The organism is Nonomuraea sp. NPDC049504 (genome assembly GCF_040676845.1).
Classification (GTDB): Bacteria; Actinomycetota; Actinomycetes; order Streptosporangiales; family Streptosporangiaceae; genus Nonomuraea; species Nonomuraea salmonea.
In genome coordinates this window covers 57,233-112,931 of sequence record NZ_JBFAPT010000019.1, presented here as the reverse complement: position 1 = coordinate 112,931, position 55,699 = coordinate 57,233, and the positions used below count along the sequence as shown (strand labels likewise).

At 69.7% G+C, this 55,699-nt stretch carries 54 protein-coding genes (2 of these 54 cut by a window edge); 25 read left to right on the top strand and 29 right to left on the bottom strand.

Features of this window, described 5'->3' with window-relative positions:
* The 3 genes from AB0K28_RS31940 to AB0K28_RS31930 all read right to left on the bottom strand — a co-directional run.
* Positions 1-110 carry the start of a DUF3140 domain-containing protein gene (locus tag AB0K28_RS31940; protein ID WP_345391003.1) on the bottom strand. 208 nt of this gene lie to the left of the window's left edge, so 110 of the gene's 318 nt are visible here — the first part of the coding sequence; the start codon lies at positions 108-110; the stop codon falls past the left edge of the window.
* Positions 111-388: 278 nt separating this feature from the next.
* The gene (locus AB0K28_RS31935) at positions 389-1,396 is read right to left on the bottom strand and encodes a LacI family DNA-binding transcriptional regulator (RefSeq protein WP_364377369.1); all 1,008 of its coding nucleotides are present in this window, start codon (positions 1,394-1,396) and stop codon (positions 389-391) included.
* Between the two features lie 18 nt (positions 1,397-1,414).
* Positions 1,415-1,684, bottom strand: a complete 270-nt coding sequence (locus AB0K28_RS31930; RefSeq protein WP_345390997.1) for a sulfurtransferase TusA family protein — start codon at positions 1,682-1,684, stop codon at positions 1,415-1,417.
* Positions 1,685-1,984: 300 nt separating this feature from the next.
* Here AB0K28_RS31930 and AB0K28_RS31925 point away from each other — a divergent pair, with 300 nt between their 5' ends.
* A complete protein-coding gene (locus AB0K28_RS31925) occupies positions 1,985-4,072 on the top strand; it encodes a sensor histidine kinase (RefSeq protein ID WP_364377367.1) in 2,088 nt (695 codons plus the stop codon).
* Between the two features lie 58 nt (positions 4,073-4,130).
* Here the strand turns inward: AB0K28_RS31925 and AB0K28_RS31920 are convergent, their stop codons facing one another.
* Positions 4,131-5,744, bottom strand: a complete 1,614-nt coding sequence (locus AB0K28_RS31920) for a cellulase family glycosylhydrolase (RefSeq protein WP_364377365.1) — start codon at positions 5,742-5,744, stop codon at positions 4,131-4,133.
* Positions 5,745-5,837: 93 nt separating this feature from the next.
* On the bottom strand, positions 5,838-6,548 hold the full coding sequence (locus AB0K28_RS31915; protein ID WP_364377363.1) for a TetR family transcriptional regulator: 711 nt from the start codon (positions 6,546-6,548) through the stop codon (positions 5,838-5,840).
* Between the two features lie 120 nt (positions 6,549-6,668).
* On the opposite strand from AB0K28_RS31915, the gene AB0K28_RS31910 reads away from it, so the two are divergent.
* From AB0K28_RS31910 to AB0K28_RS31895, 4 genes are read left to right on the top strand one after another with little or no spacing between them, the layout of a single operon-like run.
* Positions 6,669-7,148 carry a 2Fe-2S iron-sulfur cluster-binding protein gene (locus tag AB0K28_RS31910; protein ID WP_364377532.1) on the top strand — a complete coding sequence of 160 codons (480 nt, stop codon included), beginning with the start codon at positions 6,669-6,671 and terminating at the stop codon, positions 7,146-7,148.
* The gene (locus tag AB0K28_RS31905; RefSeq protein WP_364377361.1) at positions 7,145-8,134 is read left to right on the top strand and encodes a xanthine dehydrogenase family protein subunit M; all 990 of its coding nucleotides are present in this window, start codon (positions 7,145-7,147) and stop codon (positions 8,132-8,134) included. Before AB0K28_RS31910 ends, AB0K28_RS31905 begins: the two co-directional genes overlap by 4 nt.
* On the top strand, positions 8,131-10,377 hold the full coding sequence (locus AB0K28_RS31900) for a xanthine dehydrogenase family protein molybdopterin-binding subunit (RefSeq protein ID WP_364377359.1): 2,247 nt from the start codon (positions 8,131-8,133) through the stop codon (positions 10,375-10,377). Before AB0K28_RS31905 ends, AB0K28_RS31900 begins: the two co-directional genes overlap by 4 nt.
* 56 nt (positions 10,378-10,433) lie before the next feature.
* The gene (locus tag AB0K28_RS31895; protein ID WP_364377357.1) at positions 10,434-10,892 is read left to right on the top strand and encodes a nuclear transport factor 2 family protein; all 459 of its coding nucleotides are present in this window, start codon (positions 10,434-10,436) and stop codon (positions 10,890-10,892) included.
* A 99-nt stretch (positions 10,893-10,991) separates the two neighbouring features.
* On the opposite strand, the gene AB0K28_RS31890 is transcribed toward AB0K28_RS31895, so the two are convergent.
* Both AB0K28_RS31890 and AB0K28_RS31885 read right to left on the bottom strand, forming a co-directional pair.
* Positions 10,992-11,525 (bottom strand): hypothetical protein, encoded by a 534-nt coding sequence (locus AB0K28_RS31890; protein WP_364377355.1) that lies wholly within the window; start codon positions 11,523-11,525, stop codon positions 10,992-10,994.
* Between the two features lie 148 nt (positions 11,526-11,673).
* Positions 11,674-12,273: a DsbA family protein gene (locus AB0K28_RS31885; protein WP_364377353.1), complete on the bottom strand. Its 600-nt coding sequence runs from the start codon at positions 12,271-12,273 to the stop codon at positions 11,674-11,676.
* A gap of 25 nt (positions 12,274-12,298) precedes the next feature.
* Here AB0K28_RS31885 and AB0K28_RS31880 point away from each other — a divergent pair, with 25 nt between their 5' ends.
* The gene (locus AB0K28_RS31880) at positions 12,299-13,051 is read left to right on the top strand and encodes a DUF429 domain-containing protein (protein WP_364377351.1); all 753 of its coding nucleotides are present in this window, start codon (positions 12,299-12,301) and stop codon (positions 13,049-13,051) included.
* A 2-nt stretch (positions 13,052-13,053) separates the two neighbouring features.
* On the opposite strand, the gene AB0K28_RS31875 is transcribed toward AB0K28_RS31880, so the two are convergent.
* The 3 genes from AB0K28_RS31875 to AB0K28_RS31865 form a co-directional block, all read right to left on the bottom strand.
* A complete protein-coding gene (locus AB0K28_RS31875) occupies positions 13,054-13,356 on the bottom strand; it encodes a hypothetical protein (protein ID WP_364377349.1) in 303 nt (100 codons plus the stop codon).
* Positions 13,353-14,219, bottom strand: coding sequence for a hypothetical protein (locus tag AB0K28_RS31870; protein ID WP_364377347.1), 867 nt, complete (start codon positions 14,217-14,219; stop codon positions 13,353-13,355). The genes AB0K28_RS31875 and AB0K28_RS31870 overlap by 4 nt, the downstream gene beginning before the upstream one ends.
* Positions 14,220-14,472: 253 nt before the next feature.
* The gene (locus AB0K28_RS31865) at positions 14,473-14,619 is read right to left on the bottom strand and encodes a hypothetical protein (RefSeq protein ID WP_345390970.1); all 147 of its coding nucleotides are present in this window, start codon (positions 14,617-14,619) and stop codon (positions 14,473-14,475) included.
* Positions 14,620-15,141: 522 nt separating this feature from the next.
* On the opposite strand from AB0K28_RS31865, the gene AB0K28_RS31860 reads away from it, so the two are divergent.
* The 3 genes from AB0K28_RS31860 to AB0K28_RS31850 all read left to right on the top strand — a co-directional run bounded on the left by AB0K28_RS31860 (position 15,142) and on the right by AB0K28_RS31850 (position 17,208).
* Positions 15,142-15,393 carry a GntR family transcriptional regulator gene (locus tag AB0K28_RS31860; protein ID WP_364377345.1) on the top strand — a complete coding sequence of 84 codons (252 nt, stop codon included), beginning with the start codon at positions 15,142-15,144 and terminating at the stop codon, positions 15,391-15,393.
* Positions 15,394-15,597: 204 nt separating this feature from the next.
* Entirely contained in the window at positions 15,598-16,698 is a 1,101-nt protein-coding gene (locus AB0K28_RS31855; protein WP_364377343.1) for a DNA cytosine methyltransferase, read from the top strand.
* A gap of 57 nt (positions 16,699-16,755) precedes the next feature.
* Positions 16,756-17,208 (top strand): very short patch repair endonuclease, encoded by a 453-nt coding sequence (locus AB0K28_RS31850; RefSeq protein ID WP_364377341.1) that lies wholly within the window; start codon positions 16,756-16,758, stop codon positions 17,206-17,208.
* Positions 17,209-17,327: 119 nt separating this feature from the next.
* On the opposite strand, the gene AB0K28_RS31845 is transcribed toward AB0K28_RS31850, so the two are convergent.
* From AB0K28_RS31845 to AB0K28_RS31820, 6 genes are all read right to left on the bottom strand, one after another.
* A complete protein-coding gene (locus tag AB0K28_RS31845) occupies positions 17,328-18,164 on the bottom strand; it encodes a DUF6339 family protein (RefSeq protein ID WP_364377339.1) in 837 nt (278 codons plus the stop codon).
* Positions 18,164-19,015, bottom strand: a complete 852-nt coding sequence (locus tag AB0K28_RS31840) for a hypothetical protein (protein WP_364377337.1) — start codon at positions 19,013-19,015, stop codon at positions 18,164-18,166. Before AB0K28_RS31840 ends, AB0K28_RS31845 begins: the two co-directional genes overlap by 1 nt.
* A gap of 41 nt (positions 19,016-19,056) precedes the next feature.
* Positions 19,057-21,105, bottom strand: a complete 2,049-nt coding sequence (locus AB0K28_RS31835) for a hypothetical protein (RefSeq protein ID WP_364377335.1) — start codon at positions 21,103-21,105, stop codon at positions 19,057-19,059.
* Positions 21,102-22,118, bottom strand: a complete 1,017-nt coding sequence (locus tag AB0K28_RS31830; RefSeq protein ID WP_364377333.1) for a PD-(D/E)XK motif protein — start codon at positions 22,116-22,118, stop codon at positions 21,102-21,104. Before AB0K28_RS31830 ends, AB0K28_RS31835 begins: the two co-directional genes overlap by 4 nt.
* Positions 22,115-24,676 carry a Z1 domain-containing protein gene (locus AB0K28_RS31825; protein ID WP_364377331.1) on the bottom strand — a complete coding sequence of 854 codons (2,562 nt, stop codon included), beginning with the start codon at positions 24,674-24,676 and terminating at the stop codon, positions 22,115-22,117. Before AB0K28_RS31825 ends, AB0K28_RS31830 begins: the two co-directional genes overlap by 4 nt.
* 320 nt (positions 24,677-24,996) lie before the next feature.
* On the bottom strand, positions 24,997-25,683 hold the full coding sequence (locus AB0K28_RS31820) for an FCD domain-containing protein (protein WP_364377329.1): 687 nt from the start codon (positions 25,681-25,683) through the stop codon (positions 24,997-24,999).
* Between the two features lie 64 nt (positions 25,684-25,747).
* Between AB0K28_RS31820 and AB0K28_RS31815 the strand changes: the two genes are divergently transcribed.
* From AB0K28_RS31815 to AB0K28_RS31800, 4 genes are all read left to right on the top strand, one after another.
* Complete coding sequence (locus tag AB0K28_RS31815; protein WP_364377327.1) at positions 25,748-26,581, top strand: dioxygenase; 834 nt, start codon at positions 25,748-25,750, stop codon at positions 26,579-26,581.
* On the top strand, positions 26,578-27,435 hold the full coding sequence (locus AB0K28_RS31810) for a fumarylacetoacetate hydrolase family protein (RefSeq protein WP_364377325.1): 858 nt from the start codon (positions 26,578-26,580) through the stop codon (positions 27,433-27,435). Before AB0K28_RS31815 ends, AB0K28_RS31810 begins: the two co-directional genes overlap by 4 nt.
* 125 nt (positions 27,436-27,560) lie before the next feature.
* Positions 27,561-29,420, top strand: coding sequence for an ABC transporter ATP-binding protein (locus AB0K28_RS31805; protein WP_364377323.1), 1,860 nt, complete (start codon positions 27,561-27,563; stop codon positions 29,418-29,420).
* A gap of 11 nt (positions 29,421-29,431) precedes the next feature.
* Positions 29,432-31,261: an ABC transporter ATP-binding protein gene (locus AB0K28_RS31800; protein ID WP_364377321.1), complete on the top strand. Its 1,830-nt coding sequence runs from the start codon at positions 29,432-29,434 to the stop codon at positions 31,259-31,261.
* A 107-nt stretch (positions 31,262-31,368) separates the two neighbouring features.
* On the opposite strand, the gene AB0K28_RS31795 is transcribed toward AB0K28_RS31800, so the two are convergent.
* A complete protein-coding gene (locus AB0K28_RS31795) occupies positions 31,369-32,826 on the bottom strand; it encodes a serine hydrolase domain-containing protein (RefSeq protein ID WP_364377319.1) in 1,458 nt (485 codons plus the stop codon).
* Positions 32,827-32,889: 63 nt separating this feature from the next.
* On the opposite strand from AB0K28_RS31795, the gene AB0K28_RS31790 reads away from it, so the two are divergent.
* Positions 32,890-33,612: a Clp protease N-terminal domain-containing protein gene (locus AB0K28_RS31790; RefSeq protein WP_364377317.1), complete on the top strand. Its 723-nt coding sequence runs from the start codon at positions 32,890-32,892 to the stop codon at positions 33,610-33,612.
* Positions 33,613-33,812: 200 nt separating this feature from the next.
* Positions 33,813-34,934, top strand: a complete 1,122-nt coding sequence (locus AB0K28_RS31785; protein ID WP_364377315.1) for a serine hydrolase domain-containing protein — start codon at positions 33,813-33,815, stop codon at positions 34,932-34,934.
* Positions 34,935-34,950: 16 nt separating this feature from the next.
* Here AB0K28_RS31785 and AB0K28_RS31780 read toward each other — a convergent pair whose 3' ends face one another.
* Together AB0K28_RS31780 and AB0K28_RS31775 are read right to left on the bottom strand one after the other, a co-directional pair.
* Positions 34,951-35,421, bottom strand: a complete 471-nt coding sequence (locus AB0K28_RS31780; protein WP_364377313.1) for a PPOX class F420-dependent oxidoreductase — start codon at positions 35,419-35,421, stop codon at positions 34,951-34,953.
* A gap of 68 nt (positions 35,422-35,489) precedes the next feature.
* Positions 35,490-35,918: an anthrone oxygenase family protein gene (locus AB0K28_RS31775; RefSeq protein WP_364377311.1), complete on the bottom strand. Its 429-nt coding sequence runs from the start codon at positions 35,916-35,918 to the stop codon at positions 35,490-35,492.
* A 186-nt stretch (positions 35,919-36,104) separates the two neighbouring features.
* Between AB0K28_RS31775 and AB0K28_RS31770 the strand changes: the two genes are divergently transcribed.
* The 3 genes from AB0K28_RS31770 to AB0K28_RS31760 all read left to right on the top strand — a co-directional run bounded on the left by AB0K28_RS31770 (position 36,105) and on the right by AB0K28_RS31760 (position 38,876).
* A complete protein-coding gene (locus AB0K28_RS31770) occupies positions 36,105-36,485 on the top strand; it encodes a hypothetical protein (RefSeq protein ID WP_345390790.1) in 381 nt (126 codons plus the stop codon).
* 95 nt (positions 36,486-36,580) lie between these two features.
* Positions 36,581-37,060 (top strand): phospholipase, encoded by a 480-nt coding sequence (locus AB0K28_RS31765; RefSeq protein WP_364377309.1) that lies wholly within the window; start codon positions 36,581-36,583, stop codon positions 37,058-37,060.
* A gap of 64 nt (positions 37,061-37,124) precedes the next feature.
* On the top strand, positions 37,125-38,876 hold the full coding sequence (locus AB0K28_RS31760; RefSeq protein WP_364377307.1) for a serine/threonine-protein kinase: 1,752 nt from the start codon (positions 37,125-37,127) through the stop codon (positions 38,874-38,876).
* 41 nt (positions 38,877-38,917) lie between these two features.
* On the opposite strand, the gene AB0K28_RS31755 is transcribed toward AB0K28_RS31760, so the two are convergent.
* The 4 genes from AB0K28_RS31755 to AB0K28_RS31740 all read right to left on the bottom strand — a co-directional run bounded on the left by AB0K28_RS31755 (position 38,918) and on the right by AB0K28_RS31740 (position 42,423).
* Positions 38,918-39,979, bottom strand: coding sequence for a glycoside hydrolase family 19 protein (locus tag AB0K28_RS31755; RefSeq protein ID WP_364377305.1), 1,062 nt, complete (start codon positions 39,977-39,979; stop codon positions 38,918-38,920).
* 75 nt (positions 39,980-40,054) lie between these two features.
* Positions 40,055-40,492 carry a DNA-binding protein gene (locus tag AB0K28_RS31750; protein WP_364377303.1) on the bottom strand — a complete coding sequence of 146 codons (438 nt, stop codon included), beginning with the start codon at positions 40,490-40,492 and terminating at the stop codon, positions 40,055-40,057.
* Positions 40,493-40,537: 45 nt separating this feature from the next.
* Positions 40,538-41,512 (bottom strand): MerR family transcriptional regulator, encoded by a 975-nt coding sequence (locus AB0K28_RS31745; RefSeq protein WP_364377301.1) that lies wholly within the window; start codon positions 41,510-41,512, stop codon positions 40,538-40,540.
* Positions 41,513-41,529: 17 nt separating this feature from the next.
* Positions 41,530-42,423, bottom strand: a complete 894-nt coding sequence (locus tag AB0K28_RS31740; protein ID WP_364377299.1) for a YegS/Rv2252/BmrU family lipid kinase — start codon at positions 42,421-42,423, stop codon at positions 41,530-41,532.
* A gap of 137 nt (positions 42,424-42,560) precedes the next feature.
* On the opposite strand from AB0K28_RS31740, the gene AB0K28_RS31735 reads away from it, so the two are divergent.
* Genes AB0K28_RS31735 through AB0K28_RS31715 form a run of 5 tightly spaced genes read left to right on the top strand, consistent with a single transcriptional unit; the run spans position 42,561 to position 47,423 of the window.
* Positions 42,561-43,394, top strand: a complete 834-nt coding sequence (locus AB0K28_RS31735; RefSeq protein ID WP_364377297.1) for a trypsin-like peptidase domain-containing protein — start codon at positions 42,561-42,563, stop codon at positions 43,392-43,394.
* A complete protein-coding gene (locus tag AB0K28_RS31730) occupies positions 43,391-44,395 on the top strand; it encodes a MoxR family ATPase (protein ID WP_364377295.1) in 1,005 nt (334 codons plus the stop codon). Before AB0K28_RS31735 ends, AB0K28_RS31730 begins: the two co-directional genes overlap by 4 nt.
* Before the next feature lie 6 nt (positions 44,396-44,401).
* On the top strand, positions 44,402-45,346 hold the full coding sequence (locus tag AB0K28_RS31725; protein ID WP_364377293.1) for a DUF58 domain-containing protein: 945 nt from the start codon (positions 44,402-44,404) through the stop codon (positions 45,344-45,346).
* Positions 45,347-45,377: 31 nt separating this feature from the next.
* On the top strand, positions 45,378-46,328 hold the full coding sequence (locus AB0K28_RS31720; RefSeq protein ID WP_364377291.1) for a VWA domain-containing protein: 951 nt from the start codon (positions 45,378-45,380) through the stop codon (positions 46,326-46,328).
* Positions 46,329-46,364: 36 nt separating this feature from the next.
* Complete coding sequence (locus AB0K28_RS31715; protein WP_364377289.1) at positions 46,365-47,423, top strand: VWA domain-containing protein; 1,059 nt, start codon at positions 46,365-46,367, stop codon at positions 47,421-47,423.
* Here the strand turns inward: AB0K28_RS31715 and AB0K28_RS31710 are convergent.
* Together AB0K28_RS31710 and AB0K28_RS31705 are read right to left on the bottom strand one after the other, a co-directional pair.
* Positions 47,420-47,803, bottom strand: coding sequence for an RNA-binding S4 domain-containing protein (locus AB0K28_RS31710; RefSeq protein WP_345390874.1), 384 nt, complete (start codon positions 47,801-47,803; stop codon positions 47,420-47,422). The genes AB0K28_RS31715 and AB0K28_RS31710 overlap by 4 nt on opposite strands.
* 4 nt (positions 47,804-47,807) lie before the next feature.
* Entirely contained in the window at positions 47,808-49,295 is a 1,488-nt protein-coding gene (locus tag AB0K28_RS31705; protein ID WP_364377287.1) for an aromatic amino acid ammonia-lyase, read from the bottom strand.
* Positions 49,296-49,358: 63 nt separating this feature from the next.
* Here AB0K28_RS31705 and AB0K28_RS31700 point away from each other — a divergent pair, with 63 nt between their 5' ends.
* Both AB0K28_RS31700 and AB0K28_RS31695 read left to right on the top strand, forming a co-directional pair.
* Positions 49,359-50,909: an NAD(P)-binding domain-containing protein gene (locus tag AB0K28_RS31700; protein ID WP_364377285.1), complete on the top strand. Its 1,551-nt coding sequence runs from the start codon at positions 49,359-49,361 to the stop codon at positions 50,907-50,909.
* Positions 50,899-52,320, top strand: coding sequence for a fatty acid--CoA ligase family protein (locus AB0K28_RS31695; protein ID WP_364377283.1), 1,422 nt, complete (start codon positions 50,899-50,901; stop codon positions 52,318-52,320). Before AB0K28_RS31700 ends, AB0K28_RS31695 begins: the two co-directional genes overlap by 11 nt.
* 51 nt (positions 52,321-52,371) lie before the next feature.
* Here AB0K28_RS31695 and AB0K28_RS31690 read toward each other — a convergent pair whose 3' ends face one another.
* From AB0K28_RS31690 to AB0K28_RS31675, 4 genes are all read right to left on the bottom strand, one after another.
* The gene (locus AB0K28_RS31690) at positions 52,372-53,061 is read right to left on the bottom strand and encodes a hypothetical protein (RefSeq protein ID WP_345390859.1); all 690 of its coding nucleotides are present in this window, start codon (positions 53,059-53,061) and stop codon (positions 52,372-52,374) included.
* Positions 53,062-53,181: 120 nt separating this feature from the next.
* On the bottom strand, positions 53,182-53,982 hold the full coding sequence (locus AB0K28_RS31685; protein WP_364377281.1) for a hypothetical protein: 801 nt from the start codon (positions 53,980-53,982) through the stop codon (positions 53,182-53,184).
* A 64-nt stretch (positions 53,983-54,046) separates the two neighbouring features.
* The gene (locus AB0K28_RS31680) at positions 54,047-55,330 is read right to left on the bottom strand and encodes an HEXXH motif domain-containing protein (protein WP_364377279.1); all 1,284 of its coding nucleotides are present in this window, start codon (positions 55,328-55,330) and stop codon (positions 54,047-54,049) included.
* Positions 55,327-55,699 carry the 3' end of an FxsB family cyclophane-forming radical SAM/SPASM peptide maturase gene (locus AB0K28_RS31675; protein ID WP_364377277.1) on the bottom strand. Its footprint extends 866 nt past the window's final position, so 373 of the gene's 1,239 nt are visible here — the last part of the coding sequence; the start codon falls outside the window, past its right edge; it ends in the stop codon at positions 55,327-55,329. Before AB0K28_RS31675 ends, AB0K28_RS31680 begins: the two co-directional genes overlap by 4 nt.

The following is a 55,699-nucleotide window of genomic DNA, read 5'->3' as shown; positions in this document are numbered from 1 at the left end:
TCCTCGCCGGAGGCATCGGCGAGCAGGTAGGCGCGCAGCTCCTCGGAGTTCATGTTGACGGTCCGGTGGAACTCTTCCCACAGCATGTCGGTGTCGAAAGCCTCAGTCATACTCGCCCGCCTACCCGGTCGGCCCCGCCTTACGCTCGCCCTTGACCGTGCGCGGAAGGTTACGATTCGCTCCCTTTCAGATCACGTTCGGGTACAGAGGTACTCACAACACCTCTTCCTTACTCAGTCGGTTCGGAGCCGTCTCCGCGCGGGGGACGCGGGGGCGGCTCTCCTGAGACTCGCCGCGGAGGAGGGGACGGCACGTGCCGCGGGCCAGGGGGAGGCGGTCTGCCAGCCGTCTCGCCCGCCGCTCGCGGCACGTGCCGCGCAGGGACGTCTCAGGCGACGGGGCCGGTGCTGCCACGCGGGGTGAGGCTGGCGGCGCGGTCTTCGTACGGGGGCACGCTCTCGCCCGCGATGAGGGCCAGCAGGCGCTGCGCCGCGTGCGCGCCGTAGGCCGGGATGTCGCGGGTGAGAGCGGTCAGCGGCGGGCGTACGACCTGGGCCAGCGGCGAGTCGTCCCACGCCACGATGGACAGGTCGCGCGGCACCTCCACCCGCATCTCCTGCGCGACCGAGAGCCCGGCGACGGCCATGATGTCGTTGTCGTAGACGATGGCGGTGGGCCGGTCGGGGGAGCTGAGCAGCCGCCTGGTGGCCCGCGCGCCCTCCTCGCCGGTGTAGTCGGTGTGCACGATGACGTGCTCGGCCACGCCCTCGCACGCCTGCACGAACGCCTGGTCGCGGACCGCGGTGTGCACCAGCGCGGGCAGCCCGGCGACCCGGGCGATGCGGCGGTGGCCGAGCGCCACGAGGTAGCCGACGGTCTCGCGCACGGCCTCGCCGTCGTCGGACCAGATGGCCGACAGCGAGCCCGACTCCGACGGGTGCCCGATGACGACGACCGGCATGCCGAGCCGCTCGAGCTCGGCCACCCTCGTGTCGGCGTAGTGCAGGTCCACGAGGAACACGCCGTCGATGCGGCTCTCGCCCCACCAGGTGCGGTAGACCTCGCTCTCCTGCTGGTGGCTGGTGACCACCTGGAGCAGCAGGCCGTAGGAGCGGTCGGCGAGCACGCCCTCGATGCCGCTGATCAGCTCCATGAAGAACGGCTCGACGCCGAGGATGCGGGCGGGCCGGCAGAGCGCGAGCCCGACGCAGTTGGCCCTGGCGCCGTTGAGCGCGCGGGCGGCGCTGTTGGGCCGCCAGCCGATCTCCTCGGCGATGGCGACGATCCGTGCCCGCGTCGCCTCCGACACCCCTGGCTGGCCGTTGAGCGCGTAGGAGACCGCTACTTTGGAGACCCCCGCGCGGCTGGCGATGTCGGCGATCGTGGGACGTTTCACGGGACCGATATTAACCGCTTAAGCCGCGTGCCAGGGCTTCGCTTCCTGCGTCTCCTTGGCGTCGCCGGCCACGCGCAAGGCGTACGTCGGCCGCTCGGCCCCCTCGACGGGCCCGAGGTAGGCGTGCCCGGTCATGTGACACCACGCCGGCAGGTCGACGGGCGCGGCGGGATCGGTGGCGATCAGGTGGATCACCGCGCCGGGCCCGGCCTCGCGCACGTGGCCGCGCAACTCGATGAGCAACTGCACGCACAGCTTGTCGCCGCCGTCCACCACGAGATCAGGCATGCGTATAGGAAACCACTCCGCAGGTCGCGGACGCACACCACCCTCAGGAGATGCCGGGCGGCGCGGTGGAGCCCGCGGATGACGAGCCGGCAGGGCAGGGTGTGGACGCCGGGCGTCGCCTTGCCGTCGATGGCCGCCGCTCCCCGCGAAGGCCACCGTGACCGTCCGCTAACGCCTATATTGTCCTGGCCCCGCGCGTTCGGCCGGGGCCAGGACAGCGGCCGCCGGGAGCCCCGTCGGCCGGCGCGAGGCGTGCGGGCCGGCCGGACACCGGCGGCCCGGGGAGGCGGGCGGAGCACAATGGCCGAACGTCCCGACGGTGAGATCGTGGAGGGGCGGCGGCTCACCGGCGGGGTGGTGTTCGCGGCCGTCCTGGCGGTGGCGTCGCCGCTGCTCGGCCTGCTCGCCATCCTCGTCCATCTCGGGCTGCCACCCGAGTGGACGCCGCCCGAGATGGCGAGCCCGCAGACCGCCGTCATCTTCACCTTCCCCGCCGTCGGCGCGTTCCTGCTCCACCACCGGCCCCAGCTCAACATGGCCTGGCTCATGGTCATCGGCGGGACGGCCGCCGGGGTCAGCGACCTGGCGAGGATGCTGATGTTCCGGGTCGCCGCCGACGGCGAGCTGTTGATGGCCGGCTGGTTACGGGTCCCCGCCCAGCTCGGCTGGGCGATCTGCGGCCTGACGCTGACCATGCTGCTGCCGCTCTACTCGCCCGACGGCCGCCTGCCGTCCAAGCGCTGGCGGCCGGTCCTGTGGCTGGGCGGTGCCGCGCTCGGGACCGCCACCGTGCGGGTCCTGATCAGGGTGACGCCGCCGCGCGAGGGCTACCCGTACCCCGAGGTCATCCCCAACCCGACGCAGGTGCCCGCGCTGGCGCCGTACCTGGACGTGGTGGACGTCGCGAGCTGGGTCGGCATCTACACCGCGATGGCGCTGGCGTGGCTGTCGATGGCGGTGCGCATGCGGCGCGCAGGGCCCGAGGTGCGGCGGCAGATCGGCTGGCCCATGTTCGCCTTCGCCGGGTACATCGTCTTCCTCATCGGGTCCGCGATCTGGCCCGCGCTGATCTGGCCGGCGGTCGCGTGGGCGGCGGCGATCCCGTTCGCGGTGGCGTTCTCCGTCATGCGGTACCGGCTCTACGGAATCGACACCGTGATCAGCCGGGCGTTCGTGGCGGCCGGGGTGGTCGCCGTGGTCAGCGCCGTCTACTTCGGCGCGGGCGCGCTGTCCGGGCTGCTCGTCTCCGGCTACCACCAGGTCGCCGGGGTGGCCGCCGCGCTGTTCGCCGGCGTCTTCTTCCACCCGCTGCGGCGGGCGCTCCAGCGGGCCGTGGACCGGCTCCTGTACGGCTCCGTCGGCGACCCCGCCGTGCTGGCCGCCCGGCTCACCCAGGCCGTCCGGCGCGGCGACCCGGCCGAGGCGCTGACCTCGGTGGTGAGCGTGCTGCGCGACGGGCTCGCGGTCGAGGGCGTCGCCGTCGAGGTGACCGACGGTGAGCCTCATTACGTCGAGAGCGGCCGGGTCGGGCCGTCGCCGCGCGAGGTGCCGCTGGTCTGGCACGGCACCCGGGTCGGGCGGCTGCTCGTCGGACCGCCGGGGCCGCGCCGCTTCCCGGCCGCGCACAACGACCGGGTGCTGGGCACGCTCACGCCGTACGCCGCCGACGTCGCCCACGCCGTACGCATGGCCGCCGACCTGCAGCGCTCCCGCGAGCGCATCCTGACCGCCCGTGAGGAGGAGCGCCGCCGGCTGCGCCGCGACCTGCACGACGGGCTCGGCCAGAGCCTGTCGGCCATGGCGATGACCGTGAACATGGCCCGCCTCACGCTCAAATCCTCTCCCGAGGCGGCGGGGGAGCTGCTGCGGGAGCTGTCCACCGGCATGGGCGCCGTCACCCAGGACGTCAAGGAGCTGGTGTACGGCCTGCGCCCGCCCGCCCTCGACGACCTCGGCCTGGCCGGCGCCCTCCACGGCCTCGCCGGCGGCCCCCAGCCCGAGGCGGTGGACGGCGCCGCCGGTTCGTCCCCCGAGGTCAGGGTGGAGGTCGAAGGCGGCCTGGACGACCTGCCCGCCGCCGTCGAGGTGGCGGTCTACCGCATCGTCCAGGAGTCCCTGACGAACATCCGCCGCCACGCCGAGGCGTCCACGGCGTGCATCAGCGTCCAACGCGAGGAAGACCGCCTGCGCGTCCTGATCACCGACGACGGCCAGGGCCTCCCAGAAACGCCCCGCACCGGCGTCGGCCTCGGCTCGATGCGCGAACGCGCCGCGGAACTGGGCGGCGTCTGCGTCGTGACGAGCGAGCCAGGCATCGGCACCCGCGTGGACGTCACCCTCCCGCTGCTCGCCACCTCGCCCGGCCGAAGAACCCCCTCGGTTTCCTGATCCGGTCGGGGCCCGCCCTTCCCTGGGCCCTGGGCAGGGCGGGTCCTCTTTCCACCTGTCAGGAGGCGGTGCAGGTGTAGCTGGAGACGGTGGCGGTGTTGCCGGTGGGGCGGGTCACCTGGAAGCCGAAGCTGGTCGAGCCGCCCGCGCTCAGGGTGCCGTTGTAGGCGGCGTTCCTGGCCGTGACCGTCTGGCCGCTCACCGAGACCGAGGCGTTCCACGAGCCGGCCAGGGAGTGGCCGGCGGGCAGGGTGAAGGTGACGGTCCAGCCGGTGATGCCGGAGGTGCCGCCGTTGGTGACGGTGACCGGCTGCACCACGTACCCGCCGCTCCACTGGGTCTGGACGGTGCCGGCGGCGGTGCAGCCGCCGCCGTCGCCGCCGCCCGAGGTGGTGGTGAAGGTGGCGGCCGGCGAGTTGCCCGACTGGTTGCCCGCGCCGTCGCGGGCGCGGACGTACACCTGGTACTGCGTCGAGGGGCTCAGCCCGGTGAGCGTGACGGAGGTGGTGACGCTCTGCCCGAGCAGCGTGTCGTTGCCGCCCTGCTCCCGGTAGACGTCATAGCCGGCCAGCCCGGAGCCGCCCGAGTCGGTCGAGGCGGCCCAGGTGAGGGTCGCGCCGCTGGAGGAGATGGCAGTGGCGGATGGGGTGCCGGGCGTCGTGGGGGCGGTGGTGTCGGTGCCGCCACCGCCGAAGTACGTCGCCTCGCGCGAGGTCTGGCCGATGCCGTTGGCGCCGTTGAAGATGCGCTCCCCCCAGGAGGTCAGGCTGGCCGGGTCGAAGTCGTTCACCATGTCGAGGTATTCGACCCCGCCGCCGTTGCCGCTCCACGACCACCCGATGTAGCCGATGCCCCGCGACTGGGCCTGCGCCATGATCGTGTCCTCGTCGGGGTCGCCGTCGCTGTGGTTGTGCCCGAACTCGCCGATGACCAGCGGCAGTCCGGCGGTCCTGAAGGCGTCCAGGTACGCGGTGATCTCGGCGGCGGTGTCGTAGACGCCGTACATGTGGACGGAGAAGACCGTGTTGTCCTGCGGGTCGGCGTCGGCCACCCGCTGCGCGTTGTCGCGCATGACGAACTGCCAGTCCTGGCCCCAGTTGGGCGCGTCCACCATCAGCAGGTGCTGGAAGCCGAGACCGCGCATCCGGGTGATGGCGTCGATGGTGGCGGAGGTCCAGGACGAGGGGTTGTTGTTGCCGATCGGCTCGTTGCCGATGTTGACGATGATGAAGTCCTCGGTGCCGGTGAGCGCGCTCTTGACGCTGTTCCAGTAGTCGACGGCCTGGTCCAGCGTGTACGCGCCGCCCTGCTCGCCATAGCCGGTGGTGTCGTGGTTTTCGAGCACGCATATTAACCGGTTCTGCCGGCACAGCGAAACGATGGTGGCGACGTCGGAGGCGCCGTTGGCCGGCCACCGGCCGCCGCTCAGCACCACCCGTACGGTGTTGGCGCGCAGCGCCTTGATGTGCGCGAAGGCGCCCGTCTGGCCCGTGTACCAGGTGTGGGCGTGGCTGACGCCGCGCATGACGAACGCGTTCCCGTTGGCCTCGACGATCCTGGTGCCGCTGACCCGGAGCCCGGCGGCGGCGTGCGCCGGCGAGGCGGGGAGGATCAGCATCGTGAGGAGGAGCGACAGGAGCGCCGCCACGGCGGCCCCGAGTCGTGTGCTCATGGAGGGGTGCCCTTCTCTGTTAACCGGTTAGGTCGGCGGGCACACATGGTCCGCGCAAATCACGCCGATGTACAGGAAGAGCGGGCGGGGCGGTCAGGAATGCCTGGATCGAGGTGAAACTTTCACCTCGGGCGGCTCGTCGCGCAGCGCCGGCAGGCCCAGCGCGATCGCCGTCAGTGCGCGGGTGAGCATGGGCTCCATCTGGGGGCAGGCGGCGGCCAGCTCGGGGTCCTCGGCGTAGACCTGGACGAGAGCGGGCGGCGGGTTGGCGGCCGGGTAGAGCATCCCGGCCAGCCCGCAGGCGGCCCCCACCAGTTCGCCGCCCTCGCGCGCGGTCAGCCCGGCGACGGGGGCCACCTGCGCGCCCAGCTCGGCGGTGACCCCGATCGCCGTCCGCTTGTACATGCGGGCCGCCGAGACGGAGACGTTGTGCTCCAGGCTGTTGGACGAGTGGCTCATCAGGTCGCAGAACAGCGGCCGCTCGACCAGCGTGCCGGTCAGCACGCCCACCACCCGCCGCACGCCCTCCGCCTGGCCGGCAGGCTCGTCGTGAAGGGCCGCGGCCACGGCGTCGGCCCACGAGCGCCACTCCTCGGCGAGCAGCTCCAGATAGATCTCCTCGCGGGTGCCGAAATAGCGCACGATGTTGGACTTCGCCAGCCCGACGGCGTCGGCGACCGCGCCGAGGCTGACGTTGCGCACCCCCGAGGTGCGGGCGAGCTCGCGAGCGGCGGCGAGGATCGCCTCGCGCCGCTGCTGCTTGTGCTCGGGCCTCCTGGCCCGGCGAAACGCCGCCCTTGTCATGTCGTCAGCAGCATAACGCGCATAGATAACAGAACGCCGGTCTCTTGTTAGGTGAACGACGTTCTGTTAACGTCACCCCCATATCCGCCATGGGAGGACTCTCGAGTGACCGAGATACGGATGAAGGTGAACGGCGACGTCGTGGCCCTCGACGTCGAGCCGTGGGTGAGCCTGCTCGACGCGCTGCGCGACCGGATCGGCCTGACCGGCCCCAAGAAGGGCTGCGACCAGGGGGCCTGTGGCGCGTGCACGGTGCTGGACGGCAACATGCGGATCAATTCCTGCCTGGCCCTGGCCGTCCAGTACGACGGTCACGAGATCACCACCATCGAGGGCGTGGACCACCCGCTCCAGGAGGCGTTCGTCCGCCACGACGGCCTCCAGTGCGGCTACTGCACGCCGGGCCAGATCTGCTCGGCGATCGGCATGCTGGCCGAGCACGCGGCCGGGCAGCCCAGCGCGGTCACGGGCGAGGCGGCCGGACAGCGGCTGTCGGAGCCCGAGGTCAGGGAACGGATGAGCGGCAACCTGTGCCGCTGCGGCGCCTACAACGGCATCGTGGACGCGATCATGGACGTCGCGGGGGAGGCCGGACGATGAGGCCGTTCGCGTACGTCAAGCCCGCCGACGTCGAGGCCGCCGTGCTGGCCGCCTCGACCGAGCCGAGAACCCGTTTCATCGGCGGCGGCACCAACCTCGTCGACCTCATGCGCGAGGGCATCGAGCGGCCCGACACCGTCGTGGACGTCACGGGCCTGCCGCTCGACACCATCGAGGAGCTCCCCGACGGCGGCCTGCGTGTCGGCGCGCTCGTCCGCAACAGCGTGCTGGCCGCCGACCGGCGGGTCCGCGCCCGCTACCCGGTGCTCTCGCAGGCGCTGCTCGCCGGGGCCTCGGCGCAGCTGCGCAACATGGCCACCGTCGGCGGCAATCTGCTCCAGCGCACCCGCTGCCCGTACTTCTACGACACCGACGCCGCCTGCAACAAGCGCGAGCGCGGCGCCGGCTGCGACGCGCTCGACGGGTTCAACCGCGGCTCGGCGATCCTCGGCGTGAGCGACCACTGCATCGCCACGCACCCGTCCGACATGGCCGTGGCGCTCGCCGCGCTGGACGCCGTCATCGAGGTACGCGGCCTCGACGGCACCCGCCGCGTCCCCCTGACAGACTTCCACCGCCTGCCCGGCGACACCCCCGACGTCGAGACCGACCTGGCTCACGGCGAGCTGATCACCGCGGTCGAGATCCCCGCGTTAGCCGCCCCCTCCCGCTACCGCAAGGTCCGCGACCGCGCCTCGTACGCCTTCGCACTGGTCTCCGTCGCGGCGGCGCTCGACATCCGCGACGGCGTGATCGCCGAGGCCCGGCTGGCGCTCGGCGGCGTCGCCACCAAGCCCTGGCGGGCCAGGGAGGCCGAACGCCTCCTGACCGGAGGCCCCGCCGACGAGGACGCCTTCGGCCGCGCCGCCGACGCCGAGCTGGCGGCGGCCACCGTACGGCCGGCCAACGCGTTCAAGTCCGGCCTGGCCCGCGCCACGATCGTGGCCACGCTGCGCGAGCTGAGCACCGAAGGGACCGCCCGATGACGACGTTCGCCCCTCCCGAGACCCGCACCCCCTACGTCGGCCGGGCCGTGGACCGCATCGACGGCGCCGCCAAGACCCACGGCGAGGCCCGCTTCGCCGCCGAGCACTCCTACCCCGGGCTGGCGCACGCCGCGCTCGTGCACTCCACGATCGCGCGCGGCCGCATCACCGCCATCGACACCGCCGCCGCCCGCGCGGTGCCCGGCGTGATCGAGGTGCTCACCCACGAGAACGCGCCCGCCATGAAGCCCGCCAAGGGCGGCCCGCTCGACCTCAGCTCGATGGTCTCCGGCACCTCGGTCAACTACCTCGCCACCGACCAGGTGCACTGGAACGGCCAGCCGGTGGCCGTCGTGGTGGCCGAGACGCAGGAGACCGCCAGGCACGCGGCCCGGCTGGTGCGGCCGGCGTACGAGGAGCTGCCCGCGGCGGTGGACTTCGCCGCCGAGGCGCCGAACGCCGTACCCGTCAAAGGCAACCCGATCATGCGGCACGGCGCCGAGAAGGGCGACGCGGAGGCGGCGCTGGCCGCCGCGCCGGTCTCGGTGGACCTGACGTTCAGCACGCCCGCCCTGAACCACAACGCGATCGAGCCGCACGCCACCACCGCCGTCTGGAACGGCGACGAGCTGACCGTGCACGAGAGCACCCAGAGCATCGCCTTCCTGCGCAGGCACCTGGCCAAGCGGTTCGGGGTGCCGGAGGGGAACGTGCGGGTGCTGTCGCCGTACGTGGGCGGCGGGTTCGGCGGCAAGGGCTCTGTCTGGGCGGGCACGCTGCTCGCCGTCCTGGCCGCCCGCGCGACCGGCCGTCCCGTACGCCTCGCGCTCACCCGCGAGGCCGTCTACCGGACCGTCGGCGGGCGCACCCCCAGCACGCAGCGGGTCGCGCTGGGCGCCGACGCCCACGGACGGCTGACCGCCCTCATCCACACCAGCGTGTCGCACACCAGCAGGATCGGCGGCAACGCCGAGCCGATCACCGCGGCCTCCCGCCACCTGTACGCGGCCCCCAACATCCTGCTGCGCGAATCCTCGGTCCAGCTCGACCTGCTGGCCACCACGTTCATGCGGGCGCCAGGCGAGGCCATCGGCACGTTCGCGATCGAGTCGGCGATGGACGAGCTGGCCTGGCGGCTCGGCATGGACCCCATCGAGCTGCGCCTGGCCAACGAGCCGGAGCGCGACCCGGTGGGCGGGCAGGAGTTCTCGCACCGGCGGCTGCGTGAGCTGTACACGAAGGGGGCCGAGCTGTTCGGCTGGCACCGGCGCACGGAGGGCATGCGCGACGGCCGGCTGCTGGTCGGCATGGGCGTCGCCACCGCCTACCACCCGGCCGTCATGCTCCCCGCGAGCGTCACCGTGCGGCTGGCCGCCGACGGCACCGTGGTCGTGCGCTGCGGACTGCAGGAGATGGGCATGGGCGCGGCGACCGCGCAGGCCCAGATCGCGGCCGACGAGCTGGGGGTGCCGCTGGAGTCGGTACGCGTCGAGTACGGCGACTCCGACCTCCCGCCCGCCCCCATGGCGGGCGGCTCGACCCAGACCGCGAGCGTGGGCGCCGGCGTGGTGGCCGCGTGCGCCAAGATCAAGCAGACGGTGCTCGCCCTCGCCCGCCGCGCGCCCGGCTCGCCGCTGCGCGGCCACCGGCTCGCCGACCTCCAGGCCCGCGACGGCGGGCTGCACCACGCAGGGGGCGGGCAGACGTACGCCGACATCCTCGCCGCCGCCGGCCGCGACCACGTCGAGGGCGCCATCAAGCAGGGCATGCTCGGCTTCGTCGTGGGCATGCTGCGCGAGCGCCGCCGCTGGGTGAAGGCCGCCACCGGCGCGCACTTCTGCGAGGTGCGCGTCGACCCCGACACCATGGAGGTACGCGTCGCGCGCTGGCTCAGCGTCTTCGACATCGGCACCGTGGTCAACACCAGGACCGCCGAGAGCCAGATGCGCGGCGGCATCGTCATGGGCCTCGGCCTCGCGCTGACCGAGCAGACCCTGATCGACCCGCGCAACGGGCGGATCGTCAACCCCAGCCTGTCGGAGTACCACGTGCCGGTGCACGCCGACGTCCCGCGCCTGGAGGTGCACCACCTCGGCGACCCCGACCCCACCATGCCGCTCGGCATCGTCGGGGTCGGCGAGGTGGGCATCACCGGGGTCGCCGCGGCCGTCGGCAACGCCGTACGGCATGCCACCGGCACGCGCGTCCGCGACTTGCCGATCACCCTGGACAAGCTGATGTGAGCCGGTTTCCCTGGCGGGCGTGCCTAAGCTGATCTCAGCGATCTGAGGAGGCTCCCATGTCACGCCCGCCCTTCCCGCCGTTCACCGAGGAGAGCGCCCGCACCAAGGTGCAGGCCGCCGAGGACGCCTGGAACACCCGCGACCCGGAGAAGGTGGCCCTGGCCTACACCGAGGACACCGTCTGGCGTAACCGCGACGAGTTCCTCACCGGCCGCGCCGAGGTGGTCGCCTTCCTGCGCCGCAAGTGGGACAGGGAGCTGGACTACGCGCTGCGCAAGGAGCTGTGGGGGGTGCTCGGGAACCGGATCGCGGTGCGGTTCCAGTACGAGTCGCGGGATTCTTCCGGGCAGTGGTGGCGTAGCTATGGGAACGAGCAGTGGGAGTTCGACGAGTCGGGGCTGATGCGGCGCCGGGAGGCCAGCATCAACGACGTGCCCATCTCGGAGCCGGAGCGGCGCATCTTCGGGGTCAGGGGCGAGGACGAGCGCGGCGTGGACGTGCTGCCGATCTTCTGACGCTCGGGCCGCTTGGGTCGGGCCGCTTGGGTCGGGCCGGTTTGCTTGGGTTGGGCCGGTTTGCTTGGGTTGGGCCGCTTCTGTCAGAGGCTCCAGCCATCAGGGGGTGCGGATCCACATCGGGTCGCCGTACCGCTGCTCGACGCCCTCACCCGGCACGAAGTCCGGCGCCGTGCCCAGCACGACCAGCCCCTGCACCTCCAGATACCGGATGAGGCCCGCCGCCACCGAGAACACCGTCTCCATCGAGCCGCACTCCGGCGGCATGTGCTGCTGCAGCACCGTCACCACGTCCTCCAGGCCGAACTCCGCCGGCAGCAGGTCCGCCACCTCCTTGACGAAGTCCTCCGTCACCCGGGCCCGCACCACCACCGCGGCCTGCCGACCCTGCCCCGAGCCGTCGCAGTTGTGGCAGCCGTCGCTGTGGAAGGGGGCGATCGAGATCATGCCCGACCCCAGGCAGGTCACGCAGCGGCCCCACTCGGCCGCGTGCAGCGTCGCCGCCTCCCGGTCGGTCAGCGGGACGGCGCAGGAGCAGCGGTAGGAGTTGTAGGTGCCGGCGACGTAGTCGCGGTAGCCGATGAACTTGGGGGCATCGACCCATTCGGTGGTGATCACGTGCGGCTCGTTCATGAAACTTCTGTTCCTTCGGCTGGGGTGACCACAACATAGCCCCGGCACCGGCCCGAAATCACAGGATCGACCGAACCCATCACTTTCCGTAAGGCTCTGCCGGGCGGGTTTCGTAGGGCTTCGGCTGGCGAGGTTCGTAGGGCTCCGGTCAGCGAGGTTCGTAGGGCCTTGGCTGGCTGGGCGGGCCGCCCTTGAGCTCGTGGAAACCGGGGGTGCCCGCGACCAGCAGCACCCCGTCCCAGAGCCGCCCCGCGTCCTCACCCGTCGGCACCTGGGAGATGACGGGCCCGAAGAACGCGGCCCGGCCGGTCACGGCCACGATCGGCGTACCGACCTGATTGCCCTCGACGTGTTGGAGCGCCTCGGCCGTCGAGGCCCGCAACTCGTCGTCGTAGTCGTGCCCCATCCCCGCATCGGCCAGGTCTTCGGGCAGGTTCGCCGTTTCCAGCGCCGTCTGCAGATCACCGAGCCAGTCACCTCCGCCCGTCGTCCACAGGGCTGTGTAGAACCTGCCCAGCGCCTCCTGCCCGTGCGTCCTGCGGACGGCCGCGCAGATGCGCGCCGGTACCCACAGGTACCCCGCCGGGTCCCCTTCCGGATCGTCCTCCTGCCCCTCGTTGAGCACCGACAGGCTCATCACATGCCACCGCACCTCGACCTCCCGTACCTTGCCGACCTCGATGAGCCACCGCGAAGTCAGCCAGGTGTACGGGCAGGACGGGTCGAACCACATGTCCGCGATCATCATGACCACCATCCTCGGGGTTACCTTCATGAGTGTGCTGACTGCGGGCGTGGACCTGGCCGCCGAACCCCCGCGTACCGCCGTGGCGTGGCTGGACTGGTCCCCGGGCCGGGCTCACCTCACCCGCCTCGACCTGGGCGCGGACGACGCGACCTGCCTCGAAGCCATGCTCACTGCGGACAAGACCGGCATCGACTGCCCCCTGGGCTGGCCTGCCCCGTTCATCGACTTCATCACCGCCCACCGCGCGGGGACCGTCAGGGTGCCACCTGGCGTACCCGGCCTGACCTGGCGCCGCGCCCTCACCCACCGCCTCACCGACCACGTCGTGCAGGCTCGGACCGGCCTCCGCCCCCTGAGCCCCTCAGCCGATCGCATAGGCCACACGACAATGCGCTGCGCCGCCCTCCTCGCCGCTCTGGCCGGTCAGGGCCACCCCGTGGACCGCCGCGGCACCGGCGCCGTGGTGGAGGTCTATCCGGCCGCCTGCCTGAAGCTCTGGAGCCTCCCGCACCAGGGCTACAAGCGCACCCGCAACCTGACCTCATTGGGCACTCTCGTGGACCGCCTGCGAGAGTCGGCTCCCTGGCTTGATTTGGGCACCTACGAAGCGCGATGCCGGGTTTCGGACGACGCCCTGGACGCCGTCATCTGCGCCCTGGCCGCCCGCGCCGCCGCCCTCGGCAGGACCACCACCCCCTCGCCTGAGGAGTCGCCCACGGCAGCCACGGAAGGCTGGATAGCCCTCCCCACCATCCCCCTCACCGATCTCGCGCCCTGACCTCAGCCGGCGGGGATCACCTCCAGCACCCGGATGCTCCCCACCTCCCCGCCGTACCAGAGCCGAAATTCGGCACCCGGCACGACATACCGCTGCGCGTCCTCGTACCAGAACTCCGCCTCACCCATGACCTCGCCGTCCCCAGGCGCAAGGGAGACGGCACCGGCGACGTCCACCTCGACCCCCAGCAGGAGCGGTCGCCCGTTCTCATCCGTCCCGATCCGAGCCATGAGCGACCGCGTCGGCAATGGCATCGGCTGCCTGAGCCCCGGCACCCGCACCCCCACCCTCGCCCGCACCGTCATTTGAAGATCCTCACCAGCCTGACCAGCTTCACCAGCCCATTACGCAAGTAGTATGCGGGCCCTTCCCCGGCCGCCGCGATCGCCTCCGCCTTGGCCAGATGCCGCGCGTCGATCTCGGCCTGCGTGACGACGTACGTCCCCCATCCCCGCTCCTGAGCCAGCTTCGCGAAGTTCTCCGCCTGCTCCCGCGTCGGAAAGAAGTACTTCCCCTCCAGCCCCTGGATGACCGTGTAAGCGCCCCTCTCCTCGACCGACTTGAGCTCCGCCTCGGTAATGGCCCGCCACAAGGGCACAACCCCCGCCGCCTCGAGCCCCGGCAACTCAGGCCCCGGCAGAGCCCCCTTGACCACCAGGAACTCTCGGCAGGAGGCCCCGAGATCGTCCCCTTCCCGCGCCCCCACGACGATGCAGATCTTCCCGCTGTACTGGCCATGAACCCCGTTGGTGATCCGCTGACAGGGAGGAACATCCATCGTCCCGGTCACCGCCACCGTCTCCGGCGGAACGGTCGGATCCAGATAGGCCGGAAGCGTCACTCGCTGATAAGCCGTGAACGACACATGGCTCTGAACCCAGCACTCGATCCGGAACCGCGCCACCGACACGGTCTCCTCAAGCCGCCGACTCCCCAGCAACCCGGTAAGCGTCACCCGCCCACCCGCGGACGCCGCAATCACCTTCGGCGCCCGATCCCTCCGCAGCCCCTCAACGGAGCCCTGACCGTGCACCCCCTCGGGATAGGAGCTGTAGATCAGCGGCAGAGCCGCCACCGGCTCGTCGGCAGACAAGTTGTGCACCGCGAACGCCGACCCGGCAACCAACGCGACAAGCGCCGCGACAACCGACCCCAGCTTCCACTTCATGACACCCACTCCTCGGCCTCAGGAGCGCGTACGGAAGCGGCACGGGACCAGGTTCGAAAGCCGACCAATTAGGCATGCCGGAACGGCCTGTGGAGCCGTGGCGGGGGGGAGCGGCGGGCTTTGATGGTCGTGGAGCAGATGGGCTCGGGTGGTCGGTGGAGCAGTTGGGCTCAGGTGGTCGGTGGAGCAGTGGGCTTTGGTGCCCGGTGGAGGCGATGGGGCCGGCTGACCGGCACCACCGCCCACCACCAGCTCACACGGCCTGACCGCCCAGGATCATCTCGAAGGTCCGCCGCGCAACAGCCACCAACGTCCAGGCCGTCTCATGCACGGCCCCTTGCTCCTGATCAGCCCGCCGCACGAACCCTTGCCCACCGGCGGTGCACAGCTCGTACGCCATGGCCTGACACCCACAGGTGTGCGCGACAACCCGGACAACCGCCGCCCGAGACACCGGCTCGTACCAGGAGAGCTCGACCCGGTCGGGAAGCAGCGGCCCGACATGAGCCCCGTGAGAGTCGGGAACGCTCAAAAGACCCGCCCCTCGAAGACCTCGACCAGATTCCGCAGCGCGGCCCCCACCCTCGCCATGACGATCCCCTGGACTTGATCGCTCTCTCGCGGCAGCCGATACCCGTGCCTCTCCAACACCTCCCGCACCTCGGCGGCGAGAAGGGGCGTAAACCGTACGTCTGTGACCGTGTGACCCATGGGCCTGGACCTCCGCTTCTGAGGACGATCGACAAGTTCTGGCAGGCAACAGGGCATGGGGTGACGCCCTATGCAGCCAAGGACAGGGCTCTGGAATGAACCTGACTGGTGAGCCGAAACCAGGCTACGAAACTTCCCTATAGATGTCTACCCTTGTCCATGGACAGATGCTCCTGTAGGGGGACGTGAGAGGGTCCCTACAGTGCTGGGTATGGCGGAAGAGTGGCAATTCGATCCCACAAGCCCCAAGTCAGCGCAGATAGCAGCGGAGCTGGAGAAGCGCATACGGGCCGGAGAGTATCCGCCCAAGCACCCCATCTACGAAGTGCGGCTTGTGCAGGAGTTCGGCGTGGCACGCGAGACCGCGCGAAAGGCAACGGTGATCCTCAGAGAACGAGGCCTGATCTTCACCGTCCGCGGCATGGGCAGCTTCGTGTCAGAACCCAGCACCTGGGTTGACTGAGAAGAAGGCTTCTCGCAGCTTGACTCGATGGACACGGGCAGGCGCCGGACCTGTCGCTCAGCGCTGAAGAATCGGGTTTTCGGCTGCCGCCGCCCTCTCCCCGACACCAGCATGATCACCGACTAGGCTTGCCCGCATCGTGGCAGCCTTCATGCAGAGCGAGGTCGTGTGCGTCCTCGCCCGCCTAGACAGACAGGAGAGTACGTGCGTCCCCGCGCTCCTAAGATCGTTGATCTTTTCGCCGGTCCTGGGGGGTTGGACGTTGCTGCCCGATGGCTCGACGTGCCGGTGGTTGGCATCGAGTGGGACGAGAGCGCCTGTGAGACGCGCTACGCCGCGAAACTCGAAACGCGACATGCCGATGTACGCGACTTCAAGCCTTCGGACTTCGAGGATGCCACCGTCTTGGCTGGAGGGCCGCCCTGCCAGACGTACACCGTCGCCGGCAACGGTAAGGGGCGCAGAGCGCTCGACGAGGTCTTGGATTTCGCCGAACGCATGTCGCGACGAATAGACGTCACCGCCGACCTCGAAAAACTCGCGGTAGACCATGACGGTGACCCCCGCACGGGTCTCGTCCTGGAGCCTTTGAAATGGGCGCTCAAAGCGATAGACGACGGTAATCCCTACGAGGCGATCGTTTTGGAACAGGTGCCGGCAGTCCTACCCGTGTGGCAGGCCATGAAGACTATCCTCGAGAAAGAGGGGTACAGGGTCGCATGCGACGTGCTGCATACGGAGGAGTTCGGTGTTCCGCAGACGCGTCGTCGAGCCGTGTTGATCGCACGTCGCCATGGCGAGGCAGTGCTTCCCGAGCCCACTCATCGCCGCTATCGGAAGGGCGTGCCGAGAGAGGCCGGGGACCGGGAGCTGCGCCCTTGGGTTCGCATGAGGGATGTGTTGAGGCGGCGGGAACCGTTCATCGTCGTGTCGAATTACGGCACCGGCGGAAATCCCAAACTCCGGGGTGAACGCACCTCTTTTGAGCCTGCCTTCACAGTGACCGGGAAGATCTCGCGTAATCGACTGGTCACCTTCGATGGTCGTGACGCCGAACCTCCTCGTTTCACGCTCGAAGAATCCGGCCTTCTGCAGACCTTTCCAGCCGACTACCCCTGGCGGGGACGCGACGTGGCCCAGCAGATCGGCAACGCCATTCCGCCAAGGCTCGGCGCCTATATCCTCGCTGCTGCATTGGGGTTCGGAGATGGCGCTTTGCAACGCATCTTCCCTGACTTAGCGACTTCCGTAGACGATATGGTGCGTGATACGGCCGATCGGCGACATCTTGCTCCCACTCAGTAGAATGGGCACATGAGGTCGTCCTGTTGAGGGCGCGGATCGCGCGTATTTTTGACTCCCATGAGTACGAGAGAAGGTTCCTGGGCTTCCAGCGAGGCCGTCCGGGCGAGTATGAAGTCCAACAAGAACCGGGATACCAAGCCGGAACTCGCCTTGAGACGGGCCGTCCATGCCCTGGGTCTCAGATACCGGGTGGCCACCCGGCCGATCTCCGCGCTCCGCCGTACAGCCGACCTGGTTTTCCCTCGCATCCGTGTCGCGGTCTTCCTCGATGGTTGCTTCTGGCATGGATGCCCACGACATCACACCGTGGCTAAGACCAACGCGTCCTTCTGGGCCGAGAAGGTCCGTCGGAATCGTGAGCGCGACCAGGAGACGGATCGGCTGCTCGCGGACGCGGGTTGGTCGGTCGTCCGTGTCTGGGAGCATGAGGATCCATCAGAAGCCGCGCAGCGGGTGCGGGAGATCGTCGAGCGTCTTCGTGCCGGGCAGCAGACCGGCGACGAAAAGTAGACCGGCTCCTGAGCACAGCCCCTGCATCGGCCGGGTTGTCGCCGTCTAATCTCGTGTCGAGTTCCCGCCCTCGGATGGGAACCCGAACGCGCTCGCCTACGCCTCCGTCGAGGGAGGGATCACATCATGGCGTCCATCACGTGCTGTGTTCGCGAGAAGACCACCTCGGCCTTGAGCCGCTGCTCTTCGGCGGTCAGGTTCGTCTCGGCCAGTGTGGCGGTCACGGTCTCCCGGACCGATACGCGAAGCTCGGCGTCCAGTACGTCGTCGCTGAGGGATTCGAAGAGCACGAAGGGGGCCAGACGGAGCAGCCGTTTGAGGAAGTCCCGCAGGATGTCGCGTTCATTGAAACCCTTGAGGTCGAGTTCGTTCCATACCCGGAGGATCGCCTTGACCAGATGCGGACTGTTGCCGAGAGCCTTGCGGCGCGCGTAGATCTGGTCGAAGGCGGCCTCACCGAGGATGTTCAGCGCCGCGTACGGGTCTGGGTCTTCTGAGGAGTGCACGAGCTGAGCACGCCACCACATGCGACCGAAGACGTGGCGGGTCAAGTCGGTGCCGAGGACTCGATCGCCCGGAGGAACCGGATACCTCCAATAGGCGATGTCGGGAAGGAGGACGAGGGCCAGGAACGCCCAGACGTCTCCGGAAGCGGCCTCCGCGGGGACGAGATCCATCTCGGTGTGGAGAGCGGAGGCGATGCGCAAGTCGAAGGCGGTCCGCGAGTCACGAGTGCCTTCGTCGGGGAAACCGGAGTCCATGGCGAGGTCCACTGCCAGTCGGCGTAGGTCGCGCAGCTTGTCCTCGGACACGCGGTCACCACCGGTCGCCACATATACGGCGGAGTCGTGGCTGATCGCCGCGCGACGGGTGAGTTCGGCGACCGGCAGGCGTCGATACGTCTCGTGCAACGGCTTCGCCTGCCCTGCGAGAAGTCGTGGATACAGCAGTCCCATCACACGTCTCCGAAAATCTTGACAGCGGCTTGAAGTTCAGAGGCGAACAGGCTGGGTGAGTGCTCGGCCTTCAGCCTGACATCTACGATCGACGACCCCGGGAACAGTTGGTGGAAGAGCGATGACAGCGTCGCGCCCAAGGTCTCATCCGGAAAGTTGGCTTCGTCCTTGAAGTCGTCGTGGCGTAGCGCGTGTTCGATCATGACGCGCGCGATGTCGGCGTAGATGGAAGACAGGACGACCTTGTCCACGGGACGCGGCTTCGCCGCATTCTGAAACGCGGTCGTGGCGACGACGTTCCTCTCGTTGACCAAGAGCAGCAGCGATCCCATGGTGGCTCCGAACAGGTTGCCACCGATCTGGAGATGCCACGCCGCCTCGTTGGGGAAGGAGGTCTTGGCGAAGTCGATCACCGCCATGGGGAACTGGGGCGCATCACCCTGCAACCGCAGCGATCGACGATCGCTCCACAGCACGGAACCGGCGCGGCGTGGAGCGAATGCCCTGTGGTTCGTTCCCCCCTCTGACAGCACCAGGGCTGTGTCGAGGATGAGCACCCCGCCGAGATCTGACCCACGGAGGGAGGCCGTGATCTCGACATCGCCGGGCTCCGAGCCGGCCAGTCGCAGGCGGTGCGCCGGCCCCCTGAGGTTGGATCCGGTGGAGGTCCAGACCGTCGCCAGCGTGAAGGCGGTGCCTGGGGGGAGGCCAGCCTCTGACCTGGTGCGATCGAGGTCGATGTGAACCTTGCGGCGGAGCTTCAGGTCCATCTGGTAATCCCAGTCGGGCAGTGCCTCCGGCAAGAGCAGATCACCGTCCTCGGTCACCAGCATCCACGGTTCGGCGACCACGACGTCCTCTGCAGGACGGCGGTACGGAAGTGCACGACGACTCATGAGGTCTGCACCGCCTCCGCGAAGATGTCGATCTCAGTCATCGTGTCGGACGCCGGACGTACGATCGCGCGCCACGTTCGACCGTCCCCGCCTTCGACGACGAGATCGGGGGCTTGGTGCAGTGTGCCGTCCGGAGCCTCGAAGCCGATCAATAGCGGCATGTCGGCTCCCACAGGGGGATCGGTTTCACGACTGCCCGCCCCGGTCAGCGCCACCGACAAATCGACGCACACACGTTGACCACCAGCTACGGGAAGACGGAACTCCTGCACCAACACGGGGATGTCGAAGCGATCACCATGGTAAGGATCCCCGATGTACTCGACCCGGGGACGTCCGCGAGGACGACGCGCAGGGTCGCCCCCCGTACGCCAGGACGTTCCGGATGCGCCGCCACCCGCGGTGGATCCACCGTCAGCGGTTGGACCTGTGTCCTCGCCTTCGCCGGATCGCGTGGCCGTGCCAGGAGTCGCCGTCGAGTCGGTTCGAGGCCCTGTGTCATGTTCGCCCCAGCTCTCGGAGCCTGGGACGGAAGCGTCCGGTTCTTCTTCGACGGAGTCCGGCGTGGACCTCCGGTCCCATGTATCGGTGCTGCCCGGTCTGCTGTAGCCGGTGGCGCCGCCAGTGCCCCAAGCGCCTCCGACCAGGGGCGAGAACATACTGCTGGCCGCGCCCAAGGCGACGCTCGCCGAGCTTCCCCGCGTGCCGCCGCCGAGGGCGAACATCTTGGTCAGCTCTTCGTCGATCCGACGGAAGGTGGTGTTGACGTAAGTACTCTCCGGATATTCGAGGGACTGCGGGTTCCAGGCGTCGTGCGTCGGGGGCTCCGCCTTCGCATATGTCTCGTCGAGCTCCACGTCGGCGCGGAAGACTCCCGCATAGTGCTGATGTACGCTCGGCGGCTTCGGTCCGGGCCGGTAGGTGACCACCAGTTCTGCCGGCCGCATGAGACATATGTGGTGCACCATGCCCTCGATGTTCACCATTCTCGACGCGTCGGTGGCCTCGGCGACAGGCGCGATACGTTTGACCAGTCCGAAGCGGCCTAGGCGTTTCTTGGGCCTGTAGCACTCCAACAGCTTGCCGTCGGGTCTCGCCATCTCCTCATAGGCGGCCACGAACAGGTTGAGCGGCCGGACTTCTTGAGGATCCGGCACGGGATGGTCGACGCCGTCGCAGACGACCGAGAAGCGCATGGCGGGTCCGGACTCTTCGACGTCGAGCATTTTGGGCCACAGGTGCCAGGCGATCGTCTCCGCCAAGTAGTCGGCCACCACGGCCGGTTGTCGATCTTCTAGAGCAGGATCGATGATGACGATCGTCGTGCCTGTCTCGTCGCTCTTGAAGGGACGCAACCCCAACTGGTGCGCCACGGCTTCTGCTTCGCTACCGATGAGCGGTTCGACGACGTCCGAGGTGTCGTCCCCCCACCAATGCCGACCGGTGTATCGCCTGTCACCGCCCTGCTCACTGGCGACGTAACTCTTCCAGAGGGCGCAACCCATCAACCTGGTCTCGAGTCGGCCGTTCACCACACAACGCGTGTGCAGCAGGATCGTTCCAGGCTTCGAGACCAGATAAAAGATGCCCTTGCCGAAGCCGTAGGTTCCGCCACCGAGTTCGGTGTCACGAGGCTCGCCGATGTTGCGGACGAAGGAGACGAAATCGTGTTCCTTCGTCACGGCCTTGTCCGCACGCGTCGGGCCACCAAGACCGCTGGTGCCCCGATCGGAGATCGCCATCACCCTGATCGGGGTGTTCAGCAGCGATTGGCGGAGCGGGAGGTGCTCGTTGAGAGGGGCGTTCCGCAGGAGCAGAGCCCGCCAGGCAGGAGCGTGAGCCGGTCCTACTGTCCACGTCTCGATGGCGTAGTCGACGGGCCTCCTACGGTCGCGCAGCCGCGCATCCCAGCTGTTCTGCGCCGACTCCCTGACGAGGATGGTCAGCAGATCGAGTTCCGGGCGGCCGAGTTGATTGCGGACACCCTCCGCCAGGCTCGCACCTTCAGGCGGGAAAGGCTGGGAGAACCAGGACGGCGTGCTCATGACGGCTCTCGGATCATGCGGGAAAGGTGTTCGTTCACTTCGGTGGCTTCCAAGGGGGACGGAGGCTCGTTGGACAGATCGACCGTGTAAGCGACGTCCGTCACGGTGATGCGGATGCCGGCCGTTGCAAGATCGTTACTGGTGAGCTTGGGGAACTCGGTGTCTGCCAGATACCAGCGCTCCTCGACGACGCGGAAGCGGAAGTCTTGGTAGAGCGCGGCGTCGGAAGGGCGAAGTCCCACAACGGCGAGAAGATTCAACAGTGCGGTTTCGTCATCGCAGAGTCGGAGCGCCCGCTCGATCAACTGCAGGATGCCCTCACCCAGCTCGGAACTCCGTTCCAGTCTGAACCACGCGAGGGCAAGGGTCCCCTCCACCGGTGCGTCCAATTGTTCGAGTCCGTGGATGCGTACGCGTCTGCCGTCGCCAGCAGTCGTACTCTTGACCTCGACGGCTACGGTCGCTGCGGAGAAGTCGTGTCGATGGCCGTGGGGGCCGCGCCACAGTCGGTGGGCGCTGCTGTCCTTCTCCAACAGTCGTACGAGCACCGTCAACTCCCCGAACAGTCCCGCCAACTGCTCCGGGCCGAGACGTGCACCCGTGTTCTGGAACAACGCCTTCCACCGGTCGAGCACCTTGTACAGAGCCTTCAACGGTGTGTGAGGCATCGATTCCGTGGTCCGCAGGACATCGGCGCACAGCATGGTGAAGAGGTCGTTCATGTCCGGGCGGAGGCACCCTAGATCGGCGTACACCTGATAGGTGTCCTCTCCCTCGAGAGGACGTTTGCGTAGCAGGAGGACGGGTCCGTCGAGGCCACGCCGTATGCTCTGGTGCGACGCGATGGGCACTAGAAAATGGCGATGCCCCTCGTAGTCGACCGCTGCCGCCGGGCGATCGTGCTCACCGTCGAACGGTAACTCGGCGATGCGTAACCTGCGTTCCGTCGAGACTCGCTCGGACTCGAGTTCCCGCCAATGGCGATCGATGAGGTCGCGGAAACCGTCGTTCACGCGACGTCCTCTTCCTCGAGAAGAGAGAAGTCGTCTTCCTCGATGTCGACGGCGACGCCCGAAAGATCGGCTGAAATCCACTCGACGGCGCTGTCCTCGCCGTGGGGTTGCGGGAAGACCAGACCGACGCCGATGACATGTTCTTCGGCGTCGAGCGGCTCACGGCGCTGCTTGACCCGAGGAGGCGGTGAGGACACCTTGTCGATGGGGTACAGCACCAGAAGGCCTCTGTCCGTCAGTTGCCTCTGTCGTTCGACCTTGATTTCCTGCTCGGTCAGGTTGCTTCCGTCGCCGTTCAAGTCGATGGCGGCGTCGCGGCGGCTCATCAGGGTCTTGATGTCGGCGAATCCGGACTCCGACGTCCTCAAGCGGGCACGGACGATCCGCTGGACGGCGATCCCCGGAGCGAACTCGAATGCGTCGTCGAAATCCCCCAACGGGTTTCCCACGATCGCCACGTTCCACCGGCGAAGAGATCCCGCCGTGCGGACACGCTTCTCGATGTAGCCCGTGAGCAGATCGGCGTCGCACTCCTGGGACTTCTCGTGGAAGTGGTACGTCTTGAGGAAGTCGAGCACCAGGTCGTATGGGACGTCTCGGAAGATGAATCGGCCGTCCTCGGGGCGTTCCTCACGTCTGGCCGCATGCTGTGCCGACTGGGCGACGAGGTGTCGGGCGGCCGCCTGGTTCTCCCTGAGCCAGTCGGCGTCGGTGCGGAAGTATCGCGTCTGCACGCGCTGACCGCCGTACGCTGATGCGGCCTTCACCGCGTCCTTCATCTTGGCGGCCTGCGTGACCCTTAGGGAGGGGTGGGTGCGCAGGCGCACCGCGAAGTTCAAGGGCGTCTTGTCCTCGGTCATGTAGATGTCGATGTCCCGCCGCATCTCGGTCTCGACCGTCGCCAGGTGGCGGAACCATTCGCTCAGCTCTGCCGTCATCCACATCCTGGGCAGGTCCGCGTAACCAGTCCGGTAACCGAACCAACGCCCCATCTGCAGCAGGGTGTCGTACGCCGACACCGCACGCACGAAGTAGCTGACCGAGAGTCCCTCCAGAGTGAGACCGCGAGAAAGCGTGTTACCGCCCACCGCGATGGCGACCACCGGACCGTTCTCGTAGTCCAGCCTGTCCTGACTGCTGGAGTTGTCCATGATGATCCGGCAGTCGTCCAGAACGCCCGCCAACTCCGGGAGCAGACGGTCAAAATCGATCTTGGTCTCGCCGAAGTCCTCGGCGGGAACCTTCGCCGTCTCGTCATCCCACAGATCCCGAAGGGTTTGGATCGTGGTCGGATCTGCGAGATCAGCCTTCAACCGGTCCCGGAGGCGTTCCAACGGAAGCCGGAAGCTGTTGTGCACCGCTGTGTTGACGCTCGTGTGGATGAGCATGGTGTTGTGCGGTGTACCGGTACCTCGCACTCGACGAGCTGCGGTCACCATCCAGAAGTATCGGATGGCCCTATTCAATGTCTCAGTGATCTCGGGCACGAAGCCCGCCACGTCCGCCTTCTTCAACGGTCGCACGCATTCGACGTCCTCTTCGGGGACTTCGCGGATCATGTCGTAGCCGTCATCCACCTCCTCGGGATTCTCTCCGTCGAGGGCGTATCGACCGAACAACACCTCCGTTCCGAAATGTCCCTCCGGTTTGGGCAGGTTGACGATGAAGTGCTTGGGATAGAGATCGTCGGCGCTCGGGTCGATGAGCAGGTTGGCGAAAGGCGTGGCCGTGTAACCGACGTACGCGGATTTCGGCAGTGAGTCGAGGATCTCCCGGATCCTGGGGTTGATGGTCTTGGTCGCGACCGTCGCCTGATCCGCCTCGTCGTCGATGATGAGGGCGGGACAATCCTGAAGATAGGCGGAGGCGCTCTTCAGCCACTGAGCGAACTTGCGGAGGACCGTCGCGTTCTTCTTCACGACGCACAGGACATGGGCCCTGTTGCTCCTCCCGAAGAACGACGCGGCGTTCGCGGTCGGAACGAAGTCTCTGTCGAGGTCGGTCAGCTGGTGCCACCGTGTCGGGTTCGGCTCGACGAGCTGTTGGACGAGTCTGGCTTGAGTCTGTCGACGGAGACCGTTATGGATGCCGGCCAGGACGATGAACAGCTTGTAGCCCCGATCGGCTGCCTTCGCCATGACCGCGGTGAAGTTCGTCGTCTTGCCCGACTGCACGTAACCGACGACGAGACCGCGCGTCGAGAACTTCTTCTCCTTAGGGTGACTCAACAGGGAGAGGATGCGGTCAGAGGCGCCGTCGAGACTCTCGATCGAGGACGCGGACCAGCCGGCCTTCTCGAGCCGGCTCACTATCGCAGGCCAACACTTGTCCTTGGGGGCGGGGCCGGTGTACCACGTCTCCCTATTTGCATGGACGACGAAGTGCGGTTCCTCGGCCTCGTGGATCGTGATGACGTCCTGCTCGTGGCGTTCTCTGATCCGCCGGATCACTCCGGGGGCGACCCCCATAATCTCTAACCGTTTGACCGCGTCAGCCGGGGTGTAGGCGTCCAGAAGCACCTTGTACGTCTCGTAGATGTCCTCGAACTCGTCGCTCATGATCTCCTGCTACTCAGCTCTGTGATCCGCAGTATGTGTCTCCGTGGCCGTTCGACTTCCCGATGACGAAGTCGTTGGAACGGTCCGAGGCGAGCCAGCCTAGGGGGCAAGGTCAACATACGACTAGAAGCAAACGATCGACAGTCTTCCGACAAGATCGTGTAAAGGCACCGTAGCGGCGCAAGCCGCCGCAGCGCGATCCGGCTGGTCGTGGTGGGCGGCTGTCGATGCCTCCCGAGCGACGTACATACGTAGGGCATCCCCCGTATGCGCCCTTGCACAAACAGGGGTGTGGCCGTTCTCGGCTGAAGCCCAGGCGGTCAACGAGTTACGGCTTGGTGGCGTTCTGCGGCGGTGGCGGTGCGGTCCGCGTCGCCGGTTGCGATGGCCTCGACCAGTTCCGTGTGGATCTCTACGCGGTGCCTCAGGTAAGCGGTTGGGTCGGTGCTGGAGTCTGGGGTGGCGTGGGCGGACAAGTCTGAGATGCAGTGGGTCATTGTCAGGTAGACCGCTTTGGCCAGGTGGTTTGGGGTTATTTCGGCTATGCGTTCGTGGAGGGCCAGGTTTGCGCGGAGGAAGCGGTCTCGGTCGGACGTCGCGCGCTTCAGTGCCGTGAGGAGTTTGCGTAGGGCGGTGATGTCCTGCTGTGTGCGGTGGCGGGCGGCGTCCAACGCGATCAAGGGCTCCAATGAGTCTCGTACGGCGATCGCGTCGGCCACCGTTGTCGGCAGCGAGCGGACCGAGAGCAAAGTGTGGCGGAGGCGGACAATTGGGTTGGGGGCGGCGACGAACAGGCCGCCGTTGCGGCCCGGGCGGATCTCCACCGTGCCGCGGTCGCTGAGCAGCCGGGCCGCCTCGCTGATCGTGGCGCGGCCGTAGCCCGACAGGTCGCGGAAGTGGTCCATGGTGCCGATCAGGTCGCCGGGGCCGAGGCCGCGGGCGTCGATCATGGACTCGATGTCGGTGGCGAGGGATTCGGCGCGGGTCGGAGGTGAACCGGAAAACACCCGAACCATTCTGGTCAATCGAGCGCGGCGGCGCTACGCTCCGGTCAACCCTTTGGAGGACTATGTGACCCCGCTGCTGCGACAGGTCCTGAGCCAGATCGACGGGCCCGATCCCCGGGTCAACGAGGTGGTCTCCGCGCTCGTCAAGCACCTGCACGCCTTCGTCGAGGAGGTGCGGCCCACCGAGCGCGAGTGGATCGCGGGGCTCGACTTCCTCATAGAGACCGGGCAGATGTGCACGCCGCATCGGAACGAGTTCATCCTGCTGTCCGACATGCTCGGTTTGACCAGCGCCGTGGACGACGTGAACAACGAGGGGCCCGAGGGCATGACGCCGTCCTCGGTGGAGGGGCCGTTCCACTCGCCCGCCCCCGAGCGGGAGCTTGGCGCGTGGATCAGTGCCGGGCCCGAGCGGGAGCGCGGGACGACGACCGTGGTGCAGGGGCGGGTGCTCGACTGCGACGGCACGCCGCTGCCCGGCGCCGTGGTGGACGTGTGGCAGGCCAACGACACCGGCCTGTACGACACCCAGGACGACAGCCAGGACCTCGGCAACCTGCGCGGCCTGTTCACCACGGACGCGGATGGGCGCTACTGGTTCCGTACGATCCGGCCGAGCAGCTACCCCGTGCCCACCGACGGCACCGCCGGGCGGCTGCTGCGGGCTGTCGGGCGGCACCCCATGCGGCCCGCGCACTTCCACTACCGGGTCACCGCCCCCGGATACCGGCCGTTGACCACGCACGTCTTCCTCGCCGGTGACCCCTATCTGGGCTCCGACGCGGCGTACGCGGTGAAGGACGCGCTGGTGCGCGAGCCGGTGCGGCGTGCGGACGGGTGCGAGGAGATCACGTTCGACATCAAGCTGGTCCCGCTGGACTGGAAGGAGGGGCAGTGAGGCTCGTCGGTGTCCGCGTCCGCGGGGACGACGTCGTACGGGTCGCGCGGCTCGACGGCGACACGGTGACGCTGCTCGCCGAGGTGAACGAGTTCTGGGCCGACGCGCGCAGCCTGGTCGCCAAGGTGGCGGGCATCAGGGAGGGGCTGCGGCTGGCCGACGGCAACGTGACGCTCTCCACGGAGGCCGTGACGTTCGTGCCGCCGGTGCCGCCGTCCGCGCGGGTGATCTGCGTGGGATTGAACTATCGGGCGCACGCGGCCGAGGGCTCCTTTGAGGTGCCTGAGCATCCGACGTTGTTCGGGCGGTGGACGGCTTCGCTGAGCGTGGGCGGGGTGCCGGTCGCGGTGCCGGCCGGTGAGGCGGGGCTGGACTGGGAGGGGGAGGTGGCGGCGTACGTGGCCGAGCCGGTGCGCGACGCCGACCCCACGACCGCGCTGAAGGCCGTGCTCGGCTACTCCACCTTCAACGACCTGACCGCGCGCCGCGCCCAGAAGCTCACCAGCCAGTGGACCTTGGGCAAGAACGCCGACCGCAGCGGCCCCCTGGGGCCGATCGTGACCGCCGACGAGGTGGGGGATCTGCGGGACGGGCTGCGGGTGCGCACCAGAGTGAACGGGACTCTTGTCCAGGACGGCAACACCCGCGACATGATCTTCGGCGTCGGCGAGGTGCTGTCGCTGATCAGCCGCACGCTCACGCTCAACCCCGGCGACGTCGTCGCCACCGGCACCCCCGACGGCGTCGGATACGTGCGCACCCCGCCCTGGTTGCTGCAGCCCGGTGACGTGGTGGAGGTCGAGATCGACCGGCTCGGCGTGCTTCGTACTCCCGTCACGGCCACCCTTCCCTGACCGCGCGCGCCCGGCGTGCGAGGCCGGGCGCGCGGCGGCCGTTTAAGCGGTGGGAAACTGTCGGACCCCGGTGATACACATCAGGTCCGCGTACGCTCACCACACCGGCCGGGGAGACCATGTCCGTGACCACCAGCTCCGAGTTCGTCGTGACCGGTCCGCGCTTCGATCGGCGCGGCCCGGTGCGCTGGCTCTGGTCGCATCTGCGCCGCCATCCGGTGCAGCTCGCCGGGTTCCTCGGCGGCTCGGTCGTGATGATCGTGCTCAACTCCGCCGTCCCGCAGCTCACCGGCGCCGCGTTCGACGCCGTGCTGGGGGGCGGTGCCGGCGCGGCCCGCACGCTGGGGCTGATCGTGGTGACGCTGCTCGCCATCGTGGTCGCGCGCGGGCTGTTCGACCTGGTGGCTCGCATGTCCAGCGAAATGCTGGCCAAGCGGCTCGAACGCGACGCGCGCGACGAGCTCTACGCCAGCCTGCTCGGCAAGAGCCAGACCTTCCACAACCGGCAGCGGGTCGGCGACCTGATGGCCCGCGCCGCCAACGACATCAGGCAGCTGTCCTTCATGATCTCGCCCGGCGTCGATCTGATCGTCGACTCCGGGCTGTCGGGGCTGGTCCCGCTGTTCTTCATCGCCGCCATCGACCCTCGGTTGCTGCTGGCGCCCGGGGTGTTCGCGGTGATCTTCGTGTTCGCGCTCTGGCACTACATGCGCCAGCTCAACCCGGTCGCGACGCAGATGCGGGAGCAGTTCGGCGAGGTCAACGCCGGGCTCAACCAGGCGGTGCGCGGCATCGAGGTGATCAAGGTGATGGCGCAGGAGGGGCAGGAGCGGGTGCGGTTCCGTGCCAACGCGCGCCGCTACCGGGATCTTTTCGTACGCAACGGGCTCGTCCAGGCTCGCTACCTGCCGACGCTGCTGTTCGCGTGCGCGCTCGCCGGGGCCCTCTGGCATGGCCTTTATCTCCAGGGCATGGGCGCGATCACCGTGGGAGATCTGGTGGCGTTCATGGGGCTGATGGTCATGCTCGGCTTTCCCACCCAGATGTCGATCTTCACGTTCTCGCTGGTGCAGATCGGCATCGCCTCCTCCCGGCGCATCCTCGGCATCATCACCGCCGAGACCGAGCTGCACCAGCCCGCCGACGGGCACGCCGGCCGCATCTCCGGCGAGATCGTCTTCGAGGACGTCACGTTCGGCTACGACGACGGGGAGCCGGCGCTGCGCGGGGTCAGTTTCACCGTCAAACCCGGCGAGACGGTGGCGATCGTGGGGGAGACCGGGTCGGGCAAGAGCACGCTGACCAAGCTGGTGCCGCGCATCTACGACGTCACGTCCGGGCGCATCCTGGTCGACGGCGTGGACGTACGCGCCTGGGATCTCGACTCGCTGCGGTCCCAGATCTCCACGATCGAGCAGGACATCGTGCTCTTCTCGCGGTCCGTGGCCGAGAACATCGCGTTCAGCATGGGGCAGCGGGCCGATCGGGAGGCCGTGATCAGGGCGGCTGAGGACGCGCAGGCCGCCGAGTTCGTGGCCGAGTTGGAAGACGGCTACGACACGGTGATCGGGGAGCGTGGTGTCACCCTGTCGGGCGGGCAGCGGCAGCGGCTGGCCATCGCGCGGGCGCTGCTCACCGACCCGGCGATCCTCATCCTCGACGACTCCACCAGCGCCATCGACTCCGCCACCGAGGACAAGATCCAGCAGGCGATCGGGCGGGTGCTCGAAGGGCGTACGACGTTGCTGATCACCCATCGGCTCTCGCAAATCAGGTGGGCCGACAAGGTCGTGCTGTTGCGGCGGGGTGAGCTGGTCGACTGCGGGACCCACGACGAGCTGATCGCCCGCAGCCGCCTCTATCGCCGCATCTTCGCCCATTACGACGAGGCCGACTACGCCGGGCCCGATGACGGCGGGTCCGGGGATGGCGGGTCCGGGGACGGGGCGCAGGTGCTCGCGCAGGAGCAGGGGGGTGTGCGCTGATGGGGTTCATCATGGACGGCCTCGAGGCCGAGGACTACGACCGCACCTACAACGATCGTGACCTGTTGCGCCGCATCCTGGCCTACTTCCGGCCCAAGCTCGGGCCGATGGTGCTGGTCGCGGTAATGATCGTGCTGTCGTCCACCAGTCAGGCGTTCGTGCCCCTGCTGACCAGCCACGTCGTGGACGCCATCGCCGACGGCTCGATCGGGCGGGTCGGGTGGATGTTCGTGCTGGGGCTGCTGGGGGCGGGGGCGCTCGGGTGGGTGTTCAACTTCGTACGCCAGTCGTTCAGCTCGCGCGTCACCGGCGACGTGGTGCTCAAGCTGCGCGAAGACGCCTTCGACGCGGTGCTCGAGCGTGACATGTCCTTCTACGACGAGACGCCGTCCGGGCGCATCGTCAGCCGGGTCACCTCCGACACCGACGACTTCGCCACCGTCTCCACGCTGACGATGGACCTGATCAGCCAGGTGCTGATGGTCGGCATCGTGACGGCCCTGCTGTTCCTGCGCAGTGTCGAGCTGGCGCTGCTGACGCTGCTGATCGTGCCCGTGGTGGTGGGGCTGGCGCTGCTGTTCAGGCGGCTCGCGCGGGCCAGCACCCGCCAGGCGCAGCGCTCGCTCAGCCGGGTCAACGCCAACCTCCAGGAGACCATGGGCGGCATCGCCGTCGCGAAGAACTTCCGCCAGGAGCAGCAGGTCTACGACGAGTTCCGGCCGATCAACCAGCAGAGCTACCAGGTGACGTTGCGGCAGGGGTTCGTCTTCTCCGGGATCTTCCCGGTGCTGTTCCTGGTGGCGGGGCTGGCGACCGTGGCCCTCGTCCAGCTCGGTGGCTCGGCGGTGCTCAGCCGAGGGCTGACCGCCGGTGACTGGTACCTGTTCCTCCAGGGGGTCGCGCTCTTCTGGATGCCGCTCACGTCCATCGCGGCGTTCTGGTCGCAGTTCCAGCAGGGGCTGTCGGCCTCGGAACGGGTGTTCGCGCTGATCGACGCGCCGCCTCGGGTCGTGCAGACCGACACGAAGCCGGTCGGGCGGCTGGCCGGGCGCATCGAGTTCCAGGGTGTGACGTTCGGGTACGACGCCGCGCATCCCGTACTGCGCGACTTCGACCTGACCATCGAGGCGGGCGAGAGCGTGGCCCTCGTCGGGCACACCGGGGCCGGCAAGTCCACGCTCAGCAAGCTGATCACCCGGTTCTACGAGTTCCAGGACGGGAAGCTGCTGATCGACGGGGACGACATCCGTACGCTCGACCTCGGCTCCTACCGGCGGCAGATCGGCGCGGTGCCGCAGGCTCCGTTCCTGTTCAGCGGCACCGTCGCCGACAACATCCGCTACCCGCGGCCCGACGCCACCGACGAGGAGGTGCTGGCCGCCGCCTCGGCCGTGGGCGACGGCGACTGGATCGAGGCGCTGCCCGATGGGCTGCGCACCGACGTCGGCGAGCACGGGCGGGCGCTGTCGATGGGGCAGCGGCAGCTCGTCGCCCTGGCCCGGCTGCTCATCCAGGACCCGGCCATCGTCGTGCTCGACGAGGCCACGGCCAGCGTCGATCCGCTGACCGAGGCGCAGATCCAGGAAGGGCTCGACGTGGTGCTCGCCGGCCGCACCTCCATCGTCATCGCCCACCGGCTGTCCACCATCGAGCACGTCGATCGCATCATCGTGCTCGACCACGGGCGGATCGTGGAGGAAGGCGACCACGCCTCGCTGCTGGCGCGCGGGGGCCGCTACTGCCAGGTCTACAACACCTACTTCCGTCACCAGTCCCCGAACTACCGCGCGGGGACAGGCTTCGTCCCGGTCAGCGAGGGCCAACTGACCGGCTCAGCCTGACCGGCTCGGCCTGACCGGCTCGGCCTGACCGGCTCAGCCTGACCGGCTGGAGTCGGTGGTGGGTGCCTCGGGTTGGTTGGTGGCAGGGGAGTCGTGGCGGTGGTGGGTTATGAGGCTGTCTGCTTGCGGGCTTGGGCGCCCAGGTTGGGGACGCCGAGTTGCCTCTTGAGGAGTTCGGCCTCGTGGTCGGGGAGTTCCCGGCGGATGGTCATCGCGTTGTCGAGGAGGGGGTTGTCTGTCAGGCGGACCTGGCGGACTCCCTCGGCGAACGCCTCCGGGTCCCAGCCGGCGGCGGCCTCGGCTCCGGCCGCCATCCGGGTGATCGACTCCGCGCTGGGTGGGGTGGCTATGCCGAGGCGGGTGGTGAGACGGTCTCCTACCAGGAGTCCCGCGAGGTAGCTGCGGCCTGACACCGGGGTGCGCCGGGGGCGGGGGTCGGCGCCGTGTACCCAGGCGGTGACGACCTCGGCGACGAGGCGGGCGGCGGCGTGGCTGGGGCGGTCGGAGAGGCCGAGATCGCCGAGGTCGTACTGGTTGGTGGAGATGACCAGCACCACGCGGTCCTTCGTCCAGCCTCGGGTGAAGTGGTTCCAGCCCCACAGGTACTCGCCGCCGTGGCCGATGTACGGGTGCTCGCCGCCGTCGAAGACGTTGAAGACGAAGCCCACCGAGGCGTCCGTGCTGGGGCCCGTCAGAGTGCCGCCGGATGCCTGGGCGGTGATCATCTGCTGGGCGGTCTCCGGGGTGAGGATGGAGCCGGAGTCCAGTTCGCCGCCGTTCAGGAGGGCCAGGATGAAGCGGGTGTGGTCGGACGGCGTGCTCAGCGCCGACCCGGCGGGCCAGTCGCCGGGGTAGAGGGGCGGCAACGCGAGGCGCAGGCCCGGCAGGGTGGCGTAGCCGGTGGAGCGGCGGGCCAGTAGTTCGGCGGGCACGTGGTCGGGGTGTTGAGCGCGCGGGAACACGGTTGAGGCCATCCCCAGCGGGGCGAACACGTGTCGCGCCACCCACTCCGAGAACGTCACGCCGTCGGGGTTGAGCAGCTCGACCAGGTGACCGACCAGGGCGATGCCGATGTTGCTGTACGTGTAGCGCTCGCCGACGGGTGCGGCCCAGAAGGGGAGCAGGGTGCCGCCGTACGCGTCCGATCGGGCCTCCGTCAGCACCCGGCGCAGGTGGTCGGCCAGCGGAGGGGGCGGCAGGTGGTCCCAGTTGCCCATGTTCGTGCCGAGGCCGCTGCGGTGGGTCAGCAGGTCTCGCAGGGTGATGGAACGTTCCCCGAGCGGGTTGCGTACGTGCTCGTCCAGGGGGTCGTCCAGGCCGATCACGCCGCGTTCGACGAGTTGGAGGGCGGCGACGGCGGTGTACGCCTTGCTGTCGGAGCCCGTGGGGCCGACCGTGTCGGGGGTCATGGGGCGGGCGGTGGCGACGTCCGCCAGCCCGTACGCCCTGGTCAACGCCACGTCCGTGCCTACACCGACGGCGAGTGAGAGACCGGGGGCGCCGCAGTGGCCGAGGATCTCCGGCGTGAGGACGTCCAGCGCCTCCGCCAGCTTCTTGATGTCCATGCGTCAACGATGGCCTTGACGCTTCAAAAGTGTCAAGGATTACGTTGACAGCATAATGGGATAGTGCCCGAGCTACCCGACCTCACCGCCCTGCTGTCGATCGTCGAAGAGCGCAGTGAGGCCGCCGACCCCTTGAGCCGCCTCACCGTCGCCGAAGGCGTGCTGTCCGAACTGGAGGGGGTCGGCGACCGGCTGCTCGGCTACCTCGTCGAGCTGGCCAGGGCCGAGGGCTGCTCGTGGTCCGACATCGGCGACCACCTCGGCATCAGCCGCCAGGCCGCCCAGCAGCGGTACGGTCGCCGCTGGTCCAGCCTGACCGTGGCCGACCTCGCGCAGTCGGGCGCGTTCGACCGCTACACCGGCCGCGCCAAGCAGACCCTGGAACGGGCAGAGGCCCACGCCCGCCGGCGAGGGGCCACCGCCGTCGGGGCCGATCACCTGCTGCTCGGCATCCTCGACGATCCGCAGACACTGGCCGTACGGGCGATCGCCGCCCAGGGCGCGGACCCGGCCGCGCTCAGGGCCGACCTGGAACAGCAGCTCACCGAGGGTCCAGGGTCTCCCGCGACGCTCCCCATCGGCGCCGACGCCCGCCGCGCCCTCCAGGCGGCGCTGGTCGAGACGGCCGAGCTGCGGCACAACTACGTCGGCACCGAGCACATGCTGCTCGGCCTCCTGCGCGAGAAGTCGATCGGCCTGCTGCGCGAGCGCGGGGTCATGCTCGAACCGACGCGCGCCGCCGTACGGGCGGCGCTGGAGGCGATCCTGCGCGCCCGGGAGGGGTAGCGAAGGCGGGTTGAGCGCAGAGACCAGCACGAGCGCGGCGAGGGATTCGAACGCGGAGACGACCCAGGGGTGGTGTCGCGGGCGGGAAGGTGGCGTGGGTTCACGTGGCTGGCGGGGGTCGGTGGTACAGCTAGCGCTACCTCGTGCTGGCCCGTATACGGGATCGCGACGGCCTGGCAGCGCTCAGTAGCGTTTCCAGCATGATCACTCGACGCACCCTCCGCTGGACCGGCGCCTCCGCTCTCGCCCTCGCCGTCCTGGCCGGTCCCGCCGTGACCGCCGCCCACGCCGCCGCGCCCGAGGCGGCATTCCAGGACGTCGTGGACGACCTGGTCACCAAGGACAAGTTCCCCGCCGCCATCGCCACCATCCAGGACAAGGACGGCGAGATGACCGACTACACGGCCGGCAAGGGCGAGCCGCCCGCCGACGGCTACGTCCGCATCGGCAGCAACACCAAGACGTTCACGGCGGTGACGATCCTGCAGCTGGTCGGGGAGGGCAAGGTCAAGCTGGACGGCCCGGTCGAGACGTACCTGCCGGGCCTGCTGCGCGGCAAGGGCGTCGACGGCCGCCGCATCACCGTACGGCAACTGCTCCAGCACACCAGCGGCCTGCCCGAGTACACCGACTTCCTGGCGAAGGGCGCGCTGCCGTACCAGCACACCTACTTCCAGCCCCGCGACCTGCTCGACCTGGCGCTGAAGAAGAAGGCCCAGTTCGCGCCCGGCACGAAGTGGTCGTACACGAACACCAACTTCGTCGTCGCCGGCCTGATCATCGAGAAGGTCACCGGCCGCCCGGCCGCCGAGGAGATCGAGAGGCGGACCGTCAGGAAGCTGGGCCTGGAGCACACGTACTTCCCGAACGTCGGCGACCAGGGCATCCGCGACCCGCACCCGACCGGCTACCACCGCGACGACCCGGCCAAGCCGATGACCGACGTGTCCACGTATGAGCCGTCCGGCGCCTGGACCGCCGGCCAGATGATCTCGACGCCGAGCGACCTCAACCGCTTCTTCACCGCGCTCCTCGACGGCAAGCTGCTCAAGCCCGCGCAGCTCAAGCAGATGCGCACCACCGTCAAGGCGCCGGAGCTGGGCCCCGGCGGCCGGTACGGGCTCGGCATCAGCGCCGTCAAGCTGTCCTGCGGGGGCACGGCTTGGGGCCACGGCGGGGCGATCCCCGGTTTCTACACCACGAACGCTGCCACCGAGGACGGCCGCGCCGCCGCCATCGCGGTCACCCACCTGCCGGCGACCGCGCCCGCCCAGCAGCACGTCGAGGCCGCCCTGGACACGGCCTTGTGCACGAAGTCCTGAGGCGGTCCTGAGCCGGTCAGCCGTTGTCCACGAGGCGGGCGGGGAAGCCGCCCGTCGCGATGGGGCCCCAGCGGTCGATGGTGATGCGGATCAGCGACTTGTCCTGGCGGCGCATGGCCTCGCGGTATTCGTCCCAGTCGGGGTGCTCACCGGCGATGCACCGGTAGTACTCGACCAGCGGCTCCAGCGCGGCCGGCATGTCGAGCACCTCGGCCTGCCCGTCGACCTGGACGTAAGGGCCGTTCCAGTCGTCGGACAGCACGCACATCGACACGCGGGGGTCGCGGCGGGCGTTCACGGCCTTGGCGCGGTCGGGATAGGTGGACACCACGATCCGGCCTGACTCGTCCACACCGCACGAGACCGGCGACAGCTGCGGGCGGCCGTCGGCGCGGGTGGTGGAGAGCAGGCCGTGGTGGCGGGGACGGAGGAAGTCGAGCAGTTCGGGGAGCTCGACGCGGCGGGCGGTGGCGATGCTCGGTGCCATCTGCAGATGCCTCTCATAACGCAGTCAGTGCAACAAGCCCGATCCTGCCACCCGCCCGGGAGCGCTCTTCACAGGGTGGTCAGTCCGACGCCGGCCAGGACGAGGCTCGCCGCGCAGGCCACGGTCCTGATCGTGTTCCAGCGGGTCCAGCGCGGCGCGTACTCCTGGTAGGACATGGTGCCGGCGTCCAGGGCGTTGTTCATCGGTACGTTGATCGCCATCGTGACGAGGAACGACCCGACCGCGTTGACCGCCGCCGCGGCGTAGAACCACATCGAGCCGCCGACGATCCCGGCCGCCAGCGCGGCCAGCGGCGAGCCCATAAAGACGATGTACAGCCACGGGTTGAGGATCTTCCGGTTGATACCGCGCATCGCCGCCTCCGCCTGGGCGGGGTCGATGGCGTTCAGGCCCGGCATGACGGACATGGAGAAGGCGTAGAACAGGCCCGTGAGGGCGCCGTGCAGCAGGAGGGTGACGAGAGCCAGAACCATCATGCCTTCATGGTGGCGGCAGCGAGGTGAGACGGGCCATGGTCGTTCCGCTCAGACGCATAAGAGAACGTCTCACGAGGGCTGTGACGGTCGTCACGTTCGTTGTGTGCATTCGTCCACAGTTGATCTGCGTGGGTCTCCGTAATGTCCCTGTCAACGGATCACACCGACGACGGGGAGGAACCCGACATGCGTAAGACTCTGGCGATCGCTGCTCTTGCCGGTTCGATGGCTGTCACCGGTCTGGCGATGACGGCGCCGGCTCAGGCTTCGACGGGGACGTCGTGGGGGAAGGTGTTCTCCAGCGACCACAAGGCGTACACGTTCGGCAAGACGTGGCAGTCGGGTGGCAAGGTGTTCACGAAGTGGTACGGGGTGGACAAGCGGGGCGGGAAGAAGGGCTGGGTCTGGTTCGAGGTGTACCAGAACGGTCACTGGACGAAGTTCAACAAGGCGTGGGACGGCAAGGTCGTGGGCACGTGGAGCGGGCACGGGATCAAGAAGGTCTACACGTTCACCTGCTGGGCCGGGAAGTTCGACAACTGCGGCAAGAAGTACCGCATCTACTAAAACTTGGGGGAGGCCCCGAGCGTGTCTCCCCGCGTCGTCACGGGTGATCCGGCGAGGCTTGCCTGGACAGGTTCCGGCCCGACAGGCAGGCTCTCATGCTCGGACGATCCTTCGCCGCCCTCGCCCTGACCACCGCCGTTCTCACGCATCCGGCTCCGGCGCACGCCGTGACGCTGGAGCAGAAGCTGGCCACGCTCGCCGCGTTCACCCAGCCCACCGACGCCAGCTCGGCCGCCTGGCGGGACGCCTGGTCCGACCAGGGCTCGTGGGCCGCGTACGCCTTCGACTGGACCACCGACCAGTGCTCGGCCAGCCCCGACAAGCCGCTCGGCTTCGACTTCAGGATGCCCTGCACGCGGCACGACTTCGGCTACCGCAACTACAAGGCGGTCAGCCGGTTCACGGAGAACAAGGCGCACGTGGACGACGCCTTCCTGCACGACCTGCGCCAGGTGTGCGCCGGTCACGAAGGGGCGCGCAGGAGGGTGTGCGAGCGGCTCGCCTGGTCGTACTACCAGGCGGTGCGACGGCTCGGCGCGCTGGTGCCGGGGGACAGGCTCGACGAGTTCGCCTGATACCGGGGGACTCCGGGCGATAGTCTGCTCGCGATCATCGTCGTCGCGGGCGGAGGGGGAAGCGGTGCCAGGCCCGACGCGCGACCCGGAGCAGGTGGGACCGTACCGGATCGTGGGGCGGCTCGGCGCCGGCGGGATGGGGGTCGTGTACGCCGGCGTGGACGCGGCCGGCCAGCGCGCGGCCGTGAAGCTCATCCACGACTCGCACGCCGCCGACCAGGAGTTCAGGGCGCGGTTCCGGCGCGAGGTCGCGATGCTGCGCCGGGTGCGGGGCGCCTACTGCGTACGCATCCTGGCCGACGGCGCCGACGCGGCGCAGCCCTGGCTGGCGACCGAGCACATCGCGGGCCGGACCCTGACCGAGCATGTCGCCGAGCACGGCCCGCTGCGCGGCGACGAGCTGTACGGCCTGGCCGCCGGGCTCGCCGAGGCGCTGACCGCCGTGCACGCGGCCGGGGTCGTGCACCGCGACCTGAAGCCGTCCAACGTGATGCTGTCGCCGGACGGGCCCCGGCTGGTGGACTTCGGCATCGCCCGCGCCCTCGACGGCACCGCCCTGACGGCGACCGGCCACGTGGTGGGCTCGCCGGGGTGGGTCAGCCCCGAGGAGTACGCGGGCGGCCCGACCGGTCCTGCCGCCGACGTGTACGGCTGGGCGCTGGTCGTCGTGTACGCGGCGACGGGGCGGCAGCCGTACGGGAGCGAGCGGCCCGAGGTGCTCGCGCTGCGCGTGCTGCGGAACCCGGTGGACACCACCGCCTTGCCGCCCGCGCTCAGAGCCTTGGCCGATCGGGCCCTGTCGAAGGCGCCCGAGCAGCGGCCGGCGATGGGCGAGGTGCTCGCGGCGGTCGCCACCGCGTGGCGCGGGCAGCCGGTCGCCCCGGTGGACGCGGTCGCCGACATCACCGACCGCGTCAAGCGCACCTGGCCGTCCCGCACGGGCAACGCGCCTCCCTGGCCCGGCGCCACCCCCGCGCCCCCGGGGCAGTCGGCGACCGTGCCGCCCCGGCGCCGCGTCAAGATCGTTCCAATCGCGGCTGTTGCTACGGCCGCCGTGCTCACGGGCGTGATCCTGCTGAACACCCTCCCTGGCGCGACCACCGCCCAAGGACCGACCACCACCGATCGGCCGACCAGCACCACCGAGCGGGATGCCACCTCCGCCACCCCCACGTCGGCACCCGCGCCCCGTACCCAGGCCGACCTGGCCGCCGCCCTCGACCTCGCGCTCAGTGCCACGCCCGCCGCGACCTTCTCGTACGAGGGCGGCTTCACCCAGAGCGCCGCCACCGCCGTGGCCTCCGGCCGCCTGCACCACGACGACGCCTCCGACTCCGACGCCTTCACCATGCACGTCAATCCCGCCGACGGCTCAGGAGAGGCGGACTACGTCGTCGCGGACGACGAGCTGTACGTGGACCGGCCGGGCGCCCGAGCCCTGACCCTGGAGCAGAAGACGGCAGACAAGCCGTGGTTCGCCCTGCTGGTCGCGGGCACCGCGGGACCGTCCGTCATCAGGGACGTCGTCCAGAACAGCACGACCTTCCAGGCCAAGGGCCGTACCTACTCGGGTGGCCTGCCCACCACCACGGCCGCCGGCCGGCTGCGGACCCTGCTCGCCTCCTGGCTGGGCGGCCAGGTGCCGGACGACGACAAGTCCTTCATCACGTACGAGCTGACTCTCGGCTCCCAGAACCGCCCTGCGAGGTTCGAGCTGGCATGGAAGGTGCCGATGGGCGTGAACGGCACGTACGAATCGGTCTTCACCACCAAGTACGCCAAGTGGCAGGAGAACGGCGAGATCCCCAAACCCTGAACGGCCCGCCACGAAGCAGGCGGGCCGTCGGAGGGGAGGGATCAGCAGGAGAGGTTGCCGCCCGGCGAGACGCCGAGGATCTGGGTGAAGCGCTGGTAGCTGTTGATCCGGCTCTGGACCTGGGCCGGGTTGCCGCCGTCGCACTCCACGCGGCCGTTGATGCTGCGGATGGTCTCGCCGAAGCCGTGGCCGTTGACGATCGCGTTGTGCGCGGTCATGGTGCCGGGCCCGTTCTGGGTCATCCAGTACCAGATGGCCGTCTTCCAGGCGACGGAGGCGTCCTGCTGCACCAGCCACGGGTTGGTGAGCAGCGGCAGGCCGAGCGCGTCACCGGCGGCCTTGTAGTTGTAGTTCCAGCTCAGCTGCATGGGGCCGCGGCCGTAGTAGGCGGACTGGCCGGCCGGGCAGCCGAACGACTGGCCGGGGTCGCAGTAGTGTGAGTAGTTCGCGGTGTTCTGCTCCACGATGTGGACGAGGCCGCCGGTCTCGTGGCCGACGTTCGCGAGGAAGGCCGCCGCCTCCTGCTTCCTGACGGTGTCGCTGCCGGTCTTGGCGAAGGCCGGGTACGCGCTCAGGGCCGCGACGAGGCCGCTGTAGGTGTAGAAGGAGTTCCGGCCCGGGAACATCTGGTCGAACTGCGCCTGGCTCACGACGAACCCGGACGGGTCGGGCGGCGGGTCGGTGGGGCCGCCGCCGTCGCAGGTGTACGGGTCCCAGTACCAGTGGCTGATCACCGGGTCGTAGCCGGGGTTCTCGTGGACGGCGATGTAGTGGTTGCCGTCGGTGTAGCGGACGATGCTGCCCACGGCGTACCACTGTCCCGCCACCCAGTTCGGGTAGCTGCAGGACGTCCCGCCGCCGCTGCCGCCGGTGCAGGTGCCCTGGTCGGCCCAGACGGCGGCGCTGCCCGGCGTCTCGCCCTGGGTCCACCACTGGGCCCTCCAGTTGCGCCCGTTGTACGACGCCGTCGCCCCGCCGGTGTAGACGGCGGAGGAGCTCCAGGCGCCGGCGCAGGCGGCCGCGTTCGCCGCACTCGGCACGAGCACCGCGAGCACGCCCGCGGCCAGGCATAACGCCGCCAGGTGGGCCAGGAGTCTACGCACGTGACCACTCCCTCAATCTCTTAGGAAAGTTTCCTAAGGATTAACGGAGAACCTGCCCCCACGCAAGGCCCAAAGTCAGGGCGTCTCCTCGGCGGCCGTCCGATCGGCGAGACGCTCGTACCGCTGCCGCGCCGCCTGCGCGGTGCCGAGCCCCAGCCCGAACGCGATCTCCTGCCACGTCATCCCCCGCCCCCGCGCCATCTCCAGCAACCCGGCCTCCAGCGCATCCATCTCACTCCGCACCAGCGGAACAAGACTCAACGCGGCGGTGATGTCCGCCTGATCCACGGCGGGCTCCCCGTCATCGACCGCGGCGGCCCCGCTGAGCAGGAACGTCACCAGCCTGACGGCCTCATGCGGCCCGAGCATCGACGGATGAACCTGCCGAACCCGCTGCTCGTCGGTGGCGGCATGCCGCTCGGCGATCCGAAAGAGGGACGCGTGCACCCTCTCGGCACGCGCCTGCTCGGGGTGCGGCGCGGTGAAGGGGTCTGACTGCTGGGAGTTCGGCATGGAACTAAAGTGGCGCAGACAACGACAAATTGTCAACAGTAAGTTTTAAACAGAGTGTTCAAGTGCGGCGGCGAGCCAGGTGAAGGGGATCGGGGGGTCGGGTGGGGTGGCGTTGATGGTGGCCACCAGCGACAGGTATCTGCCGTGGGTCGAGTCGAAGGCCGGGTCCTCGTCCAACGGCTCGCGTTCGATCTCCTCGATCAGGCGGAACTTCGCGGCCAGGTCGGACGTGAAGGCGGTGTCCGGTTGTTTGCCGGTCAGGTCGGCGGTTGCCGCTGCGAGGCGGGTGGCGGCGGCTTTCACCCTGGGGGCGTCCGGCGGGAGGCCCTCGCGGTGGGCGGCCAGCAGGTCCGCCATGATCTCGGTGCCCGTTATGTGGATGAACTCCTGTACGGGGGTGGTGGTCATCTGGCGGCCTGGTGGGGTGTGGTAGGCGTCCTGGAGGTATGTGCGGACTGCTTGGCGGAAGTCCGGGTTTCCTACCAGGTCGCCCAGTTCGATCCAGGCTTCCAGCTGGGTGGCGGTGGGGTCGTCGGGCAGGTGGGGGCGGATGGCGCGGAGGCTGTCGACGAAGACGGGGGAGGCGTCCAGCCCCTCGCTGACTTCCGTCCAGAAGTCGTCGATCAGGCGTTCGCGCTCCTCGTCGGACATCGACACGAGCCGCTGCATGAGGGCGGCCTGCTCGATGGTGCCGCCCTGGCCGACCAGCGTGCGGAGCACCGCGCGGCGGGCGCGTAACGTGCGTTCCTGGCTTTCGACCAGCTCCAGGTGCAGGACGAACAGGTCGTGCAGGGTCGTCTCGCCGGCCAGGAGGCGGCGGATGTCGTCCAGGCCCGTGTCCAGGTCACGCAGGGTGCGGACGAGGTCGAGGCGGGCGATGGCGCGCAGGTCGTACAGGCGGGTGCCGGACTCGGCCAGGCGGGTGGGGGCGACGATGCCGGCGTCGGCGTAGAAGCGGATCGCGCTGACGCTCAGGCCGGTGCGGCGGGCGGCGTCCCCGATCGAGTAGAGCTCGTCCATGCCGTCACTATGGGACCTCAAGCTGCTTGAGGTGCAACCATCCGCCAGGCGTGGGGCTCCACGGTCCAGGTGCGGGCGGCGTGCGGGCCGGTCAGCTCGCCGTCGGCGTTGACGTGCAGGTCAGGCCCGGACACGTGGACGCGCGTTCCGCGTACGGTGACCACCTCCGGCCGCTCGGTGTGCCGGCCGAGCTTGAGCAGCACCCCGTACATGAGCCGCTGCAGCGGGCCGGTGGCGAACGAGACGACCACGTCCGCGAGCCCGTCGGAGGGGCGGGCGTCGGGGGTGAGGGGCGTGCCGCCGCCGATCGAGGTGCCGTTGCCGATGCCGACCATGAGGACCCGGCGCCGGCCGTCCGCGACCACCTGGCCGTCCACCTCCACCTTGAGCGGCAGTCCCTTGGTACGCGCGCCCGCCACCAGACTCCCCACCGCGTACGCGAAGCGGCGCAGCACCGGCTTGAGCGGCGTGGCGGTGCGGGCCGCCTCGACGCCCACGCCGATGTGCACGGCGTTGACCACGATGCCGCCTTCGTCGTCGCGCAGCAGGTCGAGCGGCCGGGGACGGCCCGACGCCGCCGCCCGTGCGGCCTCCACCGGGTCGAGCGGTATGCCGAGGCCGCGTGCCAGGTCGTTGCCGGTGCCGAGCGGGATCAGGCCGACGGTCCTGGTGGCCAGCTCGTCCCGTTCTGACAGGGTGGCGACCAGGGTGTGCAGCGTGCCGTCGCCGCCGAGGACGACCGGGTCGCGGTCGGGGTGCTCGTCCAGCGCCTTGGCGAGCGCGCCGGGGTCGTCGAGGCGAACCTCGGCGGTGTCGGCGTGCTCGTGCAGCACGGTCATGATGTCCGCGACCACGTCGTCGTCGCCGGCGCCGCCCGCCGCCGCGTTCACGATCGCCAGCAACCGGCGCATGGAGCCCTCCCTCGCCGCGCGTCCTCTACGGGGCCGACGCCTACCCCTACGGAAGTCGCCTAACCAGGAGGTGGTTCTCATGAAGTTCTCAGGCGAAGTTTGTAGCACTTTCGCCTGAGATTTATGACTATGGGGCGATGGAGCGTGTGCCGCAGGCGGACCGTGCGGCCACCGACGTCAACGGGGCGCAGGCGGAACAGGCAGCCCAGGGGGCCGGGGCCGGGAAACGCGTCCGGTGGATCGTCGCCACAGGTGCGGCGCTGCTGGTTGTCGCGGTCCTGGCGTACGCGCTGGGCAGCGTCACGGGCGGAGCCGAGCAGGCCGCGCCGAGCCCCAGCCCGACACCGTCACCAAGCGCCACCCTGACCGTGTCCGACGTCTTCGAACGCGTCGGCCCGTCAGTGGTGGTCGTCCAGGCGGGCACATCATTCGGTACGGGGGTGATCGCGGCCGACGACGGCACGATCCTGACCGCGCACCACGTCATCAAGGGCGCGAAAGAGGTCACACTCCGCTTCGCGGACGGCACCAAGGCCAAGGCGGCGGTCACGTCGGAGAACCCGAAGCGCGACGTCGCCACGCTCAAGCCCGCGAAGCTGCCCGAGATCCTCGTCCCCGCGACGCTCGGCGGCGGCGTGACCGTCGGCGCGCCCGTGATCGCGATCGGCAACCCGCTCGGCCTGACGTACAGCGTCTCCACCGGCGTCGTCTCCGGCCTGAACAGGACCGCCGACCGCACCTCCGACGACGGCGACCTTAACGGGCTCATCCAGTTCGACGCCTCCGTCAACCCGGGCAGCTCCGGCGGCCCCCTCCTCGACGCCCGCGGCCTGGTGATCGGCATCGTCGTCTCGATCGCCGACCCTGGAGGCGACGAGGCGTTCGCCGGGATCGCGTTCGCGGTGCCGATCGGCGCCGCACTCGGCGGCGACGACGGCGACGGCCCGCCCGGCCAAGGACTGCAGATATGACGCGAAGGGACCCCATGACCCCGATGGAGCCGGGCCAGGCCCACCCGCTCGAACAGGTGCTGTTCGAGGTCAAACGTACGATCGTCGGACAGGACGTGCTGCTCGAACGCATGGCCGTGGCGCTGGTCGCCGACGGCCACCTGCTGGTCGAGGGCGTGCCTGGCCTGGCCAAGACCCTCGCCGTACGCTCGCTCGCCGCCGCCATCGACGGCAGCTTCCAGCGCGTGCAGTTCACCCCCGACCTGGTGCCCGCCGACCTCATCGGCACCCGCGTCTACCACCAGCATTCCGGCGAGTTCAAGACCGAGCTCGGCCCCGTGTTCGCGAACCTGCTGCTGGCCGACGAGATCAACCGCGCCCCCGCCAAGGTGCAGAGCGCCCTGCTGGAGGTCATGCAGGAGCACCAGGTGACGATCGGGCGTGAGACGTTCCGGGTGCCCGAGCCGTTCCTGGTCATGGCGACGGAGAACCCGATCGAGTCGGAGGGCACGTACCCGCTGCCCGAGGCGCAGGTCGACCGGTTCATGATGAAGGTGATCGTCGACTACCCGGCACAGGCCGAGGAGCAGGCGATCGTCGCGCGGGCGCTGCGCCCGCCCGAGCCGCCGCAGCCGATGCTGACCACCGGCGACCTGATGGCCATGCGGGAACGCGCCCGGCAGGTGTACGTCGACCCGGCGATCGTCGACTACGCGGTCCGCGTGGTCACCGCCACCCGCTCCCCGGCGACGGCCGGGCTCGGCGAGCTGGAACGGTACGTCACCCACGGCGCCAGCCCCCGGGCCTCCATCGCGCTCGTCACCGGGGCCAGGGCACTGGCGTTCCTGCGCGGGCGGGACTACGTCCTGCCGCACGACCTCGCCGAACTCGCCCTCGACGTGCTGCGGCACCGCCTCGTCCTGTCGTATGAGGCGCTCGCCGACGACATCGACCCCGACACGATCGTCACCAGAGTGCTCGGAGCCGTCCGCGCGCCCGACGTCGTCCTGCAGAACCGCTGACCCGCCATGGCAACCGCCCCAGAGAAACTCCTGCTCCGCCTGGAGTGGAAGGTCGTCCGCAGGCTCGACGGCCGGCTCCAGGGGGCACACCGCACCACGTACCGGGGCTCCGGGATCGACTTCACGGGGCTGCGGGCGTACATGGAGGGCGACGACGCCCGCCACATCGACTGGAACGTGACCGCGCGGCTGGACGAGCCGCACCTGCGGGTGTTCACCGAGGACCGCGAGCTGACCGTGTGGCTCGTGCTCGACCGGTCGGCCTCGATGGCGGCGGGCCGGCCCGGACGAGCCAAGCACGACGTGCTCGCCGAGCTGGCGCTGGTCCTCGCCCGGCTGTTCGGGCGGGGCGGGAACCGGGTGGGGGCGCTGTTGTACGACACGGGGATGCTGCGCGTCGTGCCACCCGGCACGTCCCGCAGACACGCCCTCCGCATCGCCGCCGAACTCGACCGCACCGCAGAACGCGCCTCCGACGGACGTCGCGGCGGCGGACGTCGCGGCGGCGGACGTCGCGGCGGCGGGCGGAGCGGCGGCGCGACCACTGACCTGGCCGAGATGCTGGACGCGGCCGGACGGCTGGCCCGGCGCCGAGCCCTCATCCTCGTCCTGTCGGACTTCATCGGCGAAGGCGACTGGGAACGCTCACTCCAGCGCCTGGCCCGCCGCCACGAGGTGGTCGCCCTGCGCATCGTGGACACCGCCGACGACGTCCTCCCTGAGGCCGGCCTGATCGTGGTCGAGGACGCCGAGACCGGCGAGCAACTCGTCGTGGACTCCGCCGACCCCCTGCTCCGCGTCCGCTTCCGCGAGGCAGTGGCGACCCGCGACGCCGGCCTCACCGCGGGCATGCGCCGCGCGGGCGTCCCCGTGCACCGCGTGGAGACCGAACGCGACCTGGCCGAGACCCTCGTCGAGGTCGTCGCCAAAACCAGGGACCGGCGCTCATGACCGGCCCCGCGGCACCGGTGGAGGAGGTGTCATGACGCTGTCCTCGCCGTTGTCGCTGGTCGTCGGGTTGCTGGTGACGGTGGCGCTCGGCTGGGCGGTCGTCGTGTCGGGGCGCCGCCGCAAAGCGGCGCTCGCCGCCGCAGGGGTCGCCCTGGCCGGAGGCAGGCGTACGTCGTTCGGCGCCGGGCTGACGATCGCCGGTGTCGCGGTGCTCGCGATCGCCACCGCGGGGCCGACGGCCATGGTGCCGGTGCCGCGTACGGCGGGGACGGTCATCCTCGCCATCGACGTCTCCAACAGCATGGGCGCCGACGACGTGGCCCCCACCAGGCTGGCGGCGGCGCAACGGGCGGCCCGCGCGTTCGTGGCGGCCCAGCCGGACAGCGTGGACATCGGAGTCGTCGCGTTCGAGCGGGGCGCGCTGACGACGGCCCGCCCCGACGCCGACCACGCCAAGGCGCTCAAGGCCATCGACCGGCTGAAGGTCGCCGGCGGCACCTCGCTGGGCGCGGCCATCGCGGTCTCGCTGACGGCGATCAGCGGCAAGCAGGTGACGATCGACAAGGAGGGGAACGTACCGGACATCGGTTACTGGCCGTCGGCGACGATCGTGGTGTTCTCCGACGGCCAGAACCAGGGCCAGGGCCTCGACAAGGCCGCCGAGGTGGCGCAGACGGCCGGCGTCCAGGTGCACACGGTCGGCGTCGGCACCACGGCGGGCGCGACGGTCAAGGTGGACGGCTACAACCTGCAGACCTCGCTGGACGAGGAGACGCTGACCAAGATCGCGCAGACGACCGGCGGCGACTACCACCCCGCCTCCGACGCCGCCCTGCTCGACGGCGTCGCCGACACCATCGACCTGCGGCTCACCGTCTCCGACGAGCCGCTGCCTCTCGCCGGCGGGCTGATCTGGCTCGCCCTCGCGCTGCTCACCGCGGGAGCGGCGCTCACCGTGCTCCGCTCTGGACGGGTGATCTGAATGCTCATGAACCGGACGCCCTGGCAGGTGGTCTGAGTGACGTTCTCGTGGCCGTGGGCGCTGCTGTTCGCGCTGGTCATCCCGCTCATCTTCGCCGTGCGCTGGTGGGCGCTGCGCCGCCGACGGCGGGCCGCCGTCCGCGTGACGTCGATCGCGCTGGTCCGCACCGCCGTGCCGGGGCGTACGCGGTGGATCAGGAAGATCCCGCCGGCCCTGTTCGTCGCGGGCCTCGCGCTGCTCGCGGTCGGGGCAGCGAGGCCGCAGGCGGAGGTGCCGGTGGCGCAGCGGTCGGCGACGATCCTGCTGGCCCTCGACACCTCGGGCTCCATGTGCTCGACGGACGTGGAGCCCAACCGCCTGACCGCCGCCAAGAAGGCGGCCGCCGAGTTCATCGAGTCGCAGCGCGGCGGGCCGCGCATCGGGCTGGTGACGTTCGCCGGCACCGCGGGCCTGCTCGTCCCGCCGACCGACGACACCGACGCGCTGATCAAGGCGATGGACGACCTCACCACCGCCCGCGGCACCGCCATCGGCCAGGCCATGCTGGCCTCGATCGACGCGATCGCCGAGGTGGACCCGTCCGTCGCCCCCACCGGCGCGACCCCGCCCGCCGGCGACGCGGGCGACGCGGGTTACGCCGCCGCCGCGATCGTCGTGCTCACCGACGGCGCCAACACCCAGGGCGTCGATCCGCAGACCGCCGCCCAGGAAGCGGCCCTGCGGCACGTCCGCGTCTTCCCGATCGGCTTCGGCACCACCACGCCGTCACCCATGGTGTGCGAGAACTCGCAGTTCGACGGCCGTGGCTTCGGCTCGTGGGGCGGCTGGGGCGGGGGCGGCTTCGACCGCGGCCGCAATGTCCGCATGATCGACGAGCCGGCCCTCAAGCAGATCGCCGAGACGACCGGCGGCTCGTACCACCGCGCCGAGAACGCCGACGAGCTGGAGACCGCCCTCGACTCGCTGCCCGGCGCGTTCACCGTCGTCCGCGAGAAGGTGGACACCGCCGCCGGCTTCGCGGCCGGCGGGGCGCTGCTCGTCGGCTCCGCCCTGGCGCTGTCGCTGTGGTGGAACCGCCCCAGGGCGACCCGCTAGTCCCGCCGTCCCAGCAGCTTCTCGATGCTGCGGCGCTCGCGCTTGGTGGGACGGCCCGCGCCCCGCGCGCGTACGGCGACCGTCACGGCCTCCTCGCGCGGCGGCGGGGGAGGGCTCTTGTCGACGTAGCACTCGGCGGCCACCGCCGCGCCCACCCGCTTGCTGATGATCTTGGAGACGACGACGATCCGCTCGCGGCCGTCGTGCCGCAGCCGCACCTCGTCGCCGGGACGGATCGCGTGGGCCGGTTTGACGCGTACGTCGTTGACCCGCACGTGACCGCCCCGGCAGGCGTCGGCCGCGACCGACCGGGTCTTGGTCAGCCGCACCGCCCAGATCCAGCTGTCGACCCGCGCGCTCGGCTGCTGCTCACCTGCCATTCCGTCACTTTACCGACATGGACGCCCCGGTAAGCAGGTCGGCGGCCGCCCGGACGTCGGCGTCCAGCGGCCGGTCCGGGTCGATCGGCGGGATCGCCTCGGCCAGCGCGTCGAGCAGCTCCGCGCAGGCCGGGGCGGTCGGCCGGCGCGCGCCGACGTGCGCGGCCTGCCGCAGCCCCACGGCCAGCGAGCCGCACAGCAGCCGCAGCAGCCCCGCCATGTCGTACGCCCGCAGCGCCGCCTGCGTCCCGAAGGGCACCACGTCCTGGTTGTGCAGGTTCGTCGGCAGGCTCTGCATGCCGGCCGGCACCGCCGCACGCCGCAGCTCGGCGACGAACGCCGTCGTCGCGAGCTGCACGCCCTGCATGCCGTGCTGCCGCCCGGGCCCGGCGGCCAGCATCGGCGGCAGCCCGCCGTTGCGCGCCGGATCGACGAGCAGGTCGAGCTGCCGTTCCGCGAGGTTGCCGAGCTGCGCGACGACCATGGCCAGCACGTCGGAGGCGAACGCGGCCGGCTGGCCGAAGAAGTTGCCGCCGTGCACCACGAGATCGTCGTCGGGGAAGAACAGCGGGTTGTCGGAGACGCTCGACAGGTCGGCCGCGACGACGCCGTCCACGTACCGCAACGCGTCCTCGGCCGCGCCGAGCAGCTGCGGCGAGCAGCGGATGCTGTACGGCTCCTGCAGCGCCCGCGTCCCCGAAGGGCGCACCCCGGCCAGGGTCTTGCGCATGCCGTCGGCGACGTCCGCCGCGCCGCGATGCCCGTACGCGTCCAGAAGCCGCGCATCGAGGAACTGGGGGTCGCACCCGAGCAGGTCGGCCAGCAGGCACGTCAGCGTCTGGACGGCCCGGTGCGCGGCCCGCACGCTCTCCAGCGCGAGCGCAGTCGCGGCGGTGGTGAGCGAGGTGCCGTTGACCAGGGCGAGCGCGTCCCTGCCGTCCAAAGCCAGCGGGCTCAGCCCGGTCTCGCGCAGCGCGTCGGCGGCGGGCACGCGCCGGCCCTCCACGTACGCGTGCCCCCGGCCGCGCAGCGCCTGCGTGGCGTAGGCCAGCGGGATCAGGTCGCCGCTCGCGCCGACCGAGCCGTAGCGCGGGACCGCCGGGACGAACGTCGTCCCGAACATCGCCGCCAGCCCGTCCACCACGTGCGCCGACACCCCGGACAGGCCCTGGGCCAGCGACCACACGCGGACCAGCAGCGCCGCCCTGGCCACGTCGAGCGGCAGGTCGGGGCCCTGTCCCGCGCCGAGGTGGGCGAGCGTGTTGTCGCACTGGTCGGCCTCGTCCTCCCGCCCGGCGAACCCGACCAGCGCCCCGAACCCGGTCGTCGCCCCGTAAACCGGGCGGTCCTCCTCCTTCAGCACCTCGCGCAGGTGGCCACGGCCGCGCTCGACCCGGCCCCGTACGCTCGCGTCCACCACGACGGACACGGGACCCGCGGCGCGGCGGAGGTCGGCGGGACAGAGCGGGGCGGTGAGTTCGATGTCGCGCATGTCCCGGACGATAGGGCGGTAATTCTCAGAAACCTCTGAGAATTCGTCCTTAGCTTCCAGATCATGGCGCATGATTACGTGATCATCGGAGCCGGACCGGCCGGGCTACAGCTCGCCGCACTGCTGGAACGCCACGGTCATGACTATGTCGTCCTCGAACGCGGGCCCGGGCCCGGTACCTTCTTCACCCGGTTCCCGCGGCACCGCCAGCTCATCTCCATCAACAAGGTGCACACCGGGTACGCCGACCCCGAGCAGCGGCTGCGGATGGACTGGAACTCGCTGCTCAGCGACGACCCCGACCTGCTGTTCACCCGCTACAGCGAGGAGTACTTCCCGCAGGCCGACGACCTCCTCCGCTACCTCGCCGACTTCGCGGCGAAGACCGGCGTGCGGGTACGTTACGGCGTCGACGTCGTTCGCATCGGGCGCGGCGACGACGGCTTCACCGTCACCGACGCCGCGGGACACACCTGGCAGAGCCGCCGCCTCATCATGGCCACCGGCGTCTCCCAGCTCAACGTGCCGCCCATCCCCGGCATCGAGACCGCGGAACGGTACGACACGTTCGACACCGACCCCGCGTCCTTCACCGGTCAGCGGGTGCTCATCATCGGCAAGGGCAACTCGGGCTTCGAGACCGCCGACGCGCTCATGGCCAAGGCCGCCGTCATCCACGTCGCCGGGCCGCACTCGGTCAGGATGGCCTGGCAGTCCCACTACGTCGGCCATCTGCGCGCGGTCAACAACAACTTCCTCGACAGCTACCAGCTCAAGTCCCAGAACTCCGTGCTCGACGGCACCGTGCAGAGCATCGAACGCCTCGACGACGGCCGCTACCGGGTCGTCTTCCGCTACGCGCGTACCGTGGAGGCGCTGCGCGAGCTGCACTACGACCGGGTGATCGCGTGCACCGGGTTCCGGTTCGACGCCTCGGTGTTCGACGACTCCTGCCGGCCCGCGCTGGTCATCGACGACCGCTTCCCCGAGCAGACCTCCGCGTACGAGTCCGTCAACGTCCCCGGCCTGTACTTCGCCGGCACACTCACCCAGCAGCGCGACTTCAAGAAGGCCACCAGCGGCTTCATCCACGGCTTCCGGTACGGCGCGCGCGCCCTGCACCGCATCCTCACCAGCCGCTACCACGGCGGCGCCTGGCCCGCTCAGGAGCTCGAGCCCAGCCCGGACGCGATCAGCGACGCCATCATCGAGCGGGTCAACCGGTCGTCGGCGCTGTGGCAGCAGTTCGCCGTGCTCGGGGACGTCGTCACCGTCAACGGCACCGGGCTGTACCAGGAGGAGGTGCCGGTGGCGTACGTCGCCGACGGCGGCCTCGGCCCGGCCAGGCACCGCTTCGTCGTCACCCTCGAATACGGCGCCGACCACGACACCGTGGACCCGTTCGACATCTCGATCCCGCGCGTCGCCGAGAACGACTACGAGAACGCCCACGACGCCAGCTACCTGCACCCGGTCGTGCGCTACTACCGCGACGGCACGCTGACGGCCGTCCACCACCTGGCCGAGAACCTGGAGAACGAGTGGGACCTGCCGGTCGTGCACCGGCAGCCGCTGACCGCCTTCGCCAAGGAGTGCCTGGCCGATGCCGGCTGACCCGTACCCCAGGCCCGTTCTGGACGTGCTGGCCGCCGCCGGGGACCGTCCCGTGTTCGAGCACGAGAACCGGACGGTCTCCGGCGCGCGGATGCTCGGCCTGATTCGCCGGTGCGCGGCGGGCCTGCGCACCGCAGGGCTCGGGCCCGGCGACGGGGTGGCGATGCGGCTCGGCGTCACGCCTGAGGCGTTCGCGGCGATCATCGCGGGGTACGTGGTGGGCGCCCGCGTCGTCGGCGTACGGCCCGGACTGCCCGCCGACCGCCTCCATCACGTGCTGAGCCAGGACATCACCGCCGTCGTCACCGACCAGCCCTCCGGCGGGGGAGACCTGGCGCTCGGGGAACTGCTGGACGCGCCCGACGACGGCTCGCTGGTGCTGTCCGGCCGCCCCGACGACGTCGCCAGGCTCATCCACACCAGCGGCAGCACCGGCCGGCCGAAGGCGTGCGCGCAGACGTACGCCGCCATGAACGCCGCCTGGTTCGCCCGTCCGCCCGCCTGGCCGCCGGCGATCAGGGAGCTGGCCTCCCGCCTGCAGCGCTACCTCGTCTTCGGCACGCTGAGCAGCCTGGTCATGTACGAGTACGGCATCCTCACCCTGGCCGCGGGCGGCACCATGGCCGCCGCCGACCCCTCGTCACTCGCCGACGCGATCGTCAAGCACCGGGCCACCGCCAGTGTCATCACCGTCCCCCGCCTCTACAAGCTGGTGGCCGCCCAGCGCGACACACCGTCCGACCTGAGCACCCTGCGCGCGCTCGTGGTCTCGGGCTCCCCGATCCCGGCGGCCCGGCTGCGGGAGGCCCAGGAGGTGCTGGGCCCGGTCGTCTTCCACGGCTACGGCCAGACCGAGACCGGCTCGATCTCCCTGGCCACGCCGTACGACCCGCCTCCGTCCTTGGGCGTCCCGCCCGACGCCATCGACATCGAGATCAGGAACCCCTCCGGCGAGACCGGCGAACTGTACGTCCGCACCCCCACCCAGGCCATCGGCTACTGGGGCGCCCCGGAGGAGACGGCGGAGGTGTTCGTGGACGGCTGGGTCCGCACTCGCGACCTCGGCCACTTCGACGCCGACGGCCGCCTGTACCTGGTGGGCCGTACGCGGGACGTGGTGATCGTCAACGCCGAGCTGCACTACATAGGCCCCATCGAACGCACCCTGGCCACCTCACCCGACGTGGCGGAGGCCTACGTGACAGCCGCCCCCGACGAGGAGAAGGGCGAGGCCCCCCACGCCTTCATCGTCCCCGCCCCCGGCCGCACCCCCGACTTCGGGGCACTACGTGACCTGGTCCAGGACCGTCTGGGCCCCGCCTGCGTCCCCGCCACGATCACGGTGATCGACGAGGTCCCCACTGCTCCAAGTGGCAAACCAGACAAACGCCTCCTGAAACCACCGAGTTAGCGCCCCGCGTCCAGCACCGGCTGCACATCGATGACCGGCGTCGCATGGTCTCTAGTTACGGCGGTGCTCGATGGAGGCCAGGTAGGTCTGGCTGAGGCCGACCTGGGGCTCTGGTTCCGCTTCCCAGAGGAGGGTGTCGGGCCATGGCGGGATGCGGTGGTCCATGACCCGGTGGATCTGCGTCGGGGTGCGGATCTCCACGGCGTGCGGGGGGATGGCCGCGTCCGAGAACGCGTACGGCGAGGAGGGACGGTCGGGGCCGAGGCCGCGGGGGTAGGCCTCGGCGGTGTTCACGTGCCACACGCTGGCCCGGAGGGAGAGCGAGTCGACCAGCCAGAGCTCGTAGTCGTCGCGGTGGTCGGCCAGGTGGGCGATGTAGCGCGTCAGTACGGTCTGCGCGACTGTCTCGGCCCGGTCGGCCAGGGTCATCCCGTGGGATTGCTCGCTGGGTGCTGGATACCAGCCTTTGGCGTGCCTGTCGGTGTATTCGATGAGGTAAGCGAACTCGTCGGTCGTCTCAGGCTGCTCCGACGCGCCGAGGTGTTCGGCCGCCTGGGCCGACAGCCGTGCCCACTCGGCGATGCCGGCGTACAGGGCCGCCTGGTGGTTCTTGTAGGGAGCGCCGTCGTCGTCACGGGTGGCGTTCTCATGGAGACGCGGCATGTTCAGCAGGGCCGCTACCTGGTGAAGCTCGCGGGGCGAGATCAGGCGGTCCCGCGCGTCGGTGAGATCGTTCGTCACGGCCTTCAGTTTGATGGGTTGGCAAAAGTGCGACGCAGCAAAAGCCCAAAAGATCTTCGAAATTTCTCGGCGGTGGGGATGGCATTTATCCCGTAGCAGGAAATATCCGGAATTGTGGCTTCAGTGCCGGTCTCCGGACTCCAAGGCGCTCTCCGCAGGTGGCAAGGGCAGCGGCTTTGCAGCATGCCAGATCACGTCGAACTGCTCCAGCCAGTACGAATACCACTGCGGCGCATTCTTCCGCGTCAGCTCCAGATGCATCCGCCCGGACGTCGACGTATTACTCACCCCGTGAATCTCCACGATGATGATCCCGTCCCGCTGCAGCGGATTGAACGCCACCAAACTGAACCCGGGGTTATAACCGAACACCTTGAACTGCCGGCTCCCCGGCGACTGCCACGACGCCATCGCGGCCATCATGCCTTGCGTGGCGCGGATGCTGTCGCCGAGTGACTGCAGCGGATATTCCAGCCCATTGTCGAGCTGCTGGGTGGCGATGTCCAACGCCGCGGTCGCCTCGAGGTCGAGGACCACCATCTTGACGATTCCGTTGTGCCGCTTCAGCACGGTCCCGCCGATCGCCCGGCAGTTCTCATCGGACAGGAAGTTGACCCCCGAAGGAGCGAACATCCAAATTTCCTGGCTGCTCCGCAGCCGATCCTTCAAAGGGGTCTGCTCGAAACCGGTCCGGTCTTCAAGGGCTCTGTCCGAAATCCGGCCCTCACCCCGAGGCAACGTGATCTGGTGCACCAGAACCCCGACCCCGGCCAGCAACACCGCCCACTTGAACTGATCACTTACCTTGTCCCCGACCAACGTCAGGGCGGCGAAGACGATGGAGAGCAGGGAGATGACGTAGGCGTCGATATTCCTGCGCTCGCGTAAATCCTTGAGGACGCGCCGGGCAGATCGGAGCATGACACCTCCCACTTGATACTAAACCGCGAAGATTGCGGGTGGGCGGTGTCATTCTCCAATTACGTCATTGATTGCGCTCGCGCCACAGCGAACGATGCCGGTCCGCCGCTCCCTCAGCCAGGGCAGCGGCCGCGGCCGGTACGGGTTCGCGTGCCCACTCGTCGAGCCGGCGCGCCATCCGGCTGACGAAGACCTCGCCCTCCATGGTCAGCGCGCCGCTGTCGAGCAGGGTGCCCGCGACCTGGCGCGCTCCGGAACGCCACCTGGCGAACTCCGCGTTCGCCCGGATCGCCGACTCGCCGCTCTCCAGGTGCCGCTGGCGTTCCCAGAAGTCGGTGACGCCGACGTAGGCGTACGTGCCCTGGAGGAGACCGGAGGCGGGACGGGGGTCGGGACGCCACGGCGCGTAGTAGCGGCGGCCGTTGTCGGGCTTGGTCAGGGGCACGACGTCGAGCAGCGCCGACAGCTTGGCGTGCTGGGTCTCGTGGGTCAGCGTGACGGCCAGCGCGTGGGCGTCGGGCGGGGTCGACATGGCGATGCAGCCGAACGTCTCGCGCGAGGTGGCGCTGGCCATCCCCATGCCCTCCTGCGGCGGGGCGAGCGGGGTGAAGACGGTGATCGCCGCAGACACCTGCTTGGCCACCGGCAGGTGGTTGCGTACGAGCAGGCCCCAGCCCTCGTCGAGGAGGTCCTGCCACAGCCGCGCCTCCTGCTCGGTGAGGGGGGCGCGCAGGGCGTCGGACCCGGGCATGCGGTGCGGGTGGAGATCGTCGATGAGGACGTCGAGCCGCTCGTCGTCGGCCTGCGCGGACAGGCCGCGCAGTGGCCGCCAGTTCGGCTCGTCGTCGCCGAGCTGGAGGAACAGGCCCTCGGCGGAGACCTCCACGCCGTCGGCCGAGCAGTGCAGGGTCGCGCTGGTGACGCTTCGGCCCACGACGAACTGGCCGAGCGAGGGCAGGTTGATCACGCCGTCGATCGCGGTGACGTCGAGGTCGCACGCGACGCCGGCGCGGATGGCCGCGGCGGCCGCCAGCGCGGACATCTGCTCGGGAGTGTCGAGGGTCTTGGTGGTGTGGCGCGCCCACGCGGCGACGGCGGGGTGGTGCACCACGGCGTTGACCGCTTCGGGATGTGCGGCCTGGATGCCGGCGAGCAGGTCGTAGGCCCGGCGTACCTCGGGCCAGCTGTGATGACCGGCATTGCGCGTCTTTTCGAGCACGCCCCGCAGCAGGAGAAGGTGCTTGCTGCGCTGGGCGGCTTTGAGCTGCTCGACCGTGGCCGTTCCGCCGGCGCCCGAAGCCAGTTCGTCGAAGGCCGCAGCAGGGATGCGGTGCTCTGCGAGGTTCATCTGTGGTCCTTCTGCAGTGCGTGGTAATCGCGCTGGATCGTGTTCTTGATGTGAGTGATGAGCCGCAGCAGGTCGGCGCAGTAGACCGACGGGTTGAGAAAGCCGCTGCCGGGCCGATAGCGATGAGCGTACTGGCCGCCGCCGCACACCCGGCCGACCGCGCAGGCTTTACACGTGTCCGACAGCGCGGACCAGCCGATTTGGCGGGCCGCGATGGACGGCAGCCGCAGAACGTCATCGAAGGAATCGCGCAGGACGTGAAATCCGGTGCTGGGCGCGCCCGGGTAGGCGGATTTCAGGAAGTCCGACTGCTCGATCTCGCCGTCCGTCTCGATGACGACCATGGCGGCGGGGGACAGGCCGATCTGT

Coding starts and splice junctions, on each gene's coding strand:
- AB0K28_RS31765 (WP_364377309.1), top strand. CDS start 36,581: ATGCTCGGACGATCCTTCGCCGCCCTCGCCCTGACCACCGCCGTTCTC.
- AB0K28_RS31900 (WP_364377359.1), top strand. CDS start 8,131: ATGACGACGTTCGCCCCTCCCGAGACCCGCACCCCCTACGTCGGCCGG.
- AB0K28_RS31920 (WP_364377365.1), bottom strand. CDS start 5,744: ATGAGCACACGACTCGGGGCCGCCGTGGCGGCGCTCCTGTCGCTCCTC.
- AB0K28_RS31910 (WP_364377532.1), top strand. CDS start 6,669: ATGAAGGTGAACGGCGACGTCGTGGCCCTCGACGTCGAGCCGTGGGTG.
- AB0K28_RS31770 (WP_345390790.1), top strand. CDS start 36,105: ATGCGTAAGACTCTGGCGATCGCTGCTCTTGCCGGTTCGATGGCTGTC.
- AB0K28_RS31740 (WP_364377299.1), bottom strand. CDS start 42,423: ATGCGCCGGTTGCTGGCGATCGTGAACGCGGCGGCGGGCGGCGCCGGC.
- AB0K28_RS31905 (WP_364377361.1), top strand. CDS start 7,145: ATGAGGCCGTTCGCGTACGTCAAGCCCGCCGACGTCGAGGCCGCCGTG.
- AB0K28_RS31725 (WP_364377293.1), top strand. CDS start 44,402: ATGGCAACCGCCCCAGAGAAACTCCTGCTCCGCCTGGAGTGGAAGGTC.
- AB0K28_RS31705 (WP_364377287.1), bottom strand. CDS start 49,295: ATGCGCGACATCGAACTCACCGCCCCGCTCTGTCCCGCCGACCTCCGC.
- AB0K28_RS31845 (WP_364377339.1), bottom strand. CDS start 18,164: ATGGGACTGCTGTATCCACGACTTCTCGCAGGGCAGGCGAAGCCGTTG.
- AB0K28_RS31875 (WP_364377349.1), bottom strand. CDS start 13,356: ATGACGGTGCGGGCGAGGGTGGGGGTGCGGGTGCCGGGGCTCAGGCAG.
- AB0K28_RS31775 (WP_364377311.1), bottom strand. CDS start 35,918: ATGATGGTTCTGGCTCTCGTCACCCTCCTGCTGCACGGCGCCCTCACG.
- AB0K28_RS31720 (WP_364377291.1), top strand. CDS start 45,378: ATGACGCTGTCCTCGCCGTTGTCGCTGGTCGTCGGGTTGCTGGTGACG.
- AB0K28_RS31885 (WP_364377353.1), bottom strand. CDS start 12,273: ATGATGATCGCGGACATGTGGTTCGACCCGTCCTGCCCGTACACCTGG.
- AB0K28_RS31865 (WP_345390970.1), bottom strand. CDS start 14,619: ATGGCGTACGAGCTGTGCACCGCCGGTGGGCAAGGGTTCGTGCGGCGG.
- AB0K28_RS31890 (WP_364377355.1), bottom strand. CDS start 11,525: ATGAACGAGCCGCACGTGATCACCACCGAATGGGTCGATGCCCCCAAG.
- AB0K28_RS31785 (WP_364377315.1), top strand. CDS start 33,813: ATGATCACTCGACGCACCCTCCGCTGGACCGGCGCCTCCGCTCTCGCC.
- AB0K28_RS31730 (WP_364377295.1), top strand. CDS start 43,391: ATGACGCGAAGGGACCCCATGACCCCGATGGAGCCGGGCCAGGCCCAC.
- AB0K28_RS31800 (WP_364377321.1), top strand. CDS start 29,432: ATGGACGGCCTCGAGGCCGAGGACTACGACCGCACCTACAACGATCGT.
- AB0K28_RS31860 (WP_364377345.1), top strand. CDS start 15,142: ATGGCGGAAGAGTGGCAATTCGATCCCACAAGCCCCAAGTCAGCGCAG.
- AB0K28_RS31735 (WP_364377297.1), top strand. CDS start 42,561: ATGGAGCGTGTGCCGCAGGCGGACCGTGCGGCCACCGACGTCAACGGG.
- AB0K28_RS31795 (WP_364377319.1), bottom strand. CDS start 32,826: ATGGACATCAAGAAGCTGGCGGAGGCGCTGGACGTCCTCACGCCGGAG.
- AB0K28_RS31680 (WP_364377279.1), bottom strand. CDS start 55,330: ATGAACCTCGCAGAGCACCGCATCCCTGCTGCGGCCTTCGACGAACTG.
- AB0K28_RS31780 (WP_364377313.1), bottom strand. CDS start 35,421: ATGGCACCGAGCATCGCCACCGCCCGCCGCGTCGAGCTCCCCGAACTG.
- AB0K28_RS31835 (WP_364377335.1), bottom strand. CDS start 21,105: ATGAGCACGCCGTCCTGGTTCTCCCAGCCTTTCCCGCCTGAAGGTGCG.
- AB0K28_RS31930 (WP_345390997.1), bottom strand. CDS start 1,684: ATGCCTGATCTCGTGGTGGACGGCGGCGACAAGCTGTGCGTGCAGTTG.
- AB0K28_RS31750 (WP_364377303.1), bottom strand. CDS start 40,492: ATGCCGAACTCCCAGCAGTCAGACCCCTTCACCGCGCCGCACCCCGAG.
- AB0K28_RS31870 (WP_364377347.1), bottom strand. CDS start 14,219: ATGAAGTGGAAGCTGGGGTCGGTTGTCGCGGCGCTTGTCGCGTTGGTT.
- AB0K28_RS31685 (WP_364377281.1), bottom strand. CDS start 53,982: ATGCTCCGATCTGCCCGGCGCGTCCTCAAGGATTTACGCGAGCGCAGG.
- AB0K28_RS31850 (WP_364377341.1), top strand. CDS start 16,756: ATGAGTACGAGAGAAGGTTCCTGGGCTTCCAGCGAGGCCGTCCGGGCG.
- AB0K28_RS31695 (WP_364377283.1), top strand. CDS start 50,899: ATGCCGGCTGACCCGTACCCCAGGCCCGTTCTGGACGTGCTGGCCGCC.
- AB0K28_RS31925 (WP_364377367.1), top strand. CDS start 1,985: ATGGCCGAACGTCCCGACGGTGAGATCGTGGAGGGGCGGCGGCTCACC.
- AB0K28_RS31700 (WP_364377285.1), top strand. CDS start 49,359: ATGGCGCATGATTACGTGATCATCGGAGCCGGACCGGCCGGGCTACAG.
- AB0K28_RS31880 (WP_364377351.1), top strand. CDS start 12,299: ATGAGTGTGCTGACTGCGGGCGTGGACCTGGCCGCCGAACCCCCGCGT.
- AB0K28_RS31825 (WP_364377331.1), bottom strand. CDS start 24,676: ATGAGCGACGAGTTCGAGGACATCTACGAGACGTACAAGGTGCTTCTG.
- AB0K28_RS31915 (WP_364377363.1), bottom strand. CDS start 6,548: ATGACAAGGGCGGCGTTTCGCCGGGCCAGGAGGCCCGAGCACAAGCAG.
- AB0K28_RS31710 (WP_345390874.1), bottom strand. CDS start 47,803: ATGGCAGGTGAGCAGCAGCCGAGCGCGCGGGTCGACAGCTGGATCTGG.
- AB0K28_RS31745 (WP_364377301.1), bottom strand. CDS start 41,512: ATGGACGAGCTCTACTCGATCGGGGACGCCGCCCGCCGCACCGGCCTG.
- AB0K28_RS31895 (WP_364377357.1), top strand. CDS start 10,434: ATGTCACGCCCGCCCTTCCCGCCGTTCACCGAGGAGAGCGCCCGCACC.